Consider the following 57,671-nt stretch of genomic DNA (forward strand, 5'->3'; position numbering starts at 1 on the left):
CAATGCAATGTTACAAGAAACAGCAGGGAAACCTGTTAATTTCAAAGAAATGGCTGAAAAATTAAGTTCAGTTATCGAGTGTAATGCGTTTATCGTTAGTCGAAAAGGTAAGTTGCTTGGTTTAGAAATCCACCAGCAAATCGAAAACGAGCGTATGAAAAAAATGTTTGAAGACCGTAAATTCCCTGAAGACTATACACGTAAATTAGCGGAAGTGAATGAAACTTCTTCGAATATCGATGTATATAGCGATTACACAGTATTCCCAGAAGAAGAGCGCGAAATCTTCAAAGAAGGCTTAACGACAATCGTTCCGATCATCGGTGGTGGAGAACGTCTTGGAACACTTGTGCTAGCACGTTTGCAACAAAAGTTCACAGAAGACGATTTAATCCTTGCTGAGTACGGAGCAACTGTAGTTGGCATGGAAATCCTTCGTGAGCGTGCTGAAGAAATCGAAATGGAAGCACGCAGCAAAGCGGTTGTTCAAATGGCGATTAATTCATTATCATACAGTGAGCATGAAGCAATTGAGCACATCTTCAAAGAACTTGATGGCAACGAAGGTCTATTAGTAGCTTCAAAAATTGCTGATCGTGTTGGAATCACTCGTTCGGTAATTGTCAACGCACTACGTAAACTTGAAAGTGCAGGCGTAATTGAGTCGCGTTCCCTTGGTATGAAAGGAACGTACATTAAGGTACTAAACAGCAAGTTCTTAGAGGAATTAGAAAACCAAAAGAACTGATTATGCTAGTGAAAATAACACTTCAACCATTTTTGGTTGGAGTGTTATTTTTTTGAGAAGGAATCTTGGATATCATGATAATTAAATAATTCAAAACTCAAGATTATGTATTTAGTCCTAAATACTAGTTACAAGGATTTTTTATGGATATAAAAAGGTTGTTTTGAACTAATGAAACTTACTATATAAGATAGACAAAGTTCGGCAAAATCCGCTACAATAGGATATATGATTTAATGAATGAAGAAAAAAATTGCGAGATTAATAGTAGGTTCATTCTATGAAACTATGAGGTGAAAACAGATGAATATGTACGGCTCAACCATTTCGATGCTTGAGAAGGGATTAGATTACTCCTCCACCAAAGGGAAAATGATCGCGCAAAATATCGCAAATATCGACACGCCGAATTACAGGGCGAAAACAGTAAGCTTCAATGAAGTTCTAAAGAATGCACAAAGCGAACCGATTCATGCCTATCGGACTAATGAACGTCATATTAATTTTTCAACAAAAGTATATCAACCTGGTGTATCAAAATTATCTAGCCTAAAGTATCGACAAGACGGCAATGGTGTGGATATGGATAAGGAACAGGCGGATTTAGCAGCGAATCAAATTTACTACAATGCTTTGGTCGACCGCATTAACAGCAAATTTAATTCATTGCAAAATGTCATAAAAGGAGGCCGTTAAAAGTGTCAATTTTTCATAGTCTGAATACGTCTGCTTCAGCTTTGACGGCACAGCGTCTTCGTATGGATGTCATATCTTCCAATATGGCGAATGTCGAAACAACACGCGGGAAAATGGTAGATGGCGAATGGGAGCCATACCGTAGAAAAATGGTTAGTTTTAAGCCGCAAGAGAATGCGTTCTCTTCCATGTTGAATGTAGCAATGGGAAGCCGCGATAACAGAAGCAGGTCAATTGGGAACGGCGTTACGATCACAAGTATTAAGGAGGACCGTGAAACGCCTTTTAAACTTGTTTTCGATCCAACACATCCTGATGCTAACGAAGAAGGGTATGTCCAAATGCCGAATGTTGATCCTTTAAGGGAAATGATTGACCTCATGTCTGCAACGAGATCTTATGAAGCGAACGTCACTGTGCTCAATGCGAATAAATCGATGTTAATGAAAGCTCTTGAAATTGGAAAATAACGAAGTAGAAAGGAAGCGGTGCATATGTCAATCCAATCAATACTTAGTACAGGGAACCTTGCGAGCCAAGTTAAATCGTTTCAACCTGTTCAACAGACACCATTCGAAGCGCAACAAAGCTTTGGTACATATTTAAAGAATGCAATACAAGATGTGAATACAAAACAAATCGAGTCGGACGGGATGACACAAAAACTGATTCGTGGTGAAAATGTCGATTTACACAATGTGATGATCACTGCTCAGAAAGCTTCAATTGCATTAAATGCAACAATGGAAGTGCGGAACAAAGTTGTAGAAGCCTATCAGGAAATCATCCGGATGCCTGTATAATACAACCCGTTTACTCATGAAGGATTTATTGACTAAGTAAGCAGACCGGAGGATTAGAATGAAAGAACGAATGACGAAAATTGGAACTGATCTCAAACAGTTCTGGTCAAGTCGCACAAAAAGACAAAAAACGACTTATATCGGCTCTGCAGTTGTAATCATCGCATTAGCCGCAGTTCTAACCTATTTCTTATCAAGGACTGAATATGCCGCTCTCTATTCTGATGTTTCTAGAGCTGAAATTGGCAGAATCAAAGAGGAGTTGGACGTATTAGGGGTGCCAAGTCAAATTGCTCCTGGAGGGACGTCCATACTTGTCCCGAAAAATCGTGTAGACGATTTGCTCGTTACACTTGCTGCTGAAGGCTATCCGAATACAGGGAAAATCGACTATTCCTTTTTCTCTCAAAACGCTGGATTCGGGACGACAGATAACGAGTTTAATATGATCAAGCTCGCTTCAATGCAAACGGAACTCGCCAATTTGATCAAAGGCGTAGAAGGCGTTAAGGATGCAAATGTCATGCTTACACTGCCTACACAAAGTGTATTCCTCAATGAATCAGTTCAAAACGCTAGTGCCGCCATTATGTTGAATACCGAACCTGGTCACCAATTTACAGAAGCACAAATAAAAGCGTTGTATAACTTGGTGTCAAAAAGTATACCAAACTTATCGACTGAAGATATTTCAATTATGAATCAGTACTCTGAGTATTTTGATTTGCAACCTGAATCGACAGGAACAGTAGTTGTGGATCAAATGGAATTAAAGAAAACACTTGAACGGGATTTGCAAAGAAAAGTTCAGACGATGCTTGGTACAATGGTCGGTCAAGATAAAGTCGTCGTTTCTGTAACGACAGATATCGACTTTAAACAAGAAAAACGACAAGAAGATTTAGTAGAGCGTGTCGATGAAGATTTAGACAGTTTAGCGATTAGTGTCCAAAGAATTACCGAATCGTTTACTGGGAACGGAGTGATTGCTGGCGGTGTGCCTGAGGGCGAAGACCCATCAGATAACCGAACTTCTTATGTAGAAGGGGATACAGCAAATGGAGATTATGAACGATTAGAAGAAACCATTAACAACGAAGTAAACAGAATTCATAAAGATATTGTGGAAAGTCCTTACAAGATAAGGGACATTGGCATCCAAGTCATGGTTGAACCACCAAACGTTAATGATCTTTCTTCGTTAACACCAGAAGTGGAAGATGACATCACATCAATTCTAGAAACAATCGTCCGTACGTCCATCGACAAAAGTTACGTACCTCAAGATGTGACAGATGAGTATTGGGACAGTAAAATCGCCATCTCAACACAAGTGTTTAATGGGAAAATGGCAAATGTTCCACAATCGACTTCGCCAGCTATTCCTTGGTGGGTTTATGCAATTGGTGCAGTCCTAATAATCGTAATCGTCTTCCTGTTAATCGCTTACTTCCGTAACAAAAAGCAGGAACGTGCAATGGAAGATGAGTTGATTATGGAAGAACAACGAGAAGCGCTACAAGTGGAAGATATTAATAAAGAACAAGAAACGGAATCTTCTTTACGCAAAAAACAGCTTGAGAAGATGGCGAAAGACAAACCTGAGGAATTTGCGAAATTATTACGTACTTGGATTGCAGAGGATTAAGGAGGAAATACAGTGGTGAAAAAAGACAAAGGTATGAATGGCAAACAAAAAGCTGCACTCCTCCTTATTTCTTTAGGTCCTGAAGTTTCAGCGGCAGTTTACAAACATTTGACGGAAGAGGAGATCGAGCGGTTAACACTGGAAATTTCCAGTGTGAAAAAAGTGGATGCAACGATTAAAGATGAAATCATTGAGGAATTTCATAATATTGCACTTGCGCAGGATTATATTTCTCAAGGAGGGATTGGCTATGCCAAGACGGTTCTTGAAAAAGCGCTCGGAAAAGACCATGCGCAAGCTATTATTAATCGACTTACATCTTCATTGCAAGTGCGCCCGTTTGACTTTGCACGAAGAGCAGATCCTGGTCAAATATTAAATTTCATCCAGAACGAACACCCGCAAACAATTGCATTAATCTTGTCCTATTTAGAAGCAGAACAAGCCGGAATGATTTTATCGTCGCTTCCACAAGAAGTGCAGGCAGACATTGCAAAAAGAATTGCCACGATGGAATCGACTTCACCGGAAGTCATTAGTGAAATTGAAGCGGTACTTGAACGAAAACTGTCATCGACGGTTACACAAGACTTTACTGAAACAGGCGGCGTTGACGCAGTTGTTCAAGTATTGAATGGTGTTGATCGTGCGACGGAAAAAACCATTCTCGATGCACTTGAAATTCAAGACCCGGAGCTTGCAGAAGAAATTCGAAAAAGAATGTTTGTATTTGAAGATATCGTTACACTCGACAATCGATCCATTCAGCGTATTGTACGTGAATGTGAAAACGAAGATCTTATTCTGTCAATGAAAGTTTCAAGTGAAGAAGTACGGAATATTCTCTTCAAAAACATGTCCCAACGTATGGCGGAATCATTCCAAGAGGAAATGGAAGTCATGGGTCCTGTTCGATTGCGCGATGTAGAAGAGGCGCAAGCAAGAATTGTTTCCATCATTCGAAGACTAGAAGACTCTGGAGAAATCATTATAGCCCGTGGTGGGGGAGATGATGTAATTGTCTAAGATCTTTCGTCCTTCTCAAACGGTTGCAACGAATAGCAACCCTAGAGAAATTACAATAAGAAACTTGCACAATCCACTGTCAGAAATAGAAGAAGAGCCATTAACGAAGGAAGTCCTTTTCGTTGAACGGGATCGATTGTTGAAAGAAGCTCGACAGACAATCGAAATCGAGCAAGATGAATGGTTTGAGCAAAAACGTATTGTACAACAGGAAATCGACGCACTTAAAGAAGCGTGGGTACATGAAAAGAATGCACTACAGCAACAAGCTTATGAGGAAGCTTTCCAATTAGGGTTTGAAGAAGGGCGCAACAAAGCCCTTTCGGATATGCATGCGGCTGTCGAAATTGCGAATGAAGTGACGATGACTTCCAAGGAAAATGCACAGAAATATTTAGCCTCCCAAGAAAGACTCATACTGGAACTAGCAATCCGCTCAGCAAGCCGAATTCTTGGAAGAGTACTAGAAGAAGATCACGAATCATTTTTATCAATTGTAAAAAAAGGATTAAAAGAAGCGAGAGAGTCAAAAGAGATTAAGCTATTCGTTTCGCTCGAAGACTTTGAACTTGTATCGTCAAATCGTACAGAACTAATGGCAATATTTCCACCTGATATACCGTTTTTCATCTTTGCTGATGAAGATTTGCAATGTAATGATTGCATGATTGAAACAAATCAAGGGCGAATTGTTGCGAGTGTGAAAGACCAATTATCCGAACTGAAAGAAAAGCTTGTCGAACTGTTGGAAAGTGGTGACTGATGATGAAAAAAGCCGAAGAATTGCTTGAAGTCATACCGCAATTACATACTTTCAAGAAGTTCGGACGAGTTGTCCGTGTTGTTGGTCTCATGATCGAATCACAAGGACCGGTAAGTGCCATAGGTGATGTTTGTCGCATCCACTTAAACAATGAGCGGAAAAACGACACGATTTTGGCGGAAGTCGTCGGTTTTCGTGAAGAAATTGTCATTTTAATGCCCTACACGAAAATCAGTGATATTTCAAGTGGGTGTTTAGTTGAATGCACAGGGAAACCACTTGAAGTGAAGGTTGGAATGGAGCTGATTGGTAGGGTCGTCGATTCGATGGGCAATCCAATCGATCAGTATCCACTGCCTAAAGGTTTATCTTCTGTAAGAACGGAACAGGATCCGCCGAGTGTCTTGTCCCGATTGCCGATTCAAGATCAGCTTGCAGTTGGTGTGAAGGCAATTGATGGCATGTTAACGGTAGGGAATGGACAAAGGGTAGGGATATTTGCAGGCTCTGGTGTTGGGAAAAGTACGTTGCTTGGCATGATTGCACGCAATACGACAGCAGATTTAAATGTGATTGCACTCATTGGTGAACGTGGAAGGGAAGTTCGCGAATTCATTGAGAGGGATTTGGGACCTGAAGGACTCAGTCGCACAATCGTTGTAGCAGCAACATCCGACCAACCCGCGTTAATGCGCATAAAAGGCGCGCTGACTGCGACAGCTATCGCGGAATATTTTCGTGACAAAGGCATGAACGTCATGCTGATGATGGATTCTGTTACACGTGTAGCAATGGCTCAGAGGGAAATTGGTTTAGCAGTTGGTGAGCCACCTGCGACTAGAGGATATACACCCTCCGTCTTTTCAGTAATGCCAAAGCTTCTTGAGCGTACTGGGACAAATGAAGTGGGAGCCATTACAGCTTTTTACACCGTTCTTGTCGACGGCGATGATATGAATGAACCGATTGCAGACGCTGTTCGTGGTATTCTCGATGGTCATATCGTATTAGATCGTACGTTAGCAAATAAAGGACAATACCCAGCAATCAACGTGTTAAAAAGTGTCAGCCGACTTATGAACCATATCGCTTCACCAGAACATGTGAGAGCCGCTGAAAAATTGAGGGAATTATACTATACATTCAATAAATCCGAAGACCTCATTAATATTGGTGCTTATAAACGGGGTACGTCAAAAGAAATCGATGATGCGATTGACTTTGAACCTCGTATAACGACCTATTTGAAACAGAGTTACAAAGATAATATTCGAATGGAAGACAGTATCGGGGAATTGATCTCACTTGCAACAGGAGGAGGTACACGATGAAACCTTATGTCTATCGATTTGACAAAGTGCTCAGTTTTCGGGAGCAGGAGAAAACGGAAACGGAAATCGAATATAAAAAAGCAGTTGAATCGTTTGAGAAAGTTGCGACTGAACTTTATGAACTGCTTAAGAAGAAAGAAGATGTTTCCGAAGCGCACCAAGAAAAAATGAAGCAAGGTTTTATGATAAACGAGGTGCATCATTATGTGCGATTCATCGATACGCTTGAAAAACGCATAGCCAGTCTTCAAATGACCGTTATGAAAGCTCGTTCAAAAATGAAATGGTTTGAAGAGAAACTGCTTGAGCGATCGATAGAAGTAAAGAAATTTGAAAAAATGAAAGAAAAAGATCAAGAACATTATCAAGCTGAACTGGAACAAGTGGAAGCTAGCTTGTTGGATGAATTGTCGACTATGAAGTTCCATAGAAAAGAAACAGGGTGGTAATGTGGTAAATAAACCGAAACAATTAGCAGCAAAGAATGAAGTAGAAAAAGGTGCTAAAAAAGCGAATCTTTTTCAAACACTCTTAATGTGGACACTCATTCCTTTATTATTCACAACAATGGTTCTATTAATCATTGCATTTGTAGCAGACATTAATGTGTTGGACGAAATGAAAAAAATGTCGTCCTCTCTTCCATTCTCTACTGAGAAGAAGTCTGTGGAAGATGAAGAACTAGCTGCAGATATAGAAGAACGCGTTGTATCTTTACAAGCCGAAATCAAAGAAAAAGAGTCACAAGTGTACAAGTTACAAGAAGAACTGGAGCAGTTCAAAGACGAAAAGAACGCATGGTTAACTGAACAAGAAAATCTTCAACGTCAAATTGAAGCTTTGCAACGTGCGAAAGAAGATAACAAAAGGGATGTAAAGGAAATTATTTCGACGTTCGAGAAAATGTCTGCTAAATCTGCAGCACCCGTCATTACGAATATGAATGATGCTGAAGCGATACAAATCCTTACTGCATTAAAACCGGAAGTGTTAGCACCTATTTTAGAGAAGATGTCTGCTGAAGATGCTGCAAAATATACGAGCCTTATGACGAAATAGTTGAGTAGTTTACACATTGAAAGGGGGTGAAAAATTGAACATTAGCGCACTACAGTCACTCGTTATTGGAAATCAAACGACCGTAAAGTTGGGGAATGAACAATCAAGTTCTTCTACAAAATCCTTTGGATCAGTATTTGGCCAGATGATGGCTACACCTAAAGACTCGTCTGGTAGCCAATCAAGTGGAAATATTGACGTGCACTATTTGAAAGATGTACTACAGGCGAATACGTTGGAAGATTTGAAAGAAGCACTAAGCGCAATACCAGGATTTGATTCAACGGAATTGACAGAAACAATCAATTCGTTAACAAGTGCATCGAGTGTCGAAGAAATCCTCGCTACACTTATGGTGGAACCAGAACAGTTTCTTGACGACTTAAAAAAATTGTTCGTAGAAGCTGGACTTCCTGAAGAAGAATTCAATCATCAGTTAGAGACGGTTGATGTTTGGACAATGATCGGTTTTCTAGAAGAGGTTGGAGTTGCATTTTATGAAAAACTAGGCGAGACGATGGATAAGAACCTAACTCCTAACGAAAAGGTATCTGTTGTATCTTTCCTTAAAATGGTAGAGTTTCTCGCTGCTCATTCGGATATGACCGTCACAATGGAACAGAAATTGTCTAGTTTCACAACCATGTATCAGCTGACATTGGAACAGTTGCAGACAAGATTGCAAACTACGCCTATAAGTAAACAGGGGTACATGCAGTTGTTGCAAGATAAAGTAAATGTACAAATCGTTCGGTCGAATGAGTCTTCATCTACTGACAATGGGTCATCTAGTAAACAACCGGATACGACATCTCAAGGAAATGTTTCGTCGACGACGCATGCATCAATAAAAACGGAATTTTCGTTGTCTCAAGAACCAAACACTTCAAATAGAAGTGAAACGTTAATGCGAGAAATGCAACTACTGTTGAAACGCTCGAACTTCGGACAAGTAGGTGGGTCAACGAGGATGCTGATCAAGTTGTACCCTGAACATTTAGGGCAAATACGTATTGAGTTACATGAAGCAAATGGGGTATTGTCCGCAAGAATACTGGCCTCCACTTCACTTGCAAAAGGGATGTTAGATAGCCAATTGCATCAGCTCAGACACGCGTTCGCCCAACAGAATTTGCAAGTGGACCGTATTGATATTTCACAGTCCATTCAAGATCCTTCACGTAGTGATCGGGAACAATCGTTCAATGAGCAATTTAGACAAAGGCAACAGCCTAGTGAACAACAAAAGAACAATACTCCAGAAGACGAAACTTCTTTTGAAGAATATTTAATTGAATTAGAGGTGTAGGCAATTGGTAGAAGGCCAAAAACCGATAACGGAATCGATGTTTTTGCTTAATAAGCAACGGGAACAACGTAAAACTGGGCCCGATACGATGGGAAAAGACGCTTTCATGAAAATTCTCATCGCACAACTGCAAAACCAAGATCCGACAAATCCGATGAAAGACAACGAATTCATTGCACAAATGGCGCAGTTTTCTTCTTTGGAACAGACAATGAATCTAGCGAACGCATTTGAAAAATTCGCTATCGCTCAAAATCAGACGCAGTTAATCCAATATAATCAATTTGTTGGAAAAAATGTCCGTTGGCATGAAGTGACGGATGAAAAAGGTGAAGACGGCAAACCGGTCATTCATGAAGGAACAGGCGTCATTAAAGCTGCGAAGTTTGTCGATGGATCTGTAATTTTTATTATGGAAGACGGCAAAGAACTGACACCAGGCAACATTTCTGAAGTATTAGCTGGCACGGGCAACACGAACAGTTTGCTAGAAGCAAGTATGCTCATCGGTAAAACTGTTGGCTATATGGACGGAGAGGAAGAGAAAAGCGGTAAAGTTGTTTCTGTTTCAAATAAAGATGGGAAGCTGGAATATGTGTTAGAGGATGGCACAAGAATCGACGGCAAATCATTTACATCGATTAGTCAGTAACGAAGAAAAGGGGCGAAATGTATGGAGCAATTGAACATACATCGCGTTCCATCGCAACCATTCATACGTCACGGACAACAGGCTAAAACGTCGCCAAGTATTCCGCAATCATTTTCGGAGCAACTGAATCAGGCAATGATGCCGACGCAATTGAAAATCAGTAAACATGCATCCGATCGATTGAGAGAGCGAAAAATTCAAATTACCGAACATGAATGGACGCGTATATTTGATAAGGTGAATGAGGCTAAAGTGAAAGGGATCAAAGAGTCGCTTGTACTTTTGGATCAAGCTGCCTTGATTGTCAGCGTTAAAAACTCGACAGTCATTACAGCGATGGATCGCAAAGAAATGAAAGATCAGTTATTTACAAATATCGACGGAACAATCATTTTAAGTTGAATAGGCAGGACCTCTAAAAGAGGATGCCTACGTACTGCCGACTGACAGAGGCAGATACACTCATTATCCGAGAGGGGAAAATAAATATGTTACGTTCTATGTACGCAGGAATTTCAGGGTTGAAAAACTTCCAAACAAAGTTAGATGTCATTGGGAATAATATTTCAAATGTGAATACGTATGGTTTCAAAAAGAGCCGGACGATTTTTAAAGACTTAGTATCCCAGACCGTTGCGGGTGCATCCGGTTCAAGCGATGCGCGAGGCGGTGTGAATCCGAAGCAAGTCGGTTTAGGCTCTCAATTAGCAGCAATCGACGTCATTCAAAGTGGTGGAGCATCCCAGTTTACAGGTAATACGTTGGACCTTGCATTGTCTGGTGACGGCTTTTTCCAAGTTGCGGACGGTCTAGGTGTAGATCCAGCAACCGGGGCAGGAACATTTACCAATACACTGTATACAAGAGCTGGTAATTTCTATATGGATAACAATGGCTACTTAGTAAATTCAGATGGGAAGTTTCTTGTTGGTTATGCGGTAACTGGATGGGATGGCGATCCAGCTTCGGTATCAACAGATTATCCGAATGCGAATGCTGTATCAGGTGATCCAGCAGCAACAGGTAATCTTGATTCTGATAATGATGGGGTTGCAGATGTATTGCCTGTAACGGGTACAACTGGTGACTATACACCAATCCGAATCCCTAAAAACGCACAATCTATGAGTATCGGACAAGACGGAACCGTTACGTTTGTTGATGGTGAAGGAACATTGAAGTGGGCAGGGCAACTTGTGTTAGCGAAATTCTCGAATCCGGGTGGTTTAGGGAAAGTTGGAGGGAACTACTTCCAATCAACTGCGAACTCCGGTGATCCATTGATCCAAGTTGCAACAAAAGAGGGATTAGCTTCCGTCGAATCAGGCTTCCTTGAAATGTCCAACGTCGATTTATCCGAAGAGTTTACGGATATGATCGTTGCACAACGTGGATTCCAAGCGAACACGCGTATTATTACGACTTCAGATGAAATCTTGCAGGAACTCGTTAACTTAAAACGATAAGGTTACTCGCATACTTTTTCACGCACACAATCATAGTTACCCAGATCGCTAACTTGGTAAACATCTTATAGTAAGAATTGTTATTGCAAAGGAGGGTCGGGCCGGCTCTGTGCCCGGCCCCTTACATATGATTAAAGTTAAACGTCTCAATGGTACGGTATTCATACTGAATGCACTTTACATAGAGAAAGTTGAATCGTTCCCTGATACGACGATTACGTTGACAACTGGGACAAAATACGTCGTTTTAGAGGATGTTGAAGACGTCCAAAAACAGATTATCGATTTTTATCGCTCCATCCAATTATTATCGAATCCGTATATTCGAGGTGAAGAAAATGAAGAATAAAGCTTTGACGATTGCATTAATAACAGTTGTTTCATTAACGTTAGTAGGAATTGTCATACTCATTCTATCTTTGCAGTTCAAAGGGAATGTAGGAGAAACCGAACCAACAATTGACGAAATTCTTGAAGCGTCGGTAGATGTTCCTGAAATTATGACAAACTTATCGGGCCGCCAATATATTAAACTATCTTTAAAAATCCAAACAGATGATAAAAAAGCAGCAGAAGAATTAGCTAAAAGAGATTTTCAAATCAATAACATCGTCATTCAAGAGCTATCTGAAATGACTGCAGAAGATTTTGAAGGAAAAGCCGGTAAGCAGGCATTTGAAGAATCGATTAAAGCACAATTGAATCCGCTCATGCAAGAGGGTGAAATTGAGAAAGTGTATATCGTTTCTTATATCATTCAATAATGACGGCGCGAAGTACTAAACCGTTCGGGAGGTGACCTTATGTCGGGAGATATTTTATCCCAAAATGAAATAGATGCATTGTTATCCGCCTTGTCAACAGGTGAGATGTCTGCAGACGAAATGAAAAAAGAAGAAGAGACCCGGAAAGTAAAAGTGTATGATTTCAAACGGGCTCTCCGTTTCTCAAAAGACCAGATTCGAAGTTTGACACGAATTCATGAAAACTTTGCTAGATTGTTAACGACTTATTTCTCTGCTCAGTTACGGACTTATGTACAAATTAACGTCGCATCGGTCGACCAAATTCCGTTTGAGGAGTTTTTACGTTCGATTCCGAATATGACATTGCTTAATATTTTTGAAGTTCCACCACTCGAAGGCAATATAATTATGGAAGTAAATCCAAATGTCGCCTATTCCATGCTCGATCGTCTAATGGGTGGCGGTGGAGATGGCCCCGGAAAAGTGGACAATATGACTGAGATTGAAACGAAAATATTGACAAATCTTTTTGAACGATCATTTGATAATTTACGGGAAGCATGGTCAGGCATTATCGAGATCGATCCATTTTTATCTGAAATGGAAGTCAATCCGCAGTTTTTGCAAATGATTTCACCGAATGAAACAGTAGTCGTTATCTCATTTAATATTGTTATCGGTGAGTCGAGCGGAATGATCAATATTTGTATTCCGCATGTCGTTCTTGAACCGATTGTGCCAAACTTATCTGTTCGTTATTGGATGCAAACGAATAAAAAAGAGCCTTCTCCTGAACAGAGTGTCGTGTTAGAGAAACGCTTGAAGAAAGCGACTTTGCCAATCACGGCCGAATTAGGACAAGGTTTCATGTCCGTGGAAGACTTCTTATATTTGCAAGTTGGAGATGTGATTCCTATTGACCGGAAAATTGAAGATCCACTCATAGTTAAAGTAGGGGATGTCCCAAAATTCACAGCTCAGCCAGGGCATCTTAGAAATCGAATGGCTGTTCAAATACTCGATATCATGAACGGAGAGGATGAAGATGATGAGTGATAATGTGTTGTCTCAGGAAGAAATTGAAGCTTTATTGCGTGGGGAACCGCTGTCTGTTGATGAACCCGCTACATCCTCTTCTGAGAAAGAAGATTTAGATAATCACTTAAGCGAAATGGAAAAAGACGCACTTGGTGAGGTAGGAAATATTTCATTTGGAAGTTCTGCGACAGCTCTTTCTTCCTTGCTTGGGCAAAAGGTTGAAATCACTACTCCCGCAATAACTGTTGTTGACCGTAGCTTGTTGGAAACGGAATTCATACATCCTTATGTGGCGGTCCAAGTGGAATATACAGAAGGGTTAAACGGTACGAACTTACTTGTCATTAAACAAAGTGATGCAGCAATCATTGCGGATTTAATGCTAGGCGGGGATGGCCTTGCGCCAAGTGAAGCATTGAATGAAATCCATTTAAGTGCTGTCCAAGAAGCAATGAACCAAATGATGGGGTCTGCAGCGACGTCCATGTCAACCGTCTTCAATAAGAAAGTGGATATCTCTCCACCTTCTATCGATCTAATGGATTTACAAAACGAAGGCCATACAGAACAGATACCTAACGACGAATTAATGATTAAAGTATCATTTGAACTGAAAGTCGGCGAACTCATCGACTCAAATATTATGCAATTGTTTCCGTTGCAGTTCGGAAAGAATCTCGTCACTTCATTAATGGGCATGGGGGCAGAAGAGGAAGCGGCTGTCACGATGGAAGCTCCAACAAAGAGTGAACCTACTTCAACATTTGCTTATGATCAGAGTCATAATGAGTCCGTTCATCAAGATCCATATGCATCCATGAACGACCAACAACAAACGGCTTGGGACCAACCTATAACACAGCAATTGCCACCTAGACAACAGCGACCAACTGTGCACGTTCAAGAAGCGAAGTTTGCGAGTTTTGATAGTCCATCTTTGAACAAAGCAGAGTCCAACAATTTGAATATGTTGCTGGACATCCCTTTGCAAGTGACGGTGGAACTCGGTCGGACAAAACGTTCCGTAAAAGAAATTCTTGAAATGTCGAGTGGTTCAATTATAGAATTGGATAAGCTGGCAGGTGAACCTGTCGATATTCTAGTAAATAATCGACATATTGCCAGAGGAGAAGTTGTCGTCATCGATGAGAATTTCGGTGTGCGAATTACAGACATTTTAAGTCAAAAAGAACGACTAAACAATTTACGCTAGTATCCAGGAGGTAAAAAGGAAATGGGAAAAAGAATTTTAATTGTAGACGACGCAGCATTTATGCGCATGATGATCAAGGACATTTTAACTAAAAACAATTTTGAAGTAGTAGGAGAAGCTGCGGATGGTGCACAAGCAGTCGAAAAGTATTTCGAGCTGAAACCGGATTTAGTAACAATGGACATTACAATGCCGGAAATGGATGGTATTGCAGCACTGAAGTCAATTAAAGCAAAAGATCCATCTGCGACGATTATTATGTGCTCGGCAATGGGCCAACAGGCAATGGTTATTGATGCCATTCAAGCAGGTGCAAAAGATTTCATCGTAAAGCCGTTCCAAGCAGATCGAGTTGTTGAAGCAATTCAAAAAGCACTAGGGTAAGCGGATGATCGGAATAATTAGTGTAAGAAAATGGATGTTGCTTGTAGTTGTCAGCATGTTAGCTATTACAGTATGCTCACAAGTGGTTACAGCTGAAACCGACCCGAACACGTATGTCATCGATAATTTAAAACCGGGAAAAGATGTGAAAGAAGAAACACCTGACAAAGAACAAAACCAACCGGCTGTTGAACCTTCAAAGGAATCGACAGCTGGGAGTTCTTCTATTGGTGACTATATTCGGATGATTTTAGCCTTTCTGTTTGTCATCGGGCTTTTACTTGCGCTTTTAAAATTTTTGAACCGTCGTAATCGAATGTTTGACCAACATCGTCTTATGAAAAATATCGGCGGACTATCACTCGGTCAACAAAAGTCCATTCAACTCGTCCATATAGGAAACTCCTATTACTTGGTTGGTGTTGGCAATGAAGTACAACTATTAAAAGAAATAACCGATGCAAATGAAATTGCGAAACTAGAAGACTATATTCGAGAAGGTGACATTCAACCACCGGCTGGCCTTGTCACTAAAGTGGTTTCGAAATATGTCAATCCGAATCGCTCACTTAAGAAACCAGAAGAGCAGGTAGAATTCGGCCATCTCTTTAAAGACAAAATTAACGAGCTTAAAGAGGAACGAAAGAAACATTTAAGAAGATTGGAAGAAAAGGAGCGCAGACAAGATGAATGATTTCGTCCAGTTTTTTTCGGACAGCGACGCAACGAATGTCTCAACATCTATCAAATTACTGCTGCTCCTAACAGTTTTATCACTTGCTCCTGCAATTCTAATTCTGATGACTTCGTTTGCTCGTATTGTCATTGTGCTGTCGTTTGTTCGAACAGCGCTCGCAACACAACAAATGCCTCCGAATCAAGTAATTGTCGGTCTTGCTCTGTTTTTAACATTTTTCATTATGGCCCCAACTTTTCAAGAGGTAAATGAAAAAGCGCTGACACCGTTGTTCGCTGAAGAAATTTCACTTGAACAAGCATATGAGGAAGCAAGTATGCCCTTTAAGGAGTTTATGAGCAAACATACGAGACAAAAAGACTTGGAATTGTTTCTTCGGTACAACGAAGCAGAAAGACCGGAATCGTTAGAGGATATTCCTTTGACGATGCTTGTACCTGCGTTCGCGTTAAGTGAGATTAAAACAGCTTTTCAAATGGGTTTTATGATTTTCATTCCATTTCTCGTCATTGATATGATTGTCGCAAGTGTATTGATGTCAATGGGGATGATGATGTTGCCGCCGGTCATGATTTCATTGCCATTTAAAATCCTACTATTCGTTTTGGTGGATGGTTGGTACCTCATCATGAAATCATTGTTACAAAGTTTTTAGCGAAAGTGTATAGGTATTCTTTATGAGCAAAGTGGTATTTTCCAATTTAGGAGTGGTAAAACATGACAGGTGAAGTAGTCATCTCGATTGCTGAACGGGCAGTATGGGTCATTTTATTAGCATCCGGACCGTTGTTGATTGTCGCATTAGTGTCAGGTTTGCTTGTTAGTATTTTTCAAGCAACTACACAAATCCAAGAACAGACATTAGCATTCGTACCAAAGATTGTTGCAGTACTAGTTGCGATTGTATTCTTTGGACCTTGGATGCTTTCAAAAGTCACTGCCTATGCATCCGATATTTTTGATAATCTTGTCCGGTATATTGGGTGAATGAATGGAAGCATTAATCCCATCGATGGCCGTCTATTTACTTGTGTTGACGAGAGTGACGGCATTTATTGTCACTGTTCCGTTCTTTTCATATCGCACAATCCCGACTACTCAAAGAGTCATTTTTGCTGCATTACTAGCATGGGTGATGGTCTACACGATTGAAGCACCAACCCTTGAGTAGATGGTACATACATACTTTTGGTGTTAAAAGAAGCAACTGTCGGTTTGTTTATTGGTCTTATTGCTTATATTGTCATGTCAGCAATTCAGATTGCAGGTGGCTTTATCGATTTTCAAATGGGTTTTGCCATTGCCAATGTGATTGATCCACAAACAGGTGCACAATCACCACTATTAGGTCAATTTTTTAATGTTCTCGCTTTATTGTTGTTATTAACCTTAAATGCTCATCACATGTTGTTAGATGGTATTTTCTATAGCTATCGTTTTGTACCAATCGATGTACTATGGCCATCTTTTGGAGAAGAGCGATTGGTCGAATTCATAGCAAAAACATTTATGACAACTTTTGCGATCGCTTTTCAAATGTCGATTCCAATTGTTGCGACATTATTTCTTGTCGATTTAGCACTCGGTATTACAGCTAGGACTGTACCACAATTAAATATATTTGTTGTTGGTTTTCCGATAAAAATCGGCGTTAGCTTCCTCGTCCTCGTGACGACGTTTACGGTCATGATTGCGATGATGCAGAAACTTTTTGAGATCATGCTAGCAGCAATGAGAGATTTGATGATCATCTTAGGGGGTGGCTAAATATGAGGTTAACGTTGGACTTACAGTTTTTTGCAGGCGAAAAAACTGAAAAAGCCACCCCGAAAAAAAGACTTGATTCACGGAAAAAAGGACAAGTGTTAAAAAGTCAAGATGTTACAAGTGCCATTGTCATGCTTGCGGTGTTTCTATTTCTTTATTTTGCTTCTGGCTTTATGAAAGATCGCTTTTTTGTTTTCTTTACCCACTCGTTCACCGAATACTTCTCAAAAGATGTATTGGATATACATACAACAATGGAGATGTATCGAACGATGGTAGCTGAAATGGCTTTCATCTTGCTTCCAATCATGGTGATAGCGGTTATTGCCGGAATAGCCGGCAATCTATTTCAATTCGGTCTGCTCTTTACGACTGAACCATTGAAATTTGACTTGAAGAAAATCGATCCGATTAAAGGATTAAAAAGAATCTTTTCAGTTCGTGCTTTAGTGGAATTGATGAAATCTTTATTGAAAATCTCTTTCATCGGTTCCGTGACAACCATTATTCTTGTTATGAATATCGAAAAAGTACTCGGGTTAGCTTTTAAAACACCACATGATACGCTCGTAATCGTTGGACAATTGGTCGCTATCATGGGGATCATCGCATCTCTTGTACTTTTATGTATATCAATTTTGGATTATTTTTATCAGAAATATGATTATGAAAAAAACCTGCGGATGTCCAAACAGGATATTAAGGATGAATATAAAAACACTGAAGGGGATCCAATCATTAAATCCCGTATTAAACAACGTCAACGGGAAATGGCAATGAGGCGGATGATGCAAGAAGTGCCCCAAGCGGATGTAGTCATTACAAATCCAACCCATTTTGCAATCGCCTTGAAATATGACGATGAAAAAATGGATGCGCCGATTGTTCTGGCAAAAGGTGCAGACTTTGTCGCTCAAAAGATTAAGTTGATTGCCAAAGAACACGACATTGTCATGGTGGAGAATAGACCACTAGCTCGTGCGTTATATGATGAGGTTGAAATCGGGGACAGGATTCCTGACCAATTCTTTAAAACCGTCGCTGAAATTTTAGCGTATGTTTATCGAATTCAAAAAAAGATTTAAGAATAAATGAGAAAGAAGGGATGACATGCAATTTAGGGATATAGGTGTACTAGCATCTGTCATCATGATTGTCGCGATGCTCGTCATCCCATTACCGCCATGGTTGTTAAGCTTTTTGATCATTATTAACATTACACTGGCTTTGATGGTATTGTTAACGTCCATGAATATGCAAGAAGCACTGCAATTTTCGATTTTTCCATCATTGCTACTGCTTCTTACGTTGTTCAGACTTGGATTGAATGTTTCCACGACGCGTGCAATTCTTTCCAAAGGGGATGCTGGGGGAGTTGTTGAGACGTTTGGTACGTTTGTAACAGGTGGGAACATTGTCGTCGGTCTTGTTGTATTCGTCATCCTTATCATTATCCAGTTCATTGTCATCACAAAAGGGTCTGAACGTGTTTCCGAAGTAGCAGCCCGCTTTACACTTGACGCAATGCCCGGAAAGCAAATGAGTATTGACGCAGATTTGAACGCTGGTATGATTTCTGAAACGGAAGCACGAGTTCGACGAGAAAAAGTGAGTAATGAAGCGGATTTTTATGGTGCAATGGATGGGGCGACAAAATTTGTCAAAGGGGATGCAATTGCCGGTATAATCATTGTAATGATTAATCTACTTGTAGGAATGATCATCGGTGTTGTTCAAATGGATTTACCTTTTGCTGAAGCTGCAACAAAGTTCTCAATGTTGACAGTCGGTGATGGGATTGTTTCTCAAATCCCTGCACTGCTCATTTCGACAGCCACTGGAATCGTTGTCACACGTGCAGCATCTGAAGGAAATCTTGGAACAGATATTACAAAGCAACTATTAGGTCAACCGAAACTGTTATATGTCGCTGCAGCTACTGTATTTCTATTAGGCTTATTCACACCGATTAATGACATCCTAACAGTACCTGTAGCGATTGCTCTTGCTACAGGTGCATACATCATGAGTCGTAAATCGGAAGAAGATCCTCATGAACTAATGGAAATGGAGGAAGAGGTTGAAACAGAAGGGATGAAGAGTCCCGAAAATGTCGTGAACTTGCTCAATGTAGACCCTATTGAATTTGAATTTGGCTATGGCCTTATTCCACTTGTAGATGCACAGCAAGGAGGGATCTGCTGGATCGAGTCGTCATGATTCGTAGACAACTGGCGTTAGAATTAGGTCTTGTCATTCCAGTCGTTCGTATACGCGATAATATCCAACTTCAGCCAAACGAGTACCGAATCAAAATTAAAGGAAGTGAACTCGCACGTGGTGAGCTGTTGCTTGATCATTACCTTGCCATGAGTCCTGGAGGAGAAGATTCAATTATAGGCATTGATACGGTAGAACCGTCATTTGGTCTTCCGGCAAAATGGATTACAGAAGACGTGAAAGAAGATGCGGAAATTATGGGGTATACAGTTGTAGACCCGCCGAGTGTCGTTTCTACTCATCTAACAGAAGTAATTCGTGCCAATGCATCTGACTTAATTGGTCGTCAGGAAACAAAACAACTCGTCGATCATGTTCGAGAAACGTATCCAATATTAGTCGACGAATTAACTCCGACACCATTATCGATTGGTGAGATTCAGAAAGTTCTTGCGAAGTTGCTTAGTGAAAATGTATCAATCAGAAACTTGCCTGTCATTTTTGAAACACTCGCAGACTACTCAAAATACTCGTCCGATATCGATTTGCTCACGGAATATGTACGTCAATCGCTAGCAAGACAAATCACGGCACAGTATTCTTCAAGTGTAGATTCTTTAAAAGTACTAACGGTTTCAGGAAGAGTGGAAAAACTGATTGCTGATCATATCCAACAAACGGAACAAGGGAGCTATTTATCCATTGATCCTAATGATTCACAAGCAATTTTAGAATCGATTGCAAAAGAAGTCGAGAGAGTCGCTTTGTTGGATCAGTCTCCAATACTCTTATGTTCTCCAGCAATACGTATGTACTTACGGCAAATAACAGAACGGTATTTCCCTCAAATCCCTGTGTTATCTTACAATGAACTTGAAGCTTCAATTGAAGTACAAAGTGTCGGGGTGGTGGATAGTTGATGAAGATGAAAAAATATACAGCTGATACGATGGTAGAAGCGATGAAGAAAGTTCGCTCTGACTTCGGAGATGATGCTGTCATTCTAAGTTCAAATGTAGTGAAAACTACGGGTTTCCTTGGATTGTTCAAGCGAAAAATGGTCGAAGTTGTAGCAGGTTTTGATGAACCTCCACAATCGAAAATTCAAAAAACGACTTTGTTTGAAAAGGAAGCAGCACAAATTAGTCCTATCGAATCCGATCTAAAAAAAGAAATGCATGACATGAAAAAATTGTTGCAAGAAATGAAACAGGCTACTTCTTTTGCGAACTTTCCGGATAGTCTTTCCCCATTGTTAACGACATTGGAGGCCCAAGGATTATCAAAAGAAACAATCTATCACATTGGAAATCTACTATTTACAACGATGAAAGAAGACAAAAAGGATTTAACGACGGTTGAACAAAAACAACAAGCAGCAGCAGTGTTAACAGAGTTGTTTGCCGACTTACCGTTTGGTGGAATTGATACGACCAAAAAATATATTAACGTATTAGGTCCAACCGGTGTCGGCAAAACGACAACAATCGCAAAAATTGCAGCAAGAGCATTGTTGGAAAACAAAAAGAAGGTCGGATTCATTACAACAGATACATACAGAATTGCGGCAATCGAACAACTACGTACCTATGCAAATCTACTTCAAGCCCCAGTCGAAATCGCGTATAATCGTGAAGATTTCAAGGTGGCTATTGATAAGTTGAAAGACGTAGATCTTGTTTTCATCGATACAGCGGGCAGGAACTATAAAGAAACAAAGTATGTAGAAGATGTTAAACAGTTAATTGACTTCTCGCTCGATATGGAAACGTTTCTTGTATTATCTGTGACAGCGAAAGAAGATGATATGAAGGCCGTCGTTGAGAAATTTACTTCCTTTCCAATTGAAAAATTCATCTTTACAAAAGTGGATGAAACAAGTTCCATCGGGCCCATGTTTAACTTGATGAAACAATTCCAAATTGGAGCCGCCTATTTCACAGATGGACAAGAAGTACCGGAAGATCTAACAGAAGCAACTGTAAAAGTGTTAATTGACCGACTACTGGCAGGTGTTAACGATGCGTGACCAAGCAGAAGAACTTAGGCTAAAAATGTTGAAAGGTCAAGGTCGACTTGCAAAGTCCATTGCTATCGTCAGTGGAAAAGGAGGAGTCGGTAAGTCCAACTTCTCCACAAATTTCGCCTATTCCTTACAATTGAGAGGGAAGAAAGTCATTGTAGTGGATATGGATTTAGGGATGGGCAATATCCATATTTTATTAGGAGTGACGCCTCAATATAGTTTAAAAGATTATTTGTTAGGGGAGCAATCGTTGGATGCCGTATTGAATCGTGACACGCATGGATTGGCATTCATATCTGGCGGGTCTGGACTTGATACAATTCTAGATTGGACTGAGCCAATGTTTGAGCGCTTGCTTTTAGCGTTTGAACGTCTTCAACAGGATTATGATGTGATTCTGTTTGATATGGGTGCAGGCGCAACACAGCGCTCTATCGATTTGATTGTTGCGGTCGATGAGGTCATTGTCATCTCCACGACGGAACCTACATCTATTACAGATGCTTATTCGATGATGAAATTCATCTGTTTACAAGACGCTGACAAGAAATTTAGCATTGTGACAAATCGTGTTTCAAAAGGTCAGGATGGCAATGAATCCGCTACAAGATTACAGTATGCCATGAAAAAGTTTCTAGCAAAAGAAACAACACTGCTAGGTTTTCTACCTGAAGACGCTGTTGTTCATAAATCGGTCATTGCCCAAAAGCCGTTCATACTCGAATATCCAAATGCGTTAATATCCAAACGACTGTTGGCAATCGCAGATATGTATGTTACGGATAATCAATTGGAACCAATCGAAAAGACGAAATTCATACAAAAACTTAAGGGGATATTTTTGAAAGGGCGTGATTGACTTGTCGCCAGACATACAACGTAAAAAAGTGCTAGTCGTCGATGATTCTGCATTTATGCGAAAGCTTATTTCGGATATGCTTTCCAACCATCCATCTCTTACTGTCGTTGCGACTGCTCGAAATGGTCAAGATGCCCTTGCAAAAGTTGAACAGCTCTGTCCAGACGTTATTACGATGGATATAGAAATGCCAGTAATGGATGGATTAGAAGCATTGCAACAAATTATGAAAACAACCCCTACACCGATTGTCATGTTATCAAGTACGACCGAAATCGGAGCCAAAAACACGATGCTTGCGATGGAGTATGGTGCCGTCGATTTTGTTGCAAAACCAGGTGGTCCAATTTCGTTGAATCTTTCTGATGTAGAAGCGGAAATCGTCCAAAAGGTTGTACAAGCTTCAACCATTAAAGTTGCCACGTTAACAAAGAAACGAGAGGTCCAAAAAAATTCTTCACCTCAATTCAATATGAATGTGCGTCAGCAACGAAAGCAATTGATGAAACAAGACTTTCAACCCTTTTACGATAGCGGAAAAAAAATGTCCAAACAACTCACTTCATTTGTTATAATAGGTACATCGACAGGGGGACCACGAGCGCTACAAGCTGTGCTAACAGAACTACCTAAATCGATCCCTGCGCCTATTCTCGTCGTCCAACATATGCCTCCAGGCTTTACTAAATCTCTTGCACAAAGACTAGATGGCCTAAGTGAGATTCATGTAAAGGAAGCAGAAGACGGGGAACCATTTGTTAATGGTACTGCCTATATCGCACCTGGGGGAAAACATTTGACAATCGATGCTAGTTCGAATGGGTATAATGTGCGGCTAGATGAAATAGAACCCCCTCGCAAAGGTCATCGTCCAGCTGTTGACGTATTGTTGGAGTCAGCTTCAAATTTCCCAGCTATACAATTTATTTCGGTCATCATGACAGGAATGGGGCACGATGGTAAAGAAGGCTTACAAACATTAAAAGCCTCATGCAACACAATTGCCATCGCGGAATCAGAACGCACTTCAATCGTATATGGTATGCCGAAAGCGATCCGAGATGCTGGTCTCGCTGACCAAGTCGTTGATTTGGAAGAAATTCCAACCGTAATCATGAATAGTTTACATTCCTAAGGAGGCGTCATAAGTATGGATACAAATCAATACCTTGAAATGTTTTTAGACGAAAGTAAAGAGCACCTCCAATCTTGTAACGAGTTTTTACTGAAACTCGAAAAGAATCCGGAAGACTTAGCAATTGTGAATGAAGTTTTTCGTTCCGCTCATACGTTAAAAGGCATGTCTGCGACAATGGGATATGAAGATATTGCCGACTTGACACATAAGATGGAGAACGTGCTTGATGCAATTCGAAATGCTAAAATCCGGGTTACGACTGAACTTTTAGATGTAGTCTTCAAAGCAGTGGATGAACTGGAAGAAATGGTGATGGATATTGAAGCAGGCGGATCAGGGAAAAAAGACGTCCAACAATTGGTTTCATTATTAAATCAAATTGAAGCTGGACACGGCATCGTTCCATTACAATCAGTGGAATCCGCTGCAACTGTAGAACATGCCTCCCTTGCTCCTACTCATTCTGAAGTAATGCTGACGTATGATGATTATGAGATGACAGTTATTAGCCAATCGAAAGAGCAAGGATTTAATGCGTTTGAAGTGTCGGTAAGCTTGAGAGAAGATTGTCTGTTGAAAGCGGCTCGTGTCTTTATGGTCTTTGAAATCCTAGAGAAGTCAGGCGAAATCATTAAGACAAAACCAAGTGTCGAATTACTTGAAAATGAAGAATTTGATTCACAATTTACGGTCGTTCTTTTAACGAATGAAGAAGCGAATACGATTGAAGCGAAAGTACTAAAAGTATCTGAAGTGGACAGAGTTCAAGTATCATCGCTAACAGATGAGTCGCTCTTAGCAAATAAACGCGCTGAAGAAGTTGTTGAAACGAAAGTAGCTTCTCCATCCGAAAAAGCAGTAAATGATAAAAACGACAAAGCCGCTGATAAGAACAAACGGACGACGAATGGACAACATGCCAATAAGACGATTCGTGTCAATATTGATCGATTAGACGTTTTAATGAATCTGTTTGAAGAACTTGTTATCGATCGTGGTCGTTTACAATCGATTGCGTCAGAATTACATAATCCAGATTTGAACGAAACGGTTGAACGGATGACGCGGGTATCCGGCGACTTACAGAACATTATTCTAAATATGCGGATGATCCCTGTTGAAACAGTGTTTAATCGATTCCCTAAAATGGTTCGCCAACTTGCAAGAGATTTGGACAAGAAAATTAACCTTGACATCATTGGGGCAGAAACTGAATTGGATCGAACGGTTATTGATGAAATCGGAGATCCACTTGTTCATCTAATCCGAAATGCCTTGGATCACGGAATTGAAACTCCAGCTGAACGGGTTGCAAAAGGAAAGCCAGAAACAGGTACGGTTACGTTAAGAGCGTATCATTCAGGAAACCATGTATTCATTGAACTTGAAGATGATGGAGCAGGGGTTAATAAAGAGCGCGTGCTCAAAAAAGCGTTGGATAGGGGCATCATTACTGAAGATATGGTTCCGACGATGACTGATAAGCAAGTCGCAGAACTTATTTTGGCTTCAGGCTTCTCGACCGCTGAGAAGATTACGGATGTATCCGGCCGAGGAGTCGGATTGGATGTCGTAAAGAGTACGATTGAATCTCTTGGTGGTTACATTTCAATTGATTCAAAAGAAGGCAAAGGTTCTTTATTCCAAGTACAATTGCCACTTACGTTGTCCATTATTTCGGTTATGCTTGTGAATCTTGAAAAAGATATTTATGCAATCCCACTTTCATCGATTATTGAAACAGCGATTATTAAGAAATCCGACATATTGCAAGCACATAATCAGCAAGTGATTGATTTTAGAGGGAACATTGTCCCAATTGTCAATTTGAAAACTATTTTTGAAATGGAAAATGCACAGACGATCGACGAATTTCAATCAGTCGTCATTGTTAGAAAAGGTGACAAACTGGCGGGACTTCTAGTTGATTCTTTCATTGGTCAACAAGAAATTGTCTTGAAATCATTAGGGAACTATTTACAGAGCGTATTTGCCATTTCGGGAGCTACTATACTTGGTAATGGACAAGTTGCGTTAATTGTCGACTGCAATTCATTGATTAAGTAATTGAGGAGGAATACAGATGGCTAGTGTAAATAGTTTAAATTCCGAAGAAGCAACGAAAGTGATTGCCTTTCAACTAATGGACAAAGAATATGCAATCGATATTAACTGTGTTGAATCGATTGAAAAAGTATTGTCAATTACAAAAGTACCAAGAACTCCTTCATATGTGTACGGTGTTATAAATTTGCGAGGAGTCGTGACGCCGATTGTGGATCTTCGTGAGCGTTTCGGTTTAGCACTAAAACCTTTTGATGAGACGAGCAGTATTATCATCGTATCGTTGGACGATTATGAAGTGGGAATTATCGTGGACAACGCAAATGATGTGATTGACATTCCGATTACAGCAATCGAGCCACAACCAGAAGTTGTAGGTGCGATTGAATCAGAATTCATTGCAGGCGTCGCGAAACTAGAAAAACGACTGTTAGTCATGTTGAATCTTGAAAAAGTGTTAGAGCCGTTGAAACGAGTGACGACAGATGAGTTCTGATCAGCATATTTCGGATATGCATTTAGATGTACTAAAGGAAATTGGCAACATTGGTGCAGCGCATGCAGCAACTGCTCTATCTCAATTGTTAGGTAGAAAAATTGACATGCTCGTCCCGGATGTCAAACTTGTGTCTTTTGACGAGATGTTTGAATTGGCGGGTGGTGCAGAAAAGATTGTTGCGGGCATTTTTCTGCGTATACAAGGGGATCTATCAGGTAGCATGTTTTTCGTCTTGCCAGTGGACTCCGCTAATCACTTCATTCGCAAATTAATTCATGATGATACGTTTGATTTTCATGCGAATCCGATACCGGCTATGGGGATTTCAGCTATGCAGGAATTGGGTAATATTTTGTCAGGTTCCTATTTATCTGCTCTCTCAGATTTTACGGGTTTACATATACACCCGACGGTACCGTCCTTAAGTGTTGATATGGTCGGCGCAATTGTCAGTTTTGGGCTCATAGAAGTATCGCATTACAGTGATGATGTTATCGTTATCGATACACGCATAAATGATGACGCAGATGAAAAAACTTCAACAGTAGATGGTCATTTCTTCCTGTTGCCTGATCCTGAATCGTATGTAACGATTTTCCGCTCGTTAGGTGTGCTATAACATGAACATGTTAAAAAACGTTATAAGAGTAGGCATTGCCGACATGAATATTGCCAAAACACCACATACGATTAGAACATCCGGTTTAGGCTCTTGCGTCGGTGTTGTCCTTTACGACGAAACAAAAAAAATTGCTGGTCTATTACACGTCATGCTACCGGACTCTACTCTCGGAAAAGCAGAAAATCTGAATGTGGCGAAATTTGCAGATACAGGAATTTATGCGCTAATGGAGCGTTTAAAAGCTGAAGGAGTTAGGCCTTTATCTTTAAAGGCTAAAATTGCTGGTGGAGCGCAAATGTTTCAATTTGGGACAAGTGATACAATTCGGATAGGTCCAAGAAATATTGAAGCTGTAAAAAGTGAGCTCAATCGTCTGTCCATCCCGATTGTAGCAGAAGATACCGGGGGATCGAGTGGGAGAACGATTGAATTTGATCCATCTACAAGTACATTAAGTATTCGAACCGTCAATGCAGGGACCAAGGACATTTAATCATCCTCGTACACATATTGAAAAAGTTATAGAATTTATCATGAAGTTGATAACGAATGAGCGAAGTGTAATGCGAATAATTGCCGTCTGCACGCTCTGAAAAAGTCTATAAGACTTTGATACTGTTAGAAAAGCGGCTGATCGATTCAGTCGCTTTTTTAAATAACCATTTGCTATAATTATAAATAGATGAACGACAGTAAGTTTTTTAAACTGAAACGGTATGGAGGTGAAAGCATCAATGTCCAAACAGGATTTGACAGAAGAAGCATGTTGGAAACTTTGGATGGAAAATCGGGATACAGATGCGGGTGACTGGCTCGTCCGTACATATATGCCGCTCGTCAACTATCACGTACAACGAATTAGTTCAGGACTTCCTCGCAATGTAGCGAGAGATGATATTATGAGTTTAGGTTTACAAGGTCTATTCGATGCTTTAACAAAATTTGAACCGAGCAGGGACTTGAAATTTGATACATACGCCTCTTTTAGGATAAGAGGATCGATAATCGATGGACTTCGTAAAGAGGACTGGTTACCACGATCTTCAAGGGAGAGAACGAAAAAACTTGAAGAAGAAATCCATAAATTAGAACAAAGCTTGTTACGGCATGCTACACCTGAAGAAATTGCCCGTCACCTCGGTATTTCTGTAGAAGACGTTTATCAGACTGTCCATGAACAATACTTTTCCAATATCTTGTCAATGGATGAGCGGATGAGTGATGACGACGAAGAAGGTCAAAAATCTTTCATCTTAAAAAATGAATCGGAGCGTTCACCTGAACATCATGTCATGATGGGCGAGTTAATTGAAGAATTATCCGGGAAGATCCAGGAATTGAATGACAACGAGCAACTCGTTTTAAATCTTTTCTATACAGATGAAATGACGTTAACCGAAATCGGGGAAATTCTCGGTTTGTCAACGTCTAGAATTTCTCAAATTCACTCAAAAGCTTTATTTAAATTACGGAAACTACTTCTACCGGAAATTGTAGATGGAGGGATACTGTGAGTTTAAAAGGCATCGAACTTCAAATTGCCATTCCTAAAACCGTAGAAGCAGCGAAGCTTCAGGAGCAAAAACAAAATCAGACCTATGTAAGTCAAACCCATGCACAAGCGGCGAACGAAAAGGAATTGGCCAAACAGCGTGAGACGGTCGTTGAAGCAACTAACTACGCCAAAGTAAACAAAGATGCGAACAAAGAGCAGCATCCTAATGGTCAAAATGAACAAGGGCAAGGACATAAAGAAGAGGAAAAGAAAACGAAGCATCCTTATAAAGGATCATTCGTAGACTTTATAGGTTAATGGACATGCAAACGATATTCCTAATACTATTATTTATCATGCAGATGGTTGGCTTTTATGTAATATTACTGTTGTATACAAAAGTTTCCAGGTTCAATGATTTGGAAAAGAAACAGCAAAAGCTTATGGCGGAGATGGATGACTCAATCGCAGCTTATTTAGCTGAATTGAAGGAAGAGAACGAACGCTTGATAGCAATTATTGAAAAACGGCACCACGCAAGCGGTCCAGAGCCATCAAATTCGATGACGTCAAGTAAAAAAGAAGTGAATAAAAATGAGAACGCAGATTTACATTTTCCTCAACCGAAAATCCCAATGAAACTTGCAGTTCAATCTTATCAATCATATTCCAAAAATATACCAGAGGAACAGGCAGCCACACAAAAAAAGCCTGGCGAAATGGACGAGCGGACGAAAGCAATTGCACTGCATGATGAGGGAAAAAGTATTGAAGAAATCGCTAAGACGCTCGGTAAAGGTAAAACTGAAGTGGAGCTACTACTGAAATTCCGATAAAGATTGTTGCAATAGGATTATCCATGTGGTATATTATCAAATGGTGTTACTACACACGCATGTGGATGTCGGAAAGGGTGCCGAAAGGTCATTTCGATGAATGAAGGATGCGGAGGAATTTAACCAAACAGGAGGAATAGTAAATGTCAGTAATCTCAATGAAACAACTGCTTGAAGCAGGTGTACATTTCGGTCACCAAACACGTCGTTGGAACCCGAAAATGAAAAAGTATATTTTTGTAGAGCGTAACGGAATCTACATCATCGATCTTCAAAAGACGGTGAAAAAATTAGAAGAAGCTTACGACTTCATGCGCCAAGTGGGTGCTGATGGTGGTAAAGTGCTATTCGTAGGTACTAAAAAGCAAGCACAAGATGCTATTAAAGAAGAAGCTGAACGTGCTGGCATGTATTACATCAACCAACGTTGGCTTGGTGGTACACTTACAAACTTCGGAACGATCCAAAAGCGTGTTGCACGCATGAAGAAGATCGAAACGATGGAAGAGGACGGTACATTTGCTGTACTTCCTAAAAAAGAAGTATCTGAACTTAGAAAAGAACACGAACGTCTTGTGAAATTCCTTGGCGGTATCCGTGATATGAAATCACTACCAGATGTTATTTTCGTGGTAGACCCACGTAAAGAGCGCATCGCGGTTGCTGAAGCAATTAAATTGAACATTCCACTTGTTGGTATTGTTGATACAAACTGTGATCCGGATGAAATCGATTATGTCATTCCTGCGAATGACGATGCAATCCGCGCAGTACGTCTTTTGACGAGCAAAATGGCTGACGCTTTGATCGAATCAAGACAAGGTGCTGACGAAGAAGTTGCTGAAGAGCAAGCAGAAGCAGTAACTGCAGAGTAAGTAGCGAGTATAAATGAAAAGACGATAAGTGGCCAACCCCCTTATCGTCTTTTTTAAAGAGTATGAAAGTTGATTACACAATATGGGAGGAACTACGAATGGCTATTACAGCACAAATGGTTAAAGAATTGCGTGAAAAAACAGGTGCGGGTATGATGGACTGCAAAAAAGCACTTACTGAAGTGAATGGTGATATGGAAGCGGCAATCGACTTCCTTCGTGAAAAAGGCTTGTCAAGTGCGGCGAAAAAAGCTGATCGTATTGCTGCAGAAGGGACAACTGATATCCTAGTAAGCGGAAACGAAGCAATCATTCTTGAAGTGAATGCTGAAACGGATTTCGTAGCGAAAAACGAAGCATTCCAAATTCTTGTTAAAGAACTTGGTGAGCATTTACTTGCAACAAAACCGGCTTCCGTAGAAGAAGCGATGGAGACAAAAATGTCCAACGGTCTTTCAGTTGCTGACCACATCTCAAATGCAGTTGCTAAAATCGGTGAAAAAATCACACTTCGTCGTTTCGAAGTGAAAACAAAGACTGATAATGACGCATTTGGACCATACTTACACATGGGTGGACGTATTGCGGTGCTAACAATTCTAGAAGGTTCTACAGATGCTGAGGCTGCGAAAGATGTTGCGATGCACATCGCTGCTTTGAATCCAAAATACATCTCTCGTGACGAAGTTTCTCAAGAAGAAGTCGAGCATGAGCGCAAAATCCTTACAGAGCAAGCTTTGAATGAAGGCAAGCCTGAAAATATCGTTGCGAAAATGGTTGAAGGTCGCCTTGGTAAATACTTTGAAGAAATCTGCTTATTAGACCAAGCTTTCGTTAAGAATTCTGATCAAAAAGTGCGTGACTTCGTAAAATCAACAGGCGGAACGTTAAAAGGCTTCGTTCGCTATGCAGTTGGTGAAGGAATCGAAAAACGTGAAGATAACTTTGCTGATGAAGTAATGAGTCAAGTAAAGGGCAACTGATTGCAGTTGTAGATAGTATGAAAAAATTAGGGGACACACCACTGTGTTCCCTATTTTTCGAGAAAACTTAGTAGACGGAGGGTACATATGAGCGTCCCAAAATATAAAAGAATTGTCTTGAAACTTAGCGGTGAAGCACTAGCGGGTGACAAAGGCTTTGGATTATCACCTGCAATCATCAAGTCGGTCGCAGCACAAGTAAAAGATGTGGTGGATCTTGATGTTGAAGTGGCAGTCGTAGTTGGTGGAGGAAATATTTGGCGAGGGAAAATCGGAAGTGAAATGGGCATGGACCGCACAACTGCTGATTATATGGGTATGCTCGCTACCGTAATGAATTCACTGGCACTTCAAGATGCTCTTGAAAAATTAGGCGTTGAAACACGTGTATCGTCATCAATCGACATGCGACAAGTCGCAGAACCATATATTCGCCGCAAAGCAATCCGTCATTTAGAGAAAAAACGCGTCGTCATTTTTGCAGCAGGAACGGGTAATCCGTATTTCTCAACAGATACGACAGCTGCGTTACGAGCGGCAGAAATTGAAGCAGACGTCATCCTGATGGCTAAGAACAATGTAGATGGTGTCTATTCTGCGGACCCATTAAAAGATACGAATGCCGTGAAGTATACAGACCTTACGTATTTGGAAGTCATTAGTCAAGGGCTTGAAGTGATGGACTCTACTGCATCGACCCTATGTATGGACAACGATATCCCGCTCGTAGTATTCTCGGTTATGGAGAACGGTAACATTAAAAAAGCTGTACTGGGTGAACCAATCGGTACGGTTGTGAGGAGGAATGGGTAAATGTCAAAAGTAGTATTAGATCAAACAAAAGAAAAAATGGAAAAAGCGATATCTGCATTGACGAGACAACTTGCTTCCATCCGTGCAGGTCGTGCGAATGCATCTTTGCTAGATCGAATTTCAGTTTTGTATTATGGAGCACCAACACCATTAAACCAAATGGCTGGTATCTCAGTGCCTGAAGCGCGGTTGATGGTCATTCAACCATACGATAAAACGACATTAGGTGATATTGAAAAGGCAATCCTGAAGTCGGATATCGGTATTACTCCATCTAATGACGGCTCAGTCATCCGTTTGGCAGTCCCTGCACTAACAGAAGAAAGACGTAAAGAGCTTGTAAAAGAAGTGAAAAAAGAAGCCGAAGATTCCAAAATTGCAGTTCGTAACATCCGTCGGGATGCAAATGACGAGTTGAAAAAATTAGAGAAGAACGGCGAAATCACTGAGGACGAATTACGTCGTAGCGGTGAGGATATTCAGAAACTTACGGATTCGTACATTGTTAAAATTGATGAGGTCGCTAAAGATAAAGAAAAAGAAATCTTAGAAATCTGATTGTGAACTTTCCATACACAAAGACGTCCTACTAGAAGGGCGTCTTTTTTGAATGAATTGACGATTATGAAGAGTTTTATTGATGAACAGCTTCTACGCGGCATACGTTGAAGGGACGCCTTAAATAATTTCCATGCGATAGATGGATTTTTTAAATGAAATTTGTTTGCTTATTTGATACGATAGACTAGATACTTGCTCAAATAGCAGGCGAGTGGAGGAAATTGAATGTTAGAAAAACTGTTGAGAAAAAAAACATTGGAAATGGATAGCTCGATTTCTGATCGGCTTACTAAAGTCAAAAATGGAGATATCCCTTCACACGTCGCCATCATCATGGATGGAAATGGCCGCTGGGCGAAGCAGCGGAGCTTACCTCGTTTTGCAGGTCATCATGAAGGGATGAAGACTGTCCGTAAAATCACGAGAATTGCAAACGATATCGGTATTAGCGTCTTGACACTTTATGCATTTTCAACTGAAAATTGGAAGCGCCCTAAGATGGAAATTGACTTTTTGATGAAATTACCTGGAGAATTCTTAACTACATATTTACCCGAGTTAATTGAACAAAATGTCAAAGTCGAAATGATTGGCAATACAGATGGATTGCCTGTTCACACAAAGGAAGCCATTAGTAGAGCTATGCATGAAACAGCGCAAAACGATGGACTTATCTTAAACTTCGCCATGAATTATGGGAGTCGACTTGAAATTGTCGAGACGGTAAAAGAAATTGCTCGGCTTGCAATTGCAAATGAGATAGCAATTGAGGATATTGACGATGCCCTCATTGATGCACACTTAATGACGGCACATTTACCAGAACCCGATCTACTGATCCGTACAAGCGGAGAAGTACGACTATCGAATTTTATGCTTTGGCAACTCGCTTACTCCGAATTTTCGTTTACAGAAGTTCTATGGCCTGATTTTGATGAAGCTTGTATGCTTAATGCAATTGAAGAATACCAAATGCGTAATCGTCGTTTTGGCAATGTGGAAGGGGACAAAGGCAGTTGAAACAGAGAATACTTACAGCATTGATTGCGCTAGCGATATTTTTTCCACTCGTACTAATTGGTGGATTGCCATTTACAATTGCAATTTATCTAATCGCTTCAATCGGACTTTTTGAATTACTACGAATGAATCAGATGTCTATTTTTTCAATTCATGGCTTACTCACATGGCTTTTGCTTGCAACGTTGCTCATGCCTTCTGAATGGACAGCCAACGTACAAGAAGCCATCCACACGAGCAAATTGGAAATCCTCTCAGCAATTATACTTATTATGCTCATTTATACAGTGACTTCTAAAAATCGCTTTACATTTGAAAATGCCGCCTTTTCAGCTTTTAGTGCACTTTATGTCGGTATTGGATTTTATTATTTAATTGAAACGAGATTTTTTGGATTTGAATATGTGTTTTATGCGCTCTTAATTATATGGATGACAGATTCTGGTGCTTATTTTATCGGAAGGAAGCTGGGTAAACGAAAGTTGTGGCCAGATATTTCACCAAACAAGACAGTGGAAGGTTTTGTCGGAGGAATTATTTTTGCTGTATTGTTTGCATGTATTATCCAGTACTTCTACCCAATTGCATCGACATTCGGAATTTTAATCATTGTGACAATCGTCGCTTCTATTGTTGGACAATTAGGGGACTTGGTCGAATCAGCATTGAAAAGGCATTTTAATGTGAAAGACTCTGGAAATTTGTTACCTGGTCACGGAGGTATTCTTGATCGTTTTGATAGTCTCCTTTTCGTGCTACCGCTCATTCACTTTTTACAATTCGTCGGTTAATGGAAAGGAAGTTGTTCAATCAATGAAAAAAAAGATCAGTCTTTTAGGTGCTACTGGATCGATTGGTACACAAACACTTGATATTGTGCAGTCGAACCCTGAACATTTTCAACTTGTATCTTTTTCAGCAGGCAAGAATATTGAAAAAGTAAGAGAAATCACTTTAAAGTTCCAGCCATCTCTTGTATCCGTTATGCGTAAGGAAGATGCCGAAACGCTAGCTGTTGATTTTCCTTCGACTCGTTTTGTATATGGGAAAGAAGGACTCATCCTCGTCGCTGCACATTCAGGGGCAGATATGCTCGTCAACGCTGTCATCGGGAGTGTCGGACTTGAACCGACATTGCATGCGATAAGAGAAGGGATAACGATTGCGATTTCCAATAAGGAAACATTAGTTGCTGCAGGGGATATTGTCATTGCTGAAGCTCAAAAGCGAAACGTAGCACTTCTCCCCGTCGATAGCGAACACTCCGCATTGTTCCAAGCACTCAATGGTGAAAATCCAAAGAGAGTCACCCGTCTTATTTTAACGGCTTCAGGCGGAAGTTTCCGGGACTTGTCACGTGATCAGTTAAAACAGGTTACAGTTGAACAAGCGTTAGCTCATCCGAACTGGTCAATGGGGAATAAGCTCACAATTGACTCTGCAACAATGATGAATAAAGGATTAGAAGTTATTGAAGCCCATCATTTATTCAGTTTACCGTACGACCAGATTGATTGTTTGCTTCATAAAGAGAGTATTATCCATTCTATGGTCGAATTTGAAGATACGAGCGTCATCGCTCAACTTGGTTCACCAGATATGCGCGTGCCGATCCAATATGCCATGACCTACCCAGACCGTATGCCGATGCAGAATGCGAAGCCATTGCGGCTGGAGGAAATTGGAGCGCTACACTTTGAGAAAATGGATTTTGAGCGATTCAAAGCATTAGCACTCGCTTACGAAGCAGGTCGTACTGGCGGTTCCATGCCGACCGTAATGAATGCAGCTAACGAAATTGCAGTTCAGTTGTTCATGATGAATAAAATCCCATTTTTACAGATTGAAGAAATTGTGGAGCAAATGATGAACGAGCATGTAACCATTTCACATCCTAGTTTGGATGAAATTTTAGAAATTGACTCCAATACGCGAAAATTGGTCCATGCATTGGTATGATGACTGAATTGAAAAAAGGCCGGTTTGGCCAGTTAAGGTGGTTTTAAATGGAAACCGTTATTGCGTTTATTATCATATTTGGTTCACTTGTTTTTTTTCATGAATTAGGGCATTTCTTATTTGCGAAAAAAGCAGGGATCATGGTGCGGGAATTTGCAATCGGTTTTGGTCCGAAGATTCTTGCAATCCGGAAGAAAGAAACGTTGTACACAATCCGAATTCTACCGTTTGGTGGCTATGTACGAATGGCGGGAGAGGACTTTGACTCTGTCGAACTATTACCTGGCTATCGAGTTGGAGTTGTGCTCAATGATTCGGACGAAGTAGAAAAAATCTATTTGAATCGTGAAATTGCAAATCCGAATGTACTTTTTTTAGAGACAGAGTCTGCAGACCTCAGTAAAGAATTGTATATTGAAGGCTATGATGAAGACGGCCAACTCGTCCGATACAATGTTACGAGAGAAGCGATCATCTATGAAAAAGGGCAAGAAACACTGATTGCACCCTATGATCGTCAATTTGATTCAAAGCCATTAGGTAGTCGAGCAATGGCAATTTTTGCAGGGCCACTCTTTAACTTCATTCTTTCATTCTTTATTTTCTTAGCCATCGGGTTATTAAATGGTGTACCTAAAGACGAACCGATCATCGCGGAAGTTGTAAAGGATACGCCTGCATATGCTGCTGGGATGGAAGCTGGTGACCGTATTAAAGAAGTGGACGGGACCGTAGTGGACAAATGGTCTCAATTTACTGGAATCATTCAAGAAAAACCTGGTGAAAAGATTCAAGTGAAAGTGGAAAGAGCAGGAGAACTGTTAACGATGACGATGACGCCTTCGACTATCGTGGATTCCGGCCAAGAATTCGGACAAATTGGTGTCAAGTATGCACCTGAGTACGAGAAGAGTCCTCTAAAAGCATTGCAATATGGTGCTACTGAAACAGTGAACTGGATTACACGGATCTTTGAATTGTTAGGGATGCTCGTTACAGGTAAATTTTCAATTGATGCGCTGAGCGGACCAGTCGGTATTTATAAGGCGACAGAAGAAATGGCTCGGTTCGGCATCTTTACATTAATGAATTGGGCGGCTATACTGAGTATCAATTTAGGAATCATGAACTTATTGCCATTGCCAGCACTAGACGGAGGAAGGTTACTCTTTTTCCTATACGAAGCTGTAAGAGGCAAACCTGTAGACAAACAAAAAGAAGGCATGGTTCACTTTGTTGGGATCATGTTACTCATGGTTCTCATGGTTGTTGTCACCTGGAATGACATTCAACGCTTCTTCTTCTAATGGAGCATGACAATCTAACTACTGGAATTCGAGGTGAAAGCAAATGAAACAATCACGTACATTCATCCCAACGATGCGTGAAGTCCCTACAGATGCTGACACAGTATCCCATCAGTTATTAGTAAGAGCAGGATTCGTCCGACAACATATGAGCGGCGTTTATACATATATGCCGCTTGCAAAAAAAGTGTTGTCGAAAATTGAAAAAATTATCCGTGAAGAAATGGATGCACTGAATGCAGCCGAACTATTTATGCCGACGTTGCAACAAGCTGAACTATGGCAGGAAACAGGGCGATGGGATGCTTATGGATCTGAATTATTCCGGATTAGTGATCGTCACGACCGAGAAATGGCATTAGGACCAACACATGAAGAAGTCATTACTTCGCTCGTACGAGATGAAGTGAAATCTTACAAAAAATTGCCGTTAACGTTCTATCAAATCCAAACGAAGTTCCGTGATGAAAAACGCCCTCGGTTTGGTTTACTACGTGCACGTGAGTTTGTTATGAAAGACGCCTATTCATTCCATGCGACAGCAGATAGTTTGGATGAAACGTATTCAGCTATGATGCAAGCTTATTCAAACATCTTTACAAAGATTGGTTTGAACTTTCGCGCAGTACTTGCTGATGGCGGTTCGATAGGTGGAACGGATACACATGAATTCATGGCATTATCCGATATTGGTGAAGATACAATTGCTTATAGCGATGCATCTGCCTACGCGGCAAACATTGAGACAGCTGAAGTGAGTGCAAATAAAGAAAAGCCGAATCAAACGCAAAAAGCGATTGAAAAGGTTGAAACGCCTACTCAAAAGACAGTCAGCGATGTTGCGAAGTATTTACAAGTTGGAGTCGACAAAGTTCTTAAAACACTCATCTATAAGGCGGATGGTGAATTCCTTGCGGTCGTTGCACGTGGTGATCACGATGTCAATGAACTGAAGTTAAAGAAAGCATTACATGCATGGGATCTTTCATTTGCTACAGAACAGGAAATAGAGTCATTAATTGGGTGTAAAGTAGGGTTTATTGGTCCTGTCAAACTACCGATAGAAATGAAAGTATACGCTGACTATTCGGTAGCGAATTTAGTGAATGTTGTCTGTGGTGCAAATGAAGAAGGTTATCATTTAATCAACGTCAACCCTGAAAGGGATTTCGCGATCGATCAATTTATTGACTTGCGCTTCATCCAAGAAGGAGATCCTTCTCCTGACGGCTCAGGAATAATCCGATTTGCAAAAGGAATTGAATTAGGGCATGTCTTCAAGTTAGGCACTGCTTATAGTGAACCGATGCGCGCAACGTATGTAGATGAGAATGGAAAAAACAATCCATATATTATGGGTTGCTATGGAATCGGTGTCTCTAGGATTCTTGCAGCCATTGCGGATCAATACAATGACGCAAATGGGTTGAAATGGCCAAAACACCTTGCTCCTTATGATGTCCATCTTGTGACGATTAATATGGAGGACGAAGTGCAGAGGCAATTATCCGAGGAACTGTATAATTTATTGAAATCTTATCGGTATGAAATTTTGCATGATGATCGCCATGAACGGGCAGGTGTGAAGTTTGCTGATGCCGACTTGATTGGTTTGCCGATCCGTATAACAATCGGAAAAAGGGCACAAGAAGGAATTGTAGAGGTCAAATTTAGAGAGACTGGTGAAACAGTCGAGTGGCAGAGAGAAGAAGTGACGGAAAAACTTCAGTCGTTTTTCTCTTAACAACTCGTTAAAAAAGGGGGAAGGCCGTGCGTTCAATCGGTTCTTCCCTTCTTTTGACGTTTGAAGTGGAGGGGTTAGCAGCATGGATGCGAGAATGAAACTACTGACATTGCTTCAGCAAATTGGTATGACAGATGACCAAGTAATTGCGTGTTTTGAAGGCGGAACATTGGAACGTGTCGATATTCATCGGAAGTCAAGAGTGTGGCAATTCAACGTGCAATTGGAGCGGACATTGCCAGTACACGTATTTCAATTGTTTCAACAGCGTTTGCTCGATGCATTCAATTCAATTGCAACAGTACGTTTACAGGTGAATTGTCGTATAACCGAAAAGAACGCTGAGCAAGTGGTTGGTTATTGGCCAATTGTTATTGAAGAATTAAGAGATATGTCTCCACCCATTAGGGAAAGGTTGTTAGGACAGACGCCTGTTCTAGTAGGTGAGAAGATGACGTTAGTTTGTACAAGCGAGTTTGAACAACAAACGTTGAAAACGAAATACGGACCACTACTAGCTGATGTTTATGCTTCATTCGGTTTTTCTTCCGTGGCAATCGAATTCACCGTCGTGGAGGATGAAGCTCAACTAGAAGCGGAGAGACTTGCCTTCATTGCACAAAAAGAAGCTGAAGAAGAAGCGTATGCAAAAACCGCGTTAGCAAATCTTCAAAAAGTAGAAGCGTTGAAGAAGGAAAACGGTGATCAGGGCAATCGACCGTTCATATTAGGGACACCGATTAAGCCTGACGAACCGTTAATGATCATTCAATCGATTCAAGACGAAGAACGTAGAGTGACGATTGAAGGCTTCGTTTTTGATACGGAAGTACGAGAACTGCGTAGTGGTCGTTCTTTATTAACGATGAAAGTGACTGACTATACGGACTCGATATTAGTGAAAATGTTTTCGCGGGACAATGAAGATGCGGAATTGATGAAAACGTTGAAGAAAGGTTCCTGGGTACGTGCGCGTGGCAGTATTCAAAACGATACATTTGTCCGTGATCTAATTATGATGGCACAAGATATTATGGAAGTTGCTCCTGTCATTCGCAAAGATTTAGCACCTGATGACCGTAAGCGAGTGGAATTACATGCACACACGACAATGAGTCAGATGGATGCTGTTACGACTGCATCTGCACTTGTTGAGCAAGCTGCTAAATGGGGTCATCCTGCTGTAGCAATAACGGATCATGCGAATGTCCAATCATTTCCCGAAGCATTTTCTGCTGGAAAAAAACACGGCATCAAAGTATTGTTCGGACTTGAAGCAAACTTAGTCGACGACGGCGTACCGATTGTTTATGATGAGCAACACCGTAAACTGGAAGATGATACATATGTTGTCTTTGACGTCGAAACAACGGGACTCTCTGCTGTTTACGATACAATTATTGAGTTAGCGGCAGTGAAAGTCGTAAATGGGGAAATAAAAGAACGTTTTGAACGATTTGCGAACCCGCATCATCCATTGTCTTCAACGACGACGGAATTGACAGGTATTACAGATGACATGGTGAAGGATGCTCCAGAAGTATCTGAAGTCATTAGAGATTTCAAAGAATTTATAGGCGACTCTATTCTTGTTGCACACAATGCATCGTTTGATATGGGATTCTTTTATGAAGCGAGTAAACGAGCCGAATTGCATGACAAATCTTATCCGGTTATCGACACACTCGAGCTCGCGAGGTTTTTATATCCTGAACTAAGGAATCACCGTTTGAATACGTTAGCAAAAAAGTTTGATATTGAACTGACGCAACATCACCGTGCAATTTACGATACAGAAGCGACAGCGTATTTGTTCATCCGATTGATGAAAGATGCTGCAGAGAAGGGCATTGCATTCTTAGATGATTTTAATAAGAACATCGGTGAAGGAGATGCTTATAAACGCTCGCGTCCATCGCATTGTACACTGTTAGCGGTAGATGATGAAGGACTGAAAAATCTGTTCCAACTCGTTTCAATTTCCCATATGAACTATTTTTATCGCGTACCTCGTATTCCAAGGTCGTTACTAACGAAATACCGAAAAGGACTATTGGTTGGTTCAGGTTGTGATAAAGGTGAAGTTTTTGAAGGTCTTATGCAAAAGTCTATGGAGGAAGTTGAAGAGATTGCAAGGTTTTACGACTATTTGGAACTACATCCTAAGCCGGTCTACTCGCATTTATTGGAATTAGAATTGATACGGGACGAATGGAATCTTGAAGATATTATGCGTAAAATGATCAAACTTGGAAAGAAGACGGGATTGCCTGTTTGTGCCACTGGTAATGTCCACTACATTCATGAAACAGATGCGATGTATCGCCAAGTACTTGTCCGTTCGCAAGGTGGGGCAAATCCAATGAATAGACACGCGCTCCCTGAAGTGCATTTCCGAACGACTGACGAAATGTTGGAACACTTTTCGTTTCTAGGCAAAGAGACAGCAGAACAAATTGTCATTGATAATCCAAATGCAATTGCCGAAAGGATTGGCAATGTTAAAGTCATTAAAGACGATTTGTATACACCGACAATCGAAGGTGCCGATGAGGAAGTTCGGAATTTGACCTATTCGATGGCTCATAGCATTTATGGAGAGAACTTACCTGACATCTTGGAAGCGCGTATCGAGAAAGAGTTAAAATCCATTATTGATAACGGATTTGCCGTCATTTATTTAATTTCCCATAAGCTCGTTAAAAAATCATTGGATGATGGCTATTTGGTCGGGTCCCGTGGTTCTGTTGGTTCCTCACTTGTTGCGACGATGATGGAGATTACGGAAGTAAACCCGATGCCGCCACATTACGTCTGCCCTTCATGTAAACTGTCCGAGTTCTTTAACGACGGTTCCGTTGGTTCTGGGTTCGATTTGCCCGATAAGGCTTGTCCTTCTTGTGGAACGATGTTTAAAAAAGATGGACACGACATTCCGTTCGAAACATTCCTAGGTTTTAACGGGGATAAAGTCCCGGATATCGATTTGAATTTCAGCGGTGAATACCAAGCGCATGCACACAATTATACGAAAGTCCTTTTTGGGGAAGATTATGTGTACCGTGCTGGAACAATTGGAACGGTTGCTGAAAAGACAGCATACGGTTATGTCCGAGGGTATATGAACGACAATAATATAAATTTGCGTGGGGCGGAAATCGACCGGCTCGTACAAGGCTGTACGGGTGTTAAACGGAATACCGGACAACATCCAGGCGGCATCATTGTTGTACCTGATACCATGGATATATTTGACTTTACGCCAATCCAATATCCTGCAGATGATACAGGTTCAAGTTGGCGGACGACGCATTTTGACTTCCATTCCATTGATAATAACTTGCTGAAATTGGATATTCTAGGCCACGATGATCCGACAATGATTAAAATGTTGGAAGATTTATCGGGTATAGATCCGAAAACGATACCACCCGACGATGAAGGGGTCATGGCATTGTTCAGCGGGACGACTTCATTGGGGGTAACTGAGGAGCAAATTGATTGCAAGACAGGAACGTTAGGGGTGCCGGAATTCGGTACACGCTTCGTACGGCAGATGTTGGAAGAAACGAAGCCGTCTACCTTCTCCGAACTCATTCAAATTTCCGGACTATCTCATGGGACTGACGTGTGGTTAGGGAATGCGCAAGAATTGATTCAAAATAAAATTTGTCAATTATCCGACGTGATTGGATGTCGTGATGATATTATGGTGTACTTGATTTATCAAGGTCTAGAACCATCCATGGCATTTAAGATTATGGAATCTGTTCGGAAAGGGAAAGGGCTGACTCCAGAATTCGAAGCGGAAATGAAAGCAAATAATGTACCTGCATGGTATATCGATTCTTGTAAGAAAATAAAATACATGTTCCCTAAAGCCCATGCTGCTGCATACGTTATGATGGCACTGCGAATTGCATATTTTAAAGTACATCATCCGATTATGTACTATGCAGCGTACTTTACAGTGCGGGCGACCGATTATGATTTGCTTACGATGACAAAAGGGACTGCTTCAATGCGTGCCAAAATCAAAGAAATAAACGATAAAGGTTTGGAAGCTTCCCCGAAGGAAAAGAACTTGTTAACTGTCCTTGAAATTGCTTTAGAAATGGGAGAACGCGGATTCACGTTTGCGAAACCTGACCTGTATAAATCGGATGCATCGGTCTTCTTAATAGATGGAAACAAACTCATTCCGCCATTCGACTCAATTCCTTCGCTCGGAACGAACGTTGCCAAAACGATTGTTGAAGCGCGTAAAGATGGGATCTTCCTCTCTAAAGAAGACTTGCAACAACGCGGTCGAGTATCGAAGACAGTCATTGAATTCATGGATACATTAGGGTGTTTGGAAGGTATGCCAGACTCGAACCAGCTCTCGTTGTTTTGATAAAAATGCTGTCAACTTCGGAAAGCATTGGCACATTGTTTGCATAGATGCCCAGTAGATGGTATAATTGTAGCAACTTTTGCTATAAGTCTTACGCGAAAAGAGTGGGGTCTCCCGCTCTTTTCTGTTGTTCTTTGCGGATTGGATAAGTTAAATGAATTTTCGGGAGGGTTATGATGAGTAAAATTACAGAACAAGTCGAAAAACTCGTCAGTCCGATTGTGAAAGACCTCGAGTTGGAATTGGTTGACATCGAATTTCTAAAAGAAGGTAAAGACTGGTTTTTGCGCATATATGTTGATACGCCGGAAGGCAATATCGATATTGAGCAATGTGCACAAGTTAGTGAAAGGCTGAGTGAGGAATTGGATCGAGTTGATCCAATTTCGCAAAATTACTTCCTCGAAGTCTCTTCACCAGGTGCAGAGCGGCCATTGAAAAAAGAAGAAGACTTCTTAAAAGCAATCGGTCAATATGTATTCATCAAAACATATGAACCGATCAATGGCATGAAAGAATTTGAAGGCTATTTGCTTTCATACGGTCCTGAAATTGCAGAAGTTGAGATTCGAATTAAGACACGCAAATTGCAAGTAGAAATTGAAAAGGCGAAAATTGCTTTTGCACGGTTGGCGATTGACTTTTCGGCATAATTGAATAGAGGAGTGATTAATTATGAGTAGTGATCTACTCGATGCATTGACAGCCCTTGAAAAACAAAAAGGAATTTCTAGGGATGTTATTGTTGAAGCGATTGAAGCGGCACTCGTGACCGCCTACAAACGAAATTTCAATCAGGCGCAAAATGTCCGCGTTGATTTAAACCTTGAAAAAGGTACGATGAAAGTCTATTCGCGAAAAGACGTTGTCGATGAAGTTGATGATGAGCGGTTACAAATGGCGTTGGAAGATGCACTGCTTGTCAATCCCGCTTACGAAATAGGAGATGTCGTGGAAGAGGAAGTCACACCACGAGATTTTGGCCGTATCGCAGCTCAAACAGCTAAACAAGTCGTTACACAACGGGTGCGTGAAGCGGAGCGTGGGTTAATTTATGACGAATACGTTGACCGCGAAGATGATATTGTCAATGGAATCGTAGAACGTCTCGATGCACGTAATTTGTATGTCGGTCTTGGAAAAGTTGAAGCTGTTTTGCCTGCTGGAGAACAAATCCCGACTGAATCATATAAACCACACGATCGTATTAAAGTGTACATTACTAAAGTCGAAAGAACTTCCCGTGGACCTCAAGTTTTTGTGTCCCGTACGCATCCTGGTCTTTTGCGCAGGTTGTTTGAAATGGAAGTGCCTGAGATTTACGATGGTATTGTTGAAATCAAGTCCATTGCCCGTGAAGCCGGCGATCGCTCAAAGATTTCTGTGCATACAAACAATGAAGAAGTCGATCCAGTCGGTTCTTGTGTTGGAGCACGTGGAGCGCGTGTCCAGTCCATCTCAAATGAGTTGAACGGGGAGAAAGTCGACATTGTCGAATGGTCAGAAGATCCGATCGTCTTTGTAGCAAATGCTTTAAGCCCTTCAAAAGTGCTTGACGTACAAGTGAACGAAGAAGAACGGTCGACAACAGTCGTTGTACCTGATTACCAACTTTCCTTGGCAATTGGGAAACGAGGACAGAACGCAAGACTTGCAGCGAAGTTGACAGGATGGAAAATTGATATAAAAAGCGAAACGGATGCTCGTGAATTAGGAATTTATCCTTCTGCGAATACTCCATACAATACTGTAGATGAGCATGAAAATGATGTATATACAGGTGCGAATAATGGAGACGATACGTTTAAAGATGATCCGTATTTTGATGTGGAATCGGATGATGAAACTGACTTAGAAACGATTGATCTTTATTCGGAAACTGATGACAAATGAAATGAAAGGATGAGTGCCCATGACTAGTAAGAAAAAAGTCCCTTTGCGGAAATGCGCTGCTACAGGTGACATGTACCCTAAAAAAGAAATGATCCGGATTGTACGCACGAAAGAAGGCGAAGTTTCAGTCGACTTGACTGGGAAGAAGTCAGGACGAGGTACATATGTATCAAAAACTGAAGCAGCTGTCGAAACTGCAAAACGCAATCGGGCCATTGAAAGTCAATTGGGAACTTCTGTGCCCGAGGAAGTGTATGAGGACCTTCTTCATGCAATCCGTCGAGAGGCATTGAAATGAATCATCCACAGAAAATTTTTCAGTTGCTAGGAATGGCAGCCAGAGCTCGGAAATTGATTACCGGTGAAGAATTGGTCGTAAAAGACATTCGTGCTGGAAATGCTCGACTTGTCATCATTTCTGAAGATGCTTCAAAAAATACACACAAAAAAGTTCATGATAAATGTAGTTTTTACAACGTTGAGAAGCATGTGTTTGGGAGCCGGGAAGCTCTTGGCCATGCAATCGGAAAAGAGTCGCGGGTCGTACTCGCGTTAACGGATGCCGGTTTTGCCGGTAAAATATCCGGGCTCCTCAACGAATATAACCGGGGGTGGGCTAATGACGAAGATACGTGTACACGAATACGCGAAACAAGTGAATCGGACGAGTAAGGAAGTCATAGATGAGCTTGGAAAGATGAATGTAAAGGTGTCGAATCATATGTCAATGCTAGATAAGGATGCGAAAGATAAATTGGATAAGCATTTCAGCAAAGGTGGTTCAACTCCTCCGAATACAGCAAAGCAAGGGCAAAAGCCATCTTCAAATGGCGCACGTCCATCACAAGAGAGAAACAAGCAAGACGATCGACCAAGACAAGGCCAACAGCGCCAAGGGCAAGGCGGCGCGCAAGGTAACCGTTCTGCACAAGGTCAACAACGTCAAGGGCAAGGCGGCACGCAAGGTAACCGTTCTGCTCAAGGCCAACAGCGCCAAGGGCAAGGATCGCAAGGCAACCGTTCTGCACAAGGCCAACAACGTCAAGGGCAAGGCGGCGCGCAAGGCAACCGTTCTGCACAAGGTCAACAACGTCAAGGGCAAGGCGGCGCGCATGGCAACCGTTCTACGCAAGGCCAACAGCGCCAAGGGCAAGGCGGCACGCAAGGCAACCGTTCTGCACAAGGCCAACCACGTCAAGGACAAGGAGCGCAGGGTGGTAATCGTCCTGCTGGGCGCGGTGGCAGACCTCCTGCTCGCGGCATTAACCAAGGGCGCAGAAGACATCGTCCAGCACCAATGCCGAAAGTGGAAAAACCATTGCCCGAAAAAATTACATTTTATGAGTCCTTATCTGTCGGAGAGCTTGCAAACAAATTAGGACGCGAACCGTCTGAAATCATCAAAAAGCTCTTTATGCTTGGTGTTATGGCAACGATTAACCAAGAACTGGATAAGGATGCAATTGAACTAATTTGCGCAGATTATGAAGTGGAAGTGGAAGAGGAAATCCGCATTGATGTCACCGATCTTGAAATTTACTTTGAAGATTCAGAAGAAGTTGAAGCGGAACTAACTGAACGTCCTCCAGTCGTAACAATTATGGGGCATGTTGACCATGGTAAAACGACACTACTTGACTCTATTCGTGATACAAAAGTGACACAAGGTGAAGCTGGCGGAATCACTCAACATATTGGTGCCTATCAAATCGAAGTGGAAGGAAAGAAAATTACTTTCCTTGATACGCCTGGGCATGCTGCCTTTACGACAATGCGTGCACGAGGTGCCAAAGTTACTGACATTACAATTTTAGTAGTAGCTGCCGATGATGGCGTCATGCCGCAAACAATCGAAGCGATTAACCATGCAAAAGCGGCTGAAGTACCAATTATTGTTGCGGTGAACAAAATGGATAAACCTTCCGCAAATCCTGACCGTGTCATGCAAGAGCTGACAGAGCATGGACTTCTTTCTGAAGCGTGGGGCGGAGATACGATTTTTGTGCCAATTTCTGCATTGAAAGGTGAAGGGATTGACCATCTTCTTGAAATGGTGTTACTCGTTTCAGAAGTTGCAGAATTGAAAGCAAGCAAAAACATCCGTGCGAAAGGAACTGTGATCGAAGCACAGCTCGATCGCGGACGTGGATTCTGTCGCAACGTTACTCGTGCAAGATGGAACATTACGTGTAGGTGACCCGATTGTTGTTGGTACGACATTTGGTAAAGTGCGTGCGATGATCAATGACTTAGGCCGTCGTGTGAAAGAAGCGGGTCCATCGACACCTGTTGAAATAACAGGATTGAATGAAGTACCTCAAGCTGGCGATCGCTTTGTTGTGTTTGAAGATGAAAAGACCGCTCGTCAAATCGGTGAGTCAAGAGCAGGCGATGCATTGCAAGAACAACGTGTAGAGAAAACACGTGTTACGCTTGATAACTTGTTCGATCAAATGAAACAAGGTGAAATGAAAGAACTGAATTTGATAGTTAAAGCTGACGTTCAAGGTACAGTTGAGGCTATGGCGGCTTCCCTTATGAAAATTGAAGTGGAAGGTGTTAACGTCAAAATCATTCATACCGGTGCAGGTGCTATCAATGAATCTGATATTTCCCTTGCGGCTGCATCTAATGCAATTGTAATTGGTTTTAACGTTCGACCTGATGTCAATGCGAAACGTGCTGCTGAAGAAGAAGGTGTCGACATTCGTTTACACCGCGTCATTTATAAAGTAATCGAGGAAATCGAATTTGCGATGAAAGGGTTACTGGATCCTGAATTTGAGGAGAAAGTAATCGGGCAAGCTGAAGTTCGTGAGACATTCAAGGTTTCTAAAATCGGTACAATTGCTGGAAGTTACGTCACTGAAGGTAAATTGACGAGAGATGCCGGCGTCAGAGTACTTCGTGATAACATCGTCATTTTTGAAGGTGAGCTTGATACGTTGAAACGCTTTAAAGATGATGTAAAAGAAGTATCTAAAGGCTACGAATGTGGTATTACTGTGAAGAACTTCAATGACATCAAGGAAGGCGACATCTTTGAAGCCTTTGTCATGGAGGAAGTCAAACGGTCATGATTGTGTATGCCGAATGCATATTCTTCATTCCAGATGTCCATTCGCTGAAAGAAAAACGGTCGGTCCTAAAAAAGATGACCGATCGCGTAAAAAATGATTTTAATGTTTCCGTTGCGGAAATCGATTACCAGGATTTGTGGCAGCGTACAACAATCGCTCTCGTATCCGTCGCTTCTTCAAAAGAGGCAGCGGAAGGAGAGACGAGAAGGGCTATCCGCTTCCTGGAATCGAATCCTGAGTGGGAAATGACTGATTTACTGCTAGATTATTATTGATAAGAAATAGGGGTGACCATTCATGTCTATGCGTGCAAATCGGGTCGCTGAACAGATGAAGAAAGAACTTGGCGGCATCATTGGCCAAAAGTTAAAAGATCCTCGGATTGGCTTTGTCACAGTCACTGATGTTGAAGTGACTGGAGATTTACAACAAGCGACGATTTTTATTTCTGTACTTGGAAATGATGCGCAAAAAGAAGCTACTTTGGCAGGTCTAATGAAAGCAAAAGGATTCATTCGTTCTGAAATTGGACAACGAATCAGACTTCGTAAAACACCTGAAATCGAGTTCGCATTTGATGATTCCGTTGAATACGGTAATCGCATCGAATCATTACTTCGTCAAGTAAATACTGAAGAATGAAAATTGGAGGGAGTCGGTGTCCAAAAGGACTTATCCGATTTCCTCCTTTTGCCTTAAAAAGATAGGAGGGATGGAATGGAAGGGATTCTGCCGTTGTGGAAAGAAAAAGGAATGACATCACATGATTGTGTCTTCAAATTACGAAAAATACTCGGCATGAAAAGGATAGGGCATACGGGTACGTTAGATCCGAATGTAGAAGGTGTACTCCCCATCTGTCTAGGACAAGCGACAAAGGTCGCTGAATACGTTACAGACGCAGGTAAAGAGTATATTGCTACTGTTTCAATAGGCGCGTCTACAGAGACGGAAGACGCGGATGGAGCAGTCGTCGAGTCGGACGAAACGTTTAAACGAGTCACACGCGAAGAGTTGCTTACAGTTCTACAGCGATTAACTGGAGAAATCACACAAATTCCTCCTATGTACTCTGCAGTAAAAGTGAATGGTAAAAGATTATATGAGTACGCGAGAAAAGGAATTGAAGTGGAGCGACCCTCAAGAAAAGTGCACATTTATGAAATTGAGCTTTTAGATGATGCTGATTTTTTTGAAGGCGAAGAGTTGCAATTTTCCATTCGTATTGCGTGTGGTAAAGGGACATATATTCGAACGTTATCGGTCCAAATTGGCGAACAATTGGGTTATCCTGCTCACATGAAGAACTTAGTGCGGACCGCATCTGGCAACTTTGTTCAACAGGATTGTATGACGTTAGCGGAAGTGGTGGAACGAAAAGAAAATGGCCAATTGAACAATTTCATTCGACCATTGGAAGATGCGCTCATCGACTTTACTTTTGTGCCACTCGAAGAAGATTTGTATGATAAAATAATGAATGGGCAAGTATTGCCTCAACATAAGTTGCTTTTGCAAAATGATGTGATTGTATTTACTCACAAGGACAAAGCGGTTGCGATTTATCGCAACCATCCGACTAAAGAAGGATTGATGAAACCGGAAAAAATGTTTCCGGTCAATCGGTAAGGGAGAAATTCATGGAAATTCATCGTTTACACTATCCAGACAATTTTCAAACACCTACCGCTGGACCGTTCTCCTTAGCAATCGGTTTTTTTGACGGTTTGCATATAGGTCATCAGACAGTCATTGAGGCGGCGAAAAGGAAAGCGGAAGAATTGGGGATCCAATCAGCGGTCATGACGTTCGATCCTCACCCGTCCCATCTATTCAAAAGTGGAACGGATAAAGTAGGGTATATAACCCCTTATCGAGAGAAGATTAGACTTCTTCAAGACATGGGAATTGATACATTATTCATCGTCACATTCAATTGGGAGCTCGCATCTTTATCACCAGAAGCGTTTGTTGAATTGTTTATGAAAGGATTAGGCATCAAACATGTCACAGCTGGTTTCGACTTTACATTTGGTTCCAAAGGTTCAGGCACGATGGAACAGATGGCTGCATTAGCGGACGGAGTTTATGAGACGACGATCATTCCAAAAGTGGAAGCAGATGCACATAAAATCTCCTCGACTAGAATCCGTGAATTGCTTGCTCACGGTGATGTTGAACATACAGCAAGATTGCTTGGTAGACCGTTTAGAACTGTTGGAACAGTGATTCATGGTGATAAAAGAGGGCGACAACTCGGGTTTCCGACTGCTAATATCGCATCTGAACCTGAATCCCTTATTCCTTCAAACGGTGTATATGCTGTCCGAGTTTTAGTAGGAACTACTTGGTATGATGGCGTATGTAATGTTGGCGTTAAACCGACTTTCCATGATCCGAACAGAAAAACTCCAACGGTTGAAGTGCACATTATGGATTTTGAAGGAAGTTTGTATGATCAAGAACTCTCTCTCGAGTGGATCGCTCATATCCGTTCTGAGAAAAAGTTTCAGTCAATCGAAGAGTTAATCGAACAAATAGGAAAAGACAAGCATACTGCCAAACAATTATTACATAGGTAATTGCGTAGGAACTGAATTCTTTGTGCATCTTTATTGCATACAACAGCCATGCATGATATGATAAATCAGTGCAATCGCATGAACCTTTCCTTGGCAAGTCGAATCACCAACGATTGCTCGGGATTCGGGGATATTTTATGGATTAGGAGGTGAAAAGGATGGCAATTACACAAGAGCGTAAAAATGAATTGATTACTGAATTCAAAATTCATGAAAACGATACTGGATCTGCAGAAGTACAGATCGCTATCCTTACAGAAGAGATCAACAACTTGAACACGCATCTTCAAGTACACAACAAAGACCACCACTCACGTAGAGGTCTTCTTAAGATGGTTGGTACACGTAAAAGACTTCTTAAGTACTTGCGTGAAACTGATGTTCAACGTTACCGTGATCTTATTGCAAAACTCGGCCTTCGCCGTTAATAAGATGGATATGGAAAGCGGGCCTTGCCCGCTTTTTTTTATTGAATTGATGCGAACGAACTGTCAATAACAAATATTTATGTTATATTTCGCATAAGCGAATCATTTTTGATACACTATGACTAAATACATACTACGTATGGTTGCTTACGTTTGAAAAAAGAGAGGAGTACCATAATGACAGAACAGAAAAAAGTGTACACATATGAGTGGGCCGGGAGACCATTGACGATTGAGACAGGTCAACTCGCGAAACAGGCAAACGGTGCAGTACTTGTCCGTTATGGCGATACATCCGTATTGTCAACAGCGACTGCTTCAAAAAATCCGAAAGCTCTCGATTTCTTCCCTTTGACTGTGAACTATGAAGAGCGCCTTTATGCTGCAGGGAAAATTCCAGGAGGCTTCATTAAACGTGAGGGTCGTCCTTCCGAAAAAGCGGTATTGACGAGCCGGTTAATTGACCGCCCGATTCGACCGTTATTTGCGGATGGATTTCGTAATGACGTCCAAGTAATTTCACTTGTCATGTCAGTTGATCAAAATTGCACGTCTGAAATGGCTGCAATGCTTGGTTCTTCACTCGCTCTATCCATTTCCGACATTCCGTTTGAAGGACCGATAGCGGGTGTGCAAATTGGCCGTATCGATGGCGAATTCATCATTAACCCTACACCAGAGCAATTGGAGAAAAGTGAATTGGATTTAGTCGTTGCCGGGACAAAAGATGCCATCAACATGGTAGAAGCTGGCGCGAAAGAAGTGGCGGAAGATGTCATTTTAGAAGCGATTATGTTTGGCCATGAGCAAATCATTAAACTGATTGAGTTCCAAGAAATGATCGTTGCTGAAGTCGGAAAAGAAAAGATGGAAATTACGCTATTTGAGTTGGACGAAACATTGATGGCTGAAGTGAAAGAAAAATGTGAAGCTGAATTGATCAGTGCCATTCAAACAGAAGAGAAGCATGCACGTGAGGAAGCAATCTCTGCTGTGAAAAATGCCGTAATGGAAAGTTATACGGAAGCAGAAGCTGATGAAGAGACATTAAAACAAGTGAAAAACATTTTAGACCACCTCGTGAAAGAAGAAGTCCGTCGATTAATTACCGATGAGAAAGTTCGTCCGGATGGTCGAGGATTAGATGAAATCCGTCCATTATCTTCCGAAGTGGGCATTTTACAACGTACGCATGGTTCCGGTTTGTTCACACGTGGACAGACACAAGCATTGAGTGTTTGTACATTAGGGGCACTTGGAGAAGTACAAATTATAGATGGCTTAGGACTTGAAGAGTCCAAGCGTTTCATGCATCATTATAACTTCCCGAATTTTAGTGTCGGGGAAACAGGTCCAATCCGTGGACCAGGCCGTCGTGAAATTGGACACGGTGCGTTAGGTGAGCGTGCACTTGAAGCAATCATCCCTGATGAAAAAGACTTCCCGTACACAATCCGTCTTGTTGCTGAAGTTCTAGAGTCGAACGGTTCTTCATCACAAGCATCGATCTGTGCGTCCACAATGGCGATGATGGATGCAGGTATTCCAATTAAAGCACCTGTAGCTGGTATTGCAATGGGTCTCGTGAAAAAAGGGGACAACTATTCCGTACTTTCCGATATCCAAGGGATGGAAGATCACTTGGGCGATATGGACTTTAAGGTGGCAGGGACAGCTAAAGGCATTACTGCATTACAAATGGACATCAAAATTGAAGGATTGTCGCGTCAAATTCTTGAAGAGTCATTAGCACAAGCGAAAATCGGTCGCATGAAAATCCTTGACCATATGTTAACAAGTATTTCCGCACCGAGAGAGCAGCTGTCTGCGTACGCTCCAAAAATTATTATGATAAAAATCAATCCGGATAAAATCCGTGATGTCATTGGACCTGGCGGAAAAGTGATCAATAAAATTATTGAAGAGACAAACGTGAAGATTGACACAGAACAAGATGGAACAATTTATATTTCTTCACCGAACTCAGAGATGAACGAAAAAGCGAAGACGATGATTGAAAACATTGTCCGTGAAGCAAAAGTAGGCGAATATTATTTAGGGAAAGTGAAACGAATTGAAAAATTCGGTGCATTCCTTGAAATCTTCTCAGGCAAAGACGGCCTCCTTCACATTTCTGAAATTCAAGAAGAACGTACAAAAGCAGTGGAAGATGTATTGAAGATGGGTGATGAACTGCTCGTCAAAGTCATTGAAATCGACAACCAAGGACGCGTGAACTTGTCTCGTAAAATTGTGTTGAAAGAACAAAAAGAAGCTGCTGAAAAAGAGAATAACGCATAATATGAGCTGAATAAAATAAAAGAAAAAGCCCCACTTTGCATCGTGTGAAGTTGGTGGCTTTTTATTCTTTCAAACAGGAAGAGGGGATTCGCAATGCTGCAAAAAAGAAGATGTCTTAATGGTGTAACAATCGTCCATGAAAAAATGCCACATGTTCGCTCAGTTGTTATTGGCATTTGTGTGAAAGTGGGATCTGCGAATGAAACGGCTTCCCAATGGGGACTGTCACACTTCATAGAACATATGTTGTTTAAAGGGACACCTACTCGAAGTGCGAAACAGATTGCGGAACAATTCGATCGGATTGGTGGAGATGTAAATGCGTATACATCAAAAGAAGTGACTTGTTATTCGGCAATCGTTTTAGACCGTTATGCACACCAAGCGATCGATATTCTTGCTGACATGTTTTTCAACTCCACGTTCGATCCGAAAGAGATGGAGAAGGAGAAAGCCGTCATTTTGGATGAAATCGCTTCTGTCGAAGACACGCCAGATGATGATGTGGATGAAAGGCTTTGGGGAGTCATGTACCCGAATGATGCGATTGGCCGATCAATTGGCGGCAGTAAGGAAACGATTCAATCTTTTAACCTTGAAATGATTGAACAGTATATGGCAACGTATTATACACCTGAAAATACCGTTATATCGGTAGCTGGCAATTATGATGAAGCGCTGATTCATGCGATTGAACAGCATTTTTCTGCATTAAAAACAAAGAAGGATACGATTGATAATCCAGTCATACAGCCACCACGCTTTTCAAGTGGACAAACAATGAAGGAAAAAGCGATTGAACAGACTCATGTCTGTTTAGGATATCCAGGCTTACCGTTAAAAGATGCGCGATTACACGATCTAATTTTACTAGATAGTATTATCGGAGGAACAATGTCTTCACGTTTATTTCAGCAAATTCGTGAAGAACTGGGGATTGCCTATTCCGTCTTTTCCTACTATTCATCATTTACCTCCACGGGTGCCTTTGTCATTTATGGGGGAACAGCTCCGGAACAAGTGGACACGATGGTGAGATGTATGGATGAAATCATTCTGGACGTTGCGCAAAACGGCGTAACAGAAGAGGAATTGCAAAATGCTAAGGAACAATTAAAAGGCAGTTTTCTTATAGGGCTGGATAGTGCGGAAGCAAGAATGCATCGGAATGCTAACAACGAGCTCATTTTGGGTGAGCATCGATCGATAGATGAGGTCGTTGCATTGATTGAACAAGTACAAGTGACGCATGTAAACCGCCTAGCCCGCAAAATTTTCGTACAGGACCGTGCCACTTCCGTTATCAGTCCTAATAGGTAGTGTTCCATAAAAAATAGTCAGTTTTACTGCTTCCTTGACATATGCTGATAAGGGGATATGAAAGGGGGAAGTAGGAATGCTTTTATCCGAAATGGCTCAAAAAGAGTTGATACAAGTGGAGGATGGCGTTCGGTATGGTTTTTTAGCTGATACGGATTTAATTTTCAATCGGAAAACAGGTGCAATTATCGGATTTGAAATTCGAAAGAAATTTAGCCGTTTTCCTTTCCGTAATAAAGAGCATGATACGGTGGAATTCATTCCATGGAGTGAAATTGTATTAGTTGGGGAACATCGGATTCTTTTTGGAAAAACACATAGTATGGGGGACTTTGACATTGAAGAAGACTGATGAAAAATGGTTATTCATTGGAACGGATCAAAGAATGCTAGCATGTAGTCGTCTTATGGAGGAGTGGGGCAACAACACTTTCCATTACGATGGAAATGAGTATTCGGAAGAGTTGGCGTCAATTGTCGATCACTATTCACCCACGCATGTTGTTTTTCCAATTCTACAAATGTCTCATTCAATACCTGTTGAGAAATTAAAACCTCACACAAAGTTATTTACAGGCGTTGCCTCAAAAGATTGGTTGCTTCCGTATGAAGTTGCGGGCAATCCTGTACATTCATACCTCCATGAAGTGGAGTATGTGTGGGAGAATGCACGGCTGACAGCTGAAGGCTTCTTACTAGAATATTATGCATCGACTAAACGGTTGGTCTTTGGTGAAGAGTTTACAATCGCCGGTTTTGGTAAAGTAGCGAAGGCGACGGCGGATGTACTGTCGAAACTTGGGGCATCTGTCACAATATTGGCGAGGTCTGCTGACCAAATCGGTGAAGCTTCGGCATTAGGCTATCAAACAGAACGATTAGAAACTGACACACTTACAATGGACGGAACCCTTATAAACACCATACCGGCTCAATGGTTGCGTGTGAAAGAAAACGATCAGTTTCGTATATTCGATCTCGCTTCGGCACCAGGTTGCCTAAAGGCCAATTCCCCTGATGAATACTATACAATACACCTTGGTTTGCCGGGGAAACATTTTCCAGTCGATGCTGCAAAAGCGTTGGCAGCGGCGCTACTAAGGATGAATAGTCGCTGAAAGGGGAAAAAGATGCTACAAGGAAAGAGAATCGGCCTGGGTATTACAGCCTCACATTGCACATATGATCAGATCTTGCCTGTCATTCAAGAGTTACAAGATCATGGTGCTACCGTTGTGCCTGTAATCACACATTCCGTTTTAACGGCCGCAACACGATTCGGAACAGGTGAAGAGTGGATTCAAAAGATTGAAGCCGCAACAGGAGAGAAAGTAATTTCAACCATTGTAGGCGCTGAACCGTTTGGGCCGAGTTCACCTGTGGATTGTATGATTATTGCTCCAATGACCGGTAATTCCATTAGTAAATTTGCGAATGCAGCGACAGACTCACCTGTTCTGATGGCTGCAAAAGCAACGTTAAGAAATGGAAGTCCAGTATTGCTCGGAATTTCAACAAACGATGCATTAGGTCTAAACGGTCCAAACATCATGAAACTACTGAACATGAAAAATGTATATTTTATTCCGTTTGGTCAAGATGATCCGCACAAGAAACCGAACTCACTCATTGCTGATTTTACGTTAATGGTACCAGCTGCAGCTGCTGCCCTTGAAAATAGACAACTTCAACCGTTATTAATTATTCATCAATATTAAAAAAATACGAAGCGCATTCAGTAGGAGTATGATATAATTCCTCCAATGAACTTTGTGGTTATAAGGAAAGAGATCGTTACATTAATTATTTGAATGTATTATTACTCTTTCTATTGCATGTATATCCACAGCATTAACAGATGGGGAAAGGAAGACGATGATGAAAAAAGATAAGTTGAATGTAGCGGTTGTAGGAGCAACAGGGGCAGTAGGAACAAAAATTTTAGAAAAATTATTGGAGCGGGATTTCCCTGCCTCCTCTATAAAAATGCTAGCTTCCAAACGCTCTGCAGGTCAGGAAATCGTCGCAGGTGGTCGTTCTTATATCGTGGAAGAAACAGTTCCTGAATCCTTTGATGGGATTGATATTGCCTTTTTTAGTGCAGGTGGATCGATTTCCCAAAAGTTTGCCCCTGAAGCTGTTAAGCGTGGGGCGGTTGTGATTGATAATACAAGTGCTTTCAGAATGGATGAAGGGATACCTTTAGTCGTTCCGGAAGTAAATGCACATGCACTCAATCAACATGCAGGAATAATTGCGAATCCGAACTGTTCCACCATTCAAATGGTAGCGGCTTTACAACCCGTCAAAGAGAAATTCGGGATTAGTAAAATTATCGTTTCGACGTATCAAGCAGTTTCAGGAGCTGGTGCAGAAGCAATTGATGAGTTAAACGAGCAGAGCAAGCAATTTGAAGAACGTGCGGGAATCGAAGCGCAACTTCTCCCATCGGCTTCTGCAGAAAAACATTATCCCATTGCTTTTAACGTAATTCCGCAGATCGATTTGTTTGGTGATGCAGGATACACACTTGAAGAATGGAAGATGATGAACGAAACGAAGAAAATCTTTGGCGATTCGACAATTGCTGTTTCTGCAACATGTGTAAGACTACCTGTTGTTACAGGCCATTCTGAATCAGTATATATTGAAATTGATCAAGATGATGTGACGGTTGATGTGCTCCGATCAGTTATTAATGAGGCACCTGGTGTTGTATTACAAGATGATCCGGCTTCACAGACATATCCGATGCCGTTATATGCTGAAGGGAAAGATGCAGTGTTTGTAGGCCGGATTCGTAAAGACCCTTCACATCCAAGAGGGTTCCATTTATGGATTGTAGCAGATAATCTGTTAAAAGGTGCTGCGTTAAATTCAGTCCAAATTGCCGAGGAATTAATAAAATCATAATTTTACACAACCTCCATACTTTTATACTCGACCACATTTCACACTAGAGCTTTCAAGTGATTCCTTAGCGGATGCATCCAGAAAAAGCGACGTAAAGGAAGGGTAAGTATGGAACTAGGACAAATAGGCACAGCGATGGTAACGCCATTTGCGAAGAACGGTGCCATTGATTTTGATTTGACAGAAAAGCTCATTGAACATTTAATTGCTACCGGTACAGACTCGTTAATTGTTTGTGGGACAACGGGGGAATCGCCGACTTTGAATCATGTTGAAAAGTCGGCGATTGTAAAATATGCAGTTGAAATTGTCCGCAAAAGAATCCCGGTTATAGCGGGTACAGGCACGTTCAACACAGCTGAGTCAGTGAAATTAACGAAACAAGCTGAAC

59 protein-coding genes and 3 pseudogenes (2 of these 62 cut by a window edge) are annotated in these 57,671 nt (G+C 41.2%); all 62 read left to right on the forward strand.

Annotated features, from left to right (window positions below; all coding sequences use genetic code 11):
- Positions 1–748, forward strand: partial view of a GTP-sensing pleiotropic transcriptional regulator CodY gene (gene codY, locus ACVHUV_RS11320; RefSeq protein WP_371389891.1) — the 3' portion only. It extends 29 nt beyond the left edge of the window; the window shows 748 of its 777 coding nt (coding positions 30–777); the start codon falls outside the window, past its left edge; its stop codon occupies positions 746–748.
- A 303-nt stretch (positions 749–1,051) separates the two neighbouring features.
- Positions 1,052–1,444: a flagellar basal body rod protein FlgB gene (gene flgB / locus ACVHUV_RS11325; RefSeq protein WP_462084658.1), complete on the forward strand. Its 393-nt coding sequence runs from the start codon at positions 1,052–1,054 to the stop codon at positions 1,442–1,444.
- A gap of 2 nt (positions 1,445–1,446) precedes the next feature.
- Positions 1,447–1,914 carry a flagellar basal body rod protein FlgC gene (flgC, locus tag ACVHUV_RS11330; protein ID WP_462084659.1) on the forward strand — a complete coding sequence of 156 codons (468 nt, stop codon included), beginning with the start codon at positions 1,447–1,449 and terminating at the stop codon, positions 1,912–1,914.
- Between the two features lie 24 nt (positions 1,915–1,938).
- Positions 1,939–2,247, forward strand: coding sequence for a flagellar hook-basal body complex protein FliE (gene fliE, locus ACVHUV_RS11335; RefSeq protein ID WP_317941665.1), 309 nt, complete (start codon positions 1,939–1,941; stop codon positions 2,245–2,247).
- Positions 2,248–2,305: 58 nt separating this feature from the next.
- Positions 2,306–3,895 (forward strand): flagellar basal-body MS-ring/collar protein FliF, encoded by a 1,590-nt coding sequence (fliF, locus tag ACVHUV_RS11340; protein WP_317941664.1) that lies wholly within the window; start codon positions 2,306–2,308, stop codon positions 3,893–3,895.
- A gap of 12 nt (positions 3,896–3,907) precedes the next feature.
- On the forward strand, positions 3,908–4,921 hold the full coding sequence (gene fliG / locus ACVHUV_RS11345; RefSeq protein ID WP_371389895.1) for a flagellar motor switch protein FliG: 1,014 nt from the start codon (positions 3,908–3,910) through the stop codon (positions 4,919–4,921).
- Positions 4,914–5,684 carry a flagellar assembly protein FliH gene (gene fliH, locus ACVHUV_RS11350; RefSeq protein ID WP_462084660.1) on the forward strand — a complete coding sequence of 257 codons (771 nt, stop codon included), beginning with the start codon at positions 4,914–4,916 and terminating at the stop codon, positions 5,682–5,684. The genes fliG and fliH overlap by 8 nt, the downstream gene beginning before the upstream one ends.
- A gap of 2 nt (positions 5,685–5,686) precedes the next feature.
- Entirely contained in the window at positions 5,687–7,015 is a 1,329-nt protein-coding gene (gene fliI, locus ACVHUV_RS11355) for a flagellar protein export ATPase FliI (protein WP_462086901.1), read from the forward strand.
- On the forward strand, positions 7,012–7,464 hold the full coding sequence (gene fliJ / locus ACVHUV_RS11360) for a flagellar export protein FliJ (protein ID WP_317941661.1): 453 nt from the start codon (positions 7,012–7,014) through the stop codon (positions 7,462–7,464). Before fliI ends, fliJ begins: the two co-directional genes overlap by 4 nt.
- A 1-nt stretch (position 7,465) precedes the next feature.
- On the forward strand, positions 7,466–8,074 hold the full coding sequence (locus ACVHUV_RS11365; RefSeq protein ID WP_462084661.1) for a MotE family protein: 609 nt from the start codon (positions 7,466–7,468) through the stop codon (positions 8,072–8,074).
- Between the two features lie 34 nt (positions 8,075–8,108).
- Complete coding sequence (locus ACVHUV_RS11370; protein WP_462084662.1) at positions 8,109–9,383, forward strand: flagellar hook-length control protein FliK; 1,275 nt, start codon at positions 8,109–8,111, stop codon at positions 9,381–9,383.
- Between the two features lie 4 nt (positions 9,384–9,387).
- A complete protein-coding gene (gene flgD, locus ACVHUV_RS11375; protein WP_317941658.1) occupies positions 9,388–10,035 on the forward strand; it encodes a flagellar hook assembly protein FlgD in 648 nt (215 codons plus the stop codon).
- A gap of 21 nt (positions 10,036–10,056) precedes the next feature.
- A complete protein-coding gene (locus tag ACVHUV_RS11380; RefSeq protein ID WP_462084663.1) occupies positions 10,057–10,437 on the forward strand; it encodes a TIGR02530 family flagellar biosynthesis protein in 381 nt (126 codons plus the stop codon).
- Positions 10,438–10,523: 86 nt separating this feature from the next.
- Entirely contained in the window at positions 10,524–11,501 is a 978-nt protein-coding gene (locus ACVHUV_RS11385) for a flagellar hook-basal body complex protein (RefSeq protein ID WP_462084664.1), read from the forward strand.
- Between the two features lie 127 nt (positions 11,502–11,628).
- Positions 11,629–11,850: a flagellar FlbD family protein gene (locus ACVHUV_RS11390; RefSeq protein WP_462084665.1), complete on the forward strand. Its 222-nt coding sequence runs from the start codon at positions 11,629–11,631 to the stop codon at positions 11,848–11,850.
- The gene (gene fliL, locus ACVHUV_RS11395; protein WP_462084666.1) at positions 11,840–12,265 is read left to right on the forward strand and encodes a flagellar basal body-associated protein FliL; all 426 of its coding nucleotides are present in this window, start codon (positions 11,840–11,842) and stop codon (positions 12,263–12,265) included. Before ACVHUV_RS11390 ends, fliL begins: the two co-directional genes overlap by 11 nt.
- Positions 12,266–12,304: 39 nt before the next feature.
- On the forward strand, positions 12,305–13,303 hold the full coding sequence (gene fliM / locus ACVHUV_RS11400) for a flagellar motor switch protein FliM (RefSeq protein ID WP_462084667.1): 999 nt from the start codon (positions 12,305–12,307) through the stop codon (positions 13,301–13,303).
- Positions 13,296–14,498 (forward strand): flagellar motor switch phosphatase FliY, encoded by a 1,203-nt coding sequence (fliY, locus tag ACVHUV_RS11405; RefSeq protein WP_371389903.1) that lies wholly within the window; start codon positions 13,296–13,298, stop codon positions 14,496–14,498. The genes fliM and fliY overlap by 8 nt, the downstream gene beginning before the upstream one ends.
- A 21-nt stretch (positions 14,499–14,519) precedes the next feature.
- Positions 14,520–14,882 (forward strand): response regulator, encoded by a 363-nt coding sequence (locus ACVHUV_RS11410; protein WP_317941651.1) that lies wholly within the window; start codon positions 14,520–14,522, stop codon positions 14,880–14,882.
- 4 nt (positions 14,883–14,886) lie between these two features.
- Positions 14,887–15,576 carry a flagellar biosynthetic protein FliO gene (locus ACVHUV_RS11415; RefSeq protein ID WP_462084668.1) on the forward strand — a complete coding sequence of 230 codons (690 nt, stop codon included), beginning with the start codon at positions 14,887–14,889 and terminating at the stop codon, positions 15,574–15,576.
- Positions 15,569–16,234 carry a flagellar type III secretion system pore protein FliP gene (fliP, locus tag ACVHUV_RS11420; protein WP_317941649.1) on the forward strand — a complete coding sequence of 222 codons (666 nt, stop codon included), beginning with the start codon at positions 15,569–15,571 and terminating at the stop codon, positions 16,232–16,234. Before ACVHUV_RS11415 ends, fliP begins: the two co-directional genes overlap by 8 nt.
- A 62-nt stretch (positions 16,235–16,296) precedes the next feature.
- Positions 16,297–16,566 carry a flagellar biosynthesis protein FliQ gene (gene fliQ, locus ACVHUV_RS11425; protein ID WP_317941648.1) on the forward strand — a complete coding sequence of 90 codons (270 nt, stop codon included), beginning with the start codon at positions 16,297–16,299 and terminating at the stop codon, positions 16,564–16,566.
- Between the two features lie 4 nt (positions 16,567–16,570).
- Positions 16,571–17,346 (forward strand): annotated as a pseudogene (gene fliR / locus ACVHUV_RS11430) (flagellar biosynthetic protein FliR).
- Between the two features lie 2 nt (positions 17,347–17,348).
- The gene (flhB, locus tag ACVHUV_RS11435; protein WP_462084669.1) at positions 17,349–18,431 is read left to right on the forward strand and encodes a flagellar biosynthesis protein FlhB; all 1,083 of its coding nucleotides are present in this window, start codon (positions 17,349–17,351) and stop codon (positions 18,429–18,431) included.
- A 25-nt stretch (positions 18,432–18,456) separates the two neighbouring features.
- Positions 18,457–20,486: pseudogene (gene flhA, locus ACVHUV_RS11440) on the forward strand (flagellar biosynthesis protein FlhA).
- On the forward strand, positions 20,486–21,595 hold the full coding sequence (gene flhF / locus ACVHUV_RS11445; RefSeq protein WP_462084670.1) for a flagellar biosynthesis GTPase FlhF: 1,110 nt from the start codon (positions 20,486–20,488) through the stop codon (positions 21,593–21,595). Before flhA ends, flhF begins: the two are co-directional and overlap by 1 nt.
- Positions 21,588–22,451 (forward strand): MinD/ParA family protein, encoded by an 864-nt coding sequence (locus ACVHUV_RS11450; RefSeq protein ID WP_462084671.1) that lies wholly within the window; start codon positions 21,588–21,590, stop codon positions 22,449–22,451. Before flhF ends, ACVHUV_RS11450 begins: the two co-directional genes overlap by 8 nt.
- Position 22,452: 1 nt before the next feature.
- Entirely contained in the window at positions 22,453–23,586 is a 1,134-nt protein-coding gene (locus tag ACVHUV_RS11455; RefSeq protein WP_462084672.1) for a protein-glutamate methylesterase/protein-glutamine glutaminase, read from the forward strand.
- A gap of 15 nt (positions 23,587–23,601) precedes the next feature.
- Complete coding sequence (locus tag ACVHUV_RS11460; protein WP_462084673.1) at positions 23,602–25,656, forward strand: chemotaxis protein CheA; 2,055 nt, start codon at positions 23,602–23,604, stop codon at positions 25,654–25,656.
- A 16-nt stretch (positions 25,657–25,672) separates the two neighbouring features.
- Positions 25,673–26,149 carry a chemotaxis protein CheW gene (locus ACVHUV_RS11465; RefSeq protein ID WP_317941641.1) on the forward strand — a complete coding sequence of 159 codons (477 nt, stop codon included), beginning with the start codon at positions 25,673–25,675 and terminating at the stop codon, positions 26,147–26,149.
- Positions 26,139–26,771, forward strand: a complete 633-nt coding sequence (locus ACVHUV_RS11470) for a chemotaxis protein CheC (RefSeq protein ID WP_462084674.1) — start codon at positions 26,139–26,141, stop codon at positions 26,769–26,771. Before ACVHUV_RS11465 ends, ACVHUV_RS11470 begins: the two co-directional genes overlap by 11 nt.
- Position 26,772: 1 nt before the next feature.
- Positions 26,773–27,267 carry a chemotaxis protein CheD gene (locus ACVHUV_RS11475; protein ID WP_371389914.1) on the forward strand — a complete coding sequence of 165 codons (495 nt, stop codon included), beginning with the start codon at positions 26,773–26,775 and terminating at the stop codon, positions 27,265–27,267.
- A gap of 241 nt (positions 27,268–27,508) precedes the next feature.
- Entirely contained in the window at positions 27,509–28,288 is a 780-nt protein-coding gene (sigD, locus tag ACVHUV_RS11480) for an RNA polymerase sigma-28 factor SigD (protein ID WP_317941639.1), read from the forward strand.
- Positions 28,285–28,587 carry an RNA polymerase subunit sigma gene (locus ACVHUV_RS11485; RefSeq protein WP_462084675.1) on the forward strand — a complete coding sequence of 101 codons (303 nt, stop codon included), beginning with the start codon at positions 28,285–28,287 and terminating at the stop codon, positions 28,585–28,587. Before sigD ends, ACVHUV_RS11485 begins: the two co-directional genes overlap by 4 nt.
- 5 nt (positions 28,588–28,592) lie before the next feature.
- On the forward strand, positions 28,593–29,105 hold the full coding sequence (locus ACVHUV_RS11490; protein WP_462084676.1) for a hypothetical protein: 513 nt from the start codon (positions 28,593–28,595) through the stop codon (positions 29,103–29,105).
- 143 nt (positions 29,106–29,248) lie between these two features.
- A complete protein-coding gene (gene rpsB / locus ACVHUV_RS11495) occupies positions 29,249–29,980 on the forward strand; it encodes a 30S ribosomal protein S2 (RefSeq protein ID WP_371389918.1) in 732 nt (243 codons plus the stop codon).
- Positions 29,981–30,078: 98 nt separating this feature from the next.
- A complete protein-coding gene (gene tsf / locus ACVHUV_RS11500) occupies positions 30,079–30,963 on the forward strand; it encodes a translation elongation factor Ts (protein WP_317941635.1) in 885 nt (294 codons plus the stop codon).
- A gap of 87 nt (positions 30,964–31,050) precedes the next feature.
- On the forward strand, positions 31,051–31,776 hold the full coding sequence (gene pyrH, locus ACVHUV_RS11505; protein ID WP_317941634.1) for a UMP kinase: 726 nt from the start codon (positions 31,051–31,053) through the stop codon (positions 31,774–31,776).
- The gene (gene frr, locus ACVHUV_RS11510; RefSeq protein ID WP_317941633.1) at positions 31,777–32,334 is read left to right on the forward strand and encodes a ribosome recycling factor; all 558 of its coding nucleotides are present in this window, start codon (positions 31,777–31,779) and stop codon (positions 32,332–32,334) included.
- A gap of 228 nt (positions 32,335–32,562) precedes the next feature.
- Positions 32,563–33,357 carry an undecaprenyl pyrophosphate synthase gene (uppS, locus tag ACVHUV_RS11515; protein WP_317941632.1) on the forward strand — a complete coding sequence of 265 codons (795 nt, stop codon included), beginning with the start codon at positions 32,563–32,565 and terminating at the stop codon, positions 33,355–33,357.
- Positions 33,354–34,148, forward strand: a complete 795-nt coding sequence (locus ACVHUV_RS11520; protein WP_317941631.1) for a phosphatidate cytidylyltransferase — start codon at positions 33,354–33,356, stop codon at positions 34,146–34,148. Before uppS ends, ACVHUV_RS11520 begins: the two co-directional genes overlap by 4 nt.
- Positions 34,149–34,170: 22 nt before the next feature.
- Positions 34,171–35,316, forward strand: coding sequence for a 1-deoxy-D-xylulose-5-phosphate reductoisomerase (locus ACVHUV_RS11525; protein ID WP_462084677.1), 1,146 nt, complete (start codon positions 34,171–34,173; stop codon positions 35,314–35,316).
- 47 nt (positions 35,317–35,363) lie between these two features.
- Complete coding sequence (rseP, locus tag ACVHUV_RS11530) at positions 35,364–36,623, forward strand: RIP metalloprotease RseP (protein WP_462084678.1); 1,260 nt, start codon at positions 35,364–35,366, stop codon at positions 36,621–36,623.
- A gap of 43 nt (positions 36,624–36,666) precedes the next feature.
- Positions 36,667–38,367 carry a proline--tRNA ligase gene (locus ACVHUV_RS11535; protein WP_462084679.1) on the forward strand — a complete coding sequence of 567 codons (1,701 nt, stop codon included), beginning with the start codon at positions 36,667–36,669 and terminating at the stop codon, positions 38,365–38,367.
- A gap of 82 nt (positions 38,368–38,449) precedes the next feature.
- Positions 38,450–42,763, forward strand: a complete 4,314-nt coding sequence (locus ACVHUV_RS11540) for a PolC-type DNA polymerase III (RefSeq protein ID WP_462084680.1) — start codon at positions 38,450–38,452, stop codon at positions 42,761–42,763.
- Positions 42,764–42,939: 176 nt separating this feature from the next.
- The gene (rimP, locus tag ACVHUV_RS11545; protein WP_317941626.1) at positions 42,940–43,416 is read left to right on the forward strand and encodes a ribosome maturation factor RimP; all 477 of its coding nucleotides are present in this window, start codon (positions 42,940–42,942) and stop codon (positions 43,414–43,416) included.
- A gap of 22 nt (positions 43,417–43,438) precedes the next feature.
- Positions 43,439–44,656: a transcription termination factor NusA gene (nusA, locus tag ACVHUV_RS11550; RefSeq protein ID WP_317941625.1), complete on the forward strand. Its 1,218-nt coding sequence runs from the start codon at positions 43,439–43,441 to the stop codon at positions 44,654–44,656.
- Positions 44,657–44,675: 19 nt separating this feature from the next.
- A complete protein-coding gene (rnpM, locus tag ACVHUV_RS11555) occupies positions 44,676–44,954 on the forward strand; it encodes an RNase P modulator RnpM (RefSeq protein WP_317941624.1) in 279 nt (92 codons plus the stop codon).
- Entirely contained in the window at positions 44,951–45,328 is a 378-nt protein-coding gene (locus ACVHUV_RS11560) for a YlxQ family RNA-binding protein (protein ID WP_371389925.1), read from the forward strand. The genes rnpM and ACVHUV_RS11560 overlap by 4 nt, the downstream gene beginning before the upstream one ends.
- A pseudogene (gene infB / locus ACVHUV_RS11565) lies at positions 45,276–47,736 on the forward strand (translation initiation factor IF-2). The gene ACVHUV_RS11560 and the pseudogene infB overlap by 53 nt, the downstream one beginning before the upstream one ends.
- Positions 47,733–48,011: a DUF503 domain-containing protein gene (locus ACVHUV_RS11570; RefSeq protein WP_371389928.1), complete on the forward strand. Its 279-nt coding sequence runs from the start codon at positions 47,733–47,735 to the stop codon at positions 48,009–48,011. Before infB ends, ACVHUV_RS11570 begins: the two are co-directional and overlap by 4 nt.
- Positions 48,012–48,033: 22 nt before the next feature.
- The gene (gene rbfA / locus ACVHUV_RS11575) at positions 48,034–48,378 is read left to right on the forward strand and encodes a 30S ribosome-binding factor RbfA (protein ID WP_317941620.1); all 345 of its coding nucleotides are present in this window, start codon (positions 48,034–48,036) and stop codon (positions 48,376–48,378) included.
- 75 nt (positions 48,379–48,453) lie between these two features.
- Complete coding sequence (gene truB, locus ACVHUV_RS11580) at positions 48,454–49,365, forward strand: tRNA pseudouridine(55) synthase TruB (protein WP_462084681.1); 912 nt, start codon at positions 48,454–48,456, stop codon at positions 49,363–49,365.
- An 11-nt stretch (positions 49,366–49,376) separates the two neighbouring features.
- Positions 49,377–50,318 (forward strand): bifunctional riboflavin kinase/FAD synthetase, encoded by a 942-nt coding sequence (locus ACVHUV_RS11585; protein WP_462084682.1) that lies wholly within the window; start codon positions 49,377–49,379, stop codon positions 50,316–50,318.
- A 158-nt stretch (positions 50,319–50,476) separates the two neighbouring features.
- Positions 50,477–50,746 (forward strand): 30S ribosomal protein S15, encoded by a 270-nt coding sequence (rpsO, locus tag ACVHUV_RS11590; RefSeq protein ID WP_317941617.1) that lies wholly within the window; start codon positions 50,477–50,479, stop codon positions 50,744–50,746.
- Between the two features lie 177 nt (positions 50,747–50,923).
- Positions 50,924–53,047 (forward strand): polyribonucleotide nucleotidyltransferase, encoded by a 2,124-nt coding sequence (pnp, locus tag ACVHUV_RS11595; protein ID WP_462084683.1) that lies wholly within the window; start codon positions 50,924–50,926, stop codon positions 53,045–53,047.
- Between the two features lie 93 nt (positions 53,048–53,140).
- Positions 53,141–54,367, forward strand: a complete 1,227-nt coding sequence (locus tag ACVHUV_RS11600; protein WP_462084684.1) for a M16 family metallopeptidase — start codon at positions 53,141–53,143, stop codon at positions 54,365–54,367.
- Positions 54,368–54,443: 76 nt separating this feature from the next.
- Positions 54,444–54,719: a YlmC/YmxH family sporulation protein gene (locus tag ACVHUV_RS11605; RefSeq protein ID WP_317941614.1), complete on the forward strand. Its 276-nt coding sequence runs from the start codon at positions 54,444–54,446 to the stop codon at positions 54,717–54,719.
- Positions 54,706–55,485, forward strand: a complete 780-nt coding sequence (locus ACVHUV_RS11610) for a hypothetical protein (protein ID WP_317941613.1) — start codon at positions 54,706–54,708, stop codon at positions 55,483–55,485. Before ACVHUV_RS11605 ends, ACVHUV_RS11610 begins: the two co-directional genes overlap by 14 nt.
- Positions 55,486–55,497: 12 nt before the next feature.
- A complete protein-coding gene (locus tag ACVHUV_RS11615) occupies positions 55,498–56,085 on the forward strand; it encodes a dipicolinate synthase subunit B (RefSeq protein ID WP_317941612.1) in 588 nt (195 codons plus the stop codon).
- A 157-nt stretch (positions 56,086–56,242) separates the two neighbouring features.
- Positions 56,243–57,280 (forward strand): aspartate-semialdehyde dehydrogenase, encoded by a 1,038-nt coding sequence (locus ACVHUV_RS11620; RefSeq protein ID WP_462084685.1) that lies wholly within the window; start codon positions 56,243–56,245, stop codon positions 57,278–57,280.
- A gap of 108 nt (positions 57,281–57,388) precedes the next feature.
- Positions 57,389–57,671, forward strand: partial view of a 4-hydroxy-tetrahydrodipicolinate synthase gene (dapA, locus tag ACVHUV_RS11625; protein ID WP_317941610.1) — the 5' end (the start) only. The gene runs 608 nt beyond the window's last position; 283 of the gene's 891 nt are visible here — the first part of the coding sequence; it begins with the start codon at positions 57,389–57,391; its stop codon lies beyond the right edge, outside the window.

This window comes from Sporosarcina saromensis, assembly GCF_054901285.1.

Coding starts and splice junctions, on each gene's coding strand:
- flgB (WP_462084658.1), top strand. CDS start 1,052: ATGAATATGTACGGCTCAACCATTTCGATGCTTGAGAAGGGATTAGAT.
- fliE (WP_317941665.1), top strand. CDS start 1,939: ATGTCAATCCAATCAATACTTAGTACAGGGAACCTTGCGAGCCAAGTT.
- fliF (WP_317941664.1), top strand. CDS start 2,306: ATGAAAGAACGAATGACGAAAATTGGAACTGATCTCAAACAGTTCTGG.
- fliI (WP_462086901.1), top strand. CDS start 5,687: ATGAAAAAAGCCGAAGAATTGCTTGAAGTCATACCGCAATTACATACT.
- fliJ (WP_317941661.1), top strand. CDS start 7,012: ATGAAACCTTATGTCTATCGATTTGACAAAGTGCTCAGTTTTCGGGAG.
- ACVHUV_RS11380 (WP_462084663.1), top strand. CDS start 10,057: ATGGAGCAATTGAACATACATCGCGTTCCATCGCAACCATTCATACGT.
- ACVHUV_RS11385 (WP_462084664.1), top strand. CDS start 10,524: ATGTTACGTTCTATGTACGCAGGAATTTCAGGGTTGAAAAACTTCCAA.
- ACVHUV_RS11390 (WP_462084665.1), top strand. CDS start 11,629: ATGATTAAAGTTAAACGTCTCAATGGTACGGTATTCATACTGAATGCA.
- fliL (WP_462084666.1), top strand. CDS start 11,840: ATGAAGAATAAAGCTTTGACGATTGCATTAATAACAGTTGTTTCATTA.
- fliM (WP_462084667.1), top strand. CDS start 12,305: ATGTCGGGAGATATTTTATCCCAAAATGAAATAGATGCATTGTTATCC.
- fliY (WP_371389903.1), top strand. CDS start 13,296: ATGAGTGATAATGTGTTGTCTCAGGAAGAAATTGAAGCTTTATTGCGT.
- ACVHUV_RS11410 (WP_317941651.1), top strand. CDS start 14,520: ATGGGAAAAAGAATTTTAATTGTAGACGACGCAGCATTTATGCGCATG.
- ACVHUV_RS11415 (WP_462084668.1), top strand. CDS start 14,887: ATGATCGGAATAATTAGTGTAAGAAAATGGATGTTGCTTGTAGTTGTC.
- fliP (WP_317941649.1), top strand. CDS start 15,569: ATGAATGATTTCGTCCAGTTTTTTTCGGACAGCGACGCAACGAATGTC.
- fliQ (WP_317941648.1), top strand. CDS start 16,297: ATGACAGGTGAAGTAGTCATCTCGATTGCTGAACGGGCAGTATGGGTC.
- flhB (WP_462084669.1), top strand. CDS start 17,349: ATGAGGTTAACGTTGGACTTACAGTTTTTTGCAGGCGAAAAAACTGAA.
- flhF (WP_462084670.1), top strand. CDS start 20,486: ATGAAGATGAAAAAATATACAGCTGATACGATGGTAGAAGCGATGAAG.
- ACVHUV_RS11450 (WP_462084671.1), top strand. CDS start 21,588: ATGCGTGACCAAGCAGAAGAACTTAGGCTAAAAATGTTGAAAGGTCAA.
- ACVHUV_RS11460 (WP_462084673.1), top strand. CDS start 23,602: ATGGATACAAATCAATACCTTGAAATGTTTTTAGACGAAAGTAAAGAG.
- ACVHUV_RS11465 (WP_317941641.1), top strand. CDS start 25,673: ATGGCTAGTGTAAATAGTTTAAATTCCGAAGAAGCAACGAAAGTGATT.
- ACVHUV_RS11470 (WP_462084674.1), top strand. CDS start 26,139: ATGAGTTCTGATCAGCATATTTCGGATATGCATTTAGATGTACTAAAG.
- ACVHUV_RS11475 (WP_371389914.1), top strand. CDS start 26,773: ATGAACATGTTAAAAAACGTTATAAGAGTAGGCATTGCCGACATGAAT.
- sigD (WP_317941639.1), top strand. CDS start 27,509: ATGTCCAAACAGGATTTGACAGAAGAAGCATGTTGGAAACTTTGGATG.
- ACVHUV_RS11490 (WP_462084676.1), top strand. CDS start 28,593: ATGCAAACGATATTCCTAATACTATTATTTATCATGCAGATGGTTGGC.
- rpsB (WP_371389918.1), top strand. CDS start 29,249: ATGTCAGTAATCTCAATGAAACAACTGCTTGAAGCAGGTGTACATTTC.
- tsf (WP_317941635.1), top strand. CDS start 30,079: ATGGCTATTACAGCACAAATGGTTAAAGAATTGCGTGAAAAAACAGGT.
- pyrH (WP_317941634.1), top strand. CDS start 31,051: ATGAGCGTCCCAAAATATAAAAGAATTGTCTTGAAACTTAGCGGTGAA.
- frr (WP_317941633.1), top strand. CDS start 31,777: ATGTCAAAAGTAGTATTAGATCAAACAAAAGAAAAAATGGAAAAAGCG.
- uppS (WP_317941632.1), top strand. CDS start 32,563: ATGTTAGAAAAACTGTTGAGAAAAAAAACATTGGAAATGGATAGCTCG.
- ACVHUV_RS11525 (WP_462084677.1), top strand. CDS start 34,171: ATGAAAAAAAAGATCAGTCTTTTAGGTGCTACTGGATCGATTGGTACA.
- rseP (WP_462084678.1), top strand. CDS start 35,364: ATGGAAACCGTTATTGCGTTTATTATCATATTTGGTTCACTTGTTTTT.
- ACVHUV_RS11535 (WP_462084679.1), top strand. CDS start 36,667: ATGAAACAATCACGTACATTCATCCCAACGATGCGTGAAGTCCCTACA.
- ACVHUV_RS11540 (WP_462084680.1), top strand. CDS start 38,450: ATGGATGCGAGAATGAAACTACTGACATTGCTTCAGCAAATTGGTATG.
- rimP (WP_317941626.1), top strand. CDS start 42,940: ATGAGTAAAATTACAGAACAAGTCGAAAAACTCGTCAGTCCGATTGTG.
- nusA (WP_317941625.1), top strand. CDS start 43,439: ATGAGTAGTGATCTACTCGATGCATTGACAGCCCTTGAAAAACAAAAA.
- rnpM (WP_317941624.1), top strand. CDS start 44,676: ATGACTAGTAAGAAAAAAGTCCCTTTGCGGAAATGCGCTGCTACAGGT.
- ACVHUV_RS11560 (WP_371389925.1), top strand. CDS start 44,951: ATGAATCATCCACAGAAAATTTTTCAGTTGCTAGGAATGGCAGCCAGA.
- ACVHUV_RS11570 (WP_371389928.1), top strand. CDS start 47,733: ATGATTGTGTATGCCGAATGCATATTCTTCATTCCAGATGTCCATTCG.
- rbfA (WP_317941620.1), top strand. CDS start 48,034: ATGTCTATGCGTGCAAATCGGGTCGCTGAACAGATGAAGAAAGAACTT.
- truB (WP_462084681.1), top strand. CDS start 48,454: ATGGAAGGGATTCTGCCGTTGTGGAAAGAAAAAGGAATGACATCACAT.
- ACVHUV_RS11585 (WP_462084682.1), top strand. CDS start 49,377: ATGGAAATTCATCGTTTACACTATCCAGACAATTTTCAAACACCTACC.
- rpsO (WP_317941617.1), top strand. CDS start 50,477: ATGGCAATTACACAAGAGCGTAAAAATGAATTGATTACTGAATTCAAA.
- pnp (WP_462084683.1), top strand. CDS start 50,924: ATGACAGAACAGAAAAAAGTGTACACATATGAGTGGGCCGGGAGACCA.
- ACVHUV_RS11600 (WP_462084684.1), top strand. CDS start 53,141: ATGCTGCAAAAAAGAAGATGTCTTAATGGTGTAACAATCGTCCATGAA.
- ACVHUV_RS11605 (WP_317941614.1), top strand. CDS start 54,444: ATGCTTTTATCCGAAATGGCTCAAAAAGAGTTGATACAAGTGGAGGAT.
- ACVHUV_RS11615 (WP_317941612.1), top strand. CDS start 55,498: ATGCTACAAGGAAAGAGAATCGGCCTGGGTATTACAGCCTCACATTGC.
- ACVHUV_RS11620 (WP_462084685.1), top strand. CDS start 56,243: ATGATGAAAAAAGATAAGTTGAATGTAGCGGTTGTAGGAGCAACAGGG.